The organism is Deltaproteobacteria bacterium, assembly GCA_016183175.1.
In the GTDB taxonomy this organism is placed as follows: domain Bacteria; phylum UBA10199; class UBA10199; order UBA10199; family SBBF01; genus JACPFC01.
On sequence record JACPFC010000040.1, the window covers coordinates 1 to 57,671 of the forward strand.

At 54.0% G+C, this 57,671-nt stretch carries 50 protein-coding genes and 4 tRNA genes (1 of these 54 running past the window's edge); 33 read left to right on the forward strand and 21 right to left on the reverse strand.

Annotation, left to right across the window (positions count from 1 at the left end; all coding sequences use genetic code 11):
* Positions 1 to 497 precede the first annotated feature (497 nt).
* The 12 genes from HYU99_04835 (at position 498) to HYU99_04890 (ending at position 11,498) form a co-directional block, all read left to right on the forward strand.
* A complete protein-coding gene (locus tag HYU99_04835) occupies positions 498 to 956 on the forward strand; it encodes a hypothetical protein (protein ID MBI2339677.1) in 459 nt (152 codons plus the stop codon).
* Between the two features lie 121 nt (positions 957 to 1,077).
* Positions 1,078 to 1,302, forward strand: coding sequence for a hypothetical protein (locus HYU99_04840; protein ID MBI2339678.1), 225 nt, complete (start codon positions 1,078 to 1,080; stop codon positions 1,300 to 1,302).
* Complete coding sequence (locus HYU99_04845) at positions 1,280 to 1,687, forward strand: retropepsin-like domain-containing protein (protein ID MBI2339679.1); 408 nt, start codon at positions 1,280 to 1,282, stop codon at positions 1,685 to 1,687. The genes HYU99_04840 and HYU99_04845 overlap by 23 nt, the downstream gene beginning before the upstream one ends.
* Before the next feature lie 17 nt (positions 1,688 to 1,704).
* Positions 1,705 to 3,246 (forward strand): 2,3-bisphosphoglycerate-independent phosphoglycerate mutase, encoded by a 1,542-nt coding sequence (locus tag HYU99_04850; protein MBI2339680.1) that lies wholly within the window; start codon positions 1,705 to 1,707, stop codon positions 3,244 to 3,246.
* Positions 3,247 to 3,356: 110 nt separating this feature from the next.
* On the forward strand, positions 3,357 to 4,073 hold the full coding sequence (locus HYU99_04855; GenBank protein MBI2339681.1) for a ComF family protein: 717 nt from the start codon (positions 3,357 to 3,359) through the stop codon (positions 4,071 to 4,073).
* Positions 4,074 to 4,353: 280 nt separating this feature from the next.
* Positions 4,354 to 5,529 (forward strand): hypothetical protein, encoded by a 1,176-nt coding sequence (locus tag HYU99_04860; protein ID MBI2339682.1) that lies wholly within the window; start codon positions 4,354 to 4,356, stop codon positions 5,527 to 5,529.
* 10 nt (positions 5,530 to 5,539) lie between these two features.
* The gene (locus tag HYU99_04865) at positions 5,540 to 7,054 is read left to right on the forward strand and encodes a hypothetical protein (protein MBI2339683.1); all 1,515 of its coding nucleotides are present in this window, start codon (positions 5,540 to 5,542) and stop codon (positions 7,052 to 7,054) included.
* A 32-nt stretch (positions 7,055 to 7,086) separates the two neighbouring features.
* The gene (locus HYU99_04870) at positions 7,087 to 7,866 is read left to right on the forward strand and encodes an inositol monophosphatase (protein ID MBI2339684.1); all 780 of its coding nucleotides are present in this window, start codon (positions 7,087 to 7,089) and stop codon (positions 7,864 to 7,866) included.
* Between the two features lie 56 nt (positions 7,867 to 7,922).
* Complete coding sequence (locus tag HYU99_04875; GenBank protein ID MBI2339685.1) at positions 7,923 to 8,564, forward strand: hypothetical protein; 642 nt, start codon at positions 7,923 to 7,925, stop codon at positions 8,562 to 8,564.
* 130 nt (positions 8,565 to 8,694) lie between these two features.
* Complete coding sequence (locus HYU99_04880) at positions 8,695 to 9,066, forward strand: ORF6N domain-containing protein (protein MBI2339686.1); 372 nt, start codon at positions 8,695 to 8,697, stop codon at positions 9,064 to 9,066.
* A gap of 216 nt (positions 9,067 to 9,282) precedes the next feature.
* A complete protein-coding gene (gene queA, locus HYU99_04885; protein ID MBI2339687.1) occupies positions 9,283 to 10,302 on the forward strand; it encodes a tRNA preQ1(34) S-adenosylmethionine ribosyltransferase-isomerase QueA in 1,020 nt (339 codons plus the stop codon).
* A 248-nt stretch (positions 10,303 to 10,550) separates the two neighbouring features.
* Positions 10,551 to 11,498, forward strand: a complete 948-nt coding sequence (locus tag HYU99_04890) for a SpoIID/LytB domain-containing protein (GenBank protein ID MBI2339688.1) — start codon at positions 10,551 to 10,553, stop codon at positions 11,496 to 11,498.
* A 59-nt stretch (positions 11,499 to 11,557) separates the two neighbouring features.
* On the opposite strand, the gene HYU99_04895 is transcribed toward HYU99_04890, so the two are convergent.
* Positions 11,558 to 12,304: a hypothetical protein gene (locus HYU99_04895; GenBank protein MBI2339689.1), complete on the reverse strand. Its 747-nt coding sequence runs from the start codon at positions 12,302 to 12,304 to the stop codon at positions 11,558 to 11,560.
* A gap of 194 nt (positions 12,305 to 12,498) precedes the next feature.
* On the opposite strand from HYU99_04895, the gene HYU99_04900 reads away from it, so the two are divergent.
* The 4 genes from HYU99_04900 (at position 12,499) to HYU99_04915 (ending at position 15,055) form a co-directional block, all read left to right on the forward strand.
* A complete protein-coding gene (locus HYU99_04900) occupies positions 12,499 to 12,819 on the forward strand; it encodes a ferredoxin family protein (GenBank protein MBI2339690.1) in 321 nt (106 codons plus the stop codon).
* Positions 12,820 to 12,954: 135 nt separating this feature from the next.
* A complete protein-coding gene (locus tag HYU99_04905; GenBank protein MBI2339691.1) occupies positions 12,955 to 13,533 on the forward strand; it encodes a peroxiredoxin in 579 nt (192 codons plus the stop codon).
* 63 nt (positions 13,534 to 13,596) lie between these two features.
* The gene (locus tag HYU99_04910) at positions 13,597 to 14,241 is read left to right on the forward strand and encodes a hypothetical protein (protein ID MBI2339692.1); all 645 of its coding nucleotides are present in this window, start codon (positions 13,597 to 13,599) and stop codon (positions 14,239 to 14,241) included.
* Between the two features lie 94 nt (positions 14,242 to 14,335).
* Complete coding sequence (locus HYU99_04915; protein ID MBI2339693.1) at positions 14,336 to 15,055, forward strand: nucleotidyl transferase AbiEii/AbiGii toxin family protein; 720 nt, start codon at positions 14,336 to 14,338, stop codon at positions 15,053 to 15,055.
* 52 nt (positions 15,056 to 15,107) lie between these two features.
* On the opposite strand, the gene HYU99_04920 is transcribed toward HYU99_04915, so the two are convergent.
* The 10 genes from HYU99_04920 to HYU99_04965 all read right to left on the reverse strand — a co-directional run bounded on the left by HYU99_04920 (position 15,108) and on the right by HYU99_04965 (position 24,225).
* The gene (locus HYU99_04920; GenBank protein ID MBI2339694.1) at positions 15,108 to 15,764 is read right to left on the reverse strand and encodes a DUF4340 domain-containing protein; all 657 of its coding nucleotides are present in this window, start codon (positions 15,762 to 15,764) and stop codon (positions 15,108 to 15,110) included.
* Positions 15,765 to 15,768: 4 nt separating this feature from the next.
* Positions 15,769 to 17,316, reverse strand: coding sequence for a GldG family protein (locus HYU99_04925; GenBank protein MBI2339695.1), 1,548 nt, complete (start codon positions 17,314 to 17,316; stop codon positions 15,769 to 15,771).
* Complete coding sequence (locus HYU99_04930; GenBank protein ID MBI2339696.1) at positions 17,313 to 18,032, reverse strand: ABC transporter permease subunit; 720 nt, start codon at positions 18,030 to 18,032, stop codon at positions 17,313 to 17,315. The genes HYU99_04925 and HYU99_04930 overlap by 4 nt, the downstream gene beginning before the upstream one ends.
* Before the next feature lie 117 nt (positions 18,033 to 18,149).
* Positions 18,150 to 19,076: an ATP-binding cassette domain-containing protein gene (locus tag HYU99_04935; GenBank protein ID MBI2339697.1), complete on the reverse strand. Its 927-nt coding sequence runs from the start codon at positions 19,074 to 19,076 to the stop codon at positions 18,150 to 18,152.
* A 91-nt stretch (positions 19,077 to 19,167) separates the two neighbouring features.
* On the reverse strand, positions 19,168 to 19,881 hold the full coding sequence (locus tag HYU99_04940; GenBank protein MBI2339698.1) for a tetratricopeptide repeat protein: 714 nt from the start codon (positions 19,879 to 19,881) through the stop codon (positions 19,168 to 19,170).
* Complete coding sequence (bamD, locus tag HYU99_04945; protein ID MBI2339699.1) at positions 19,871 to 20,608, reverse strand: outer membrane protein assembly factor BamD; 738 nt, start codon at positions 20,606 to 20,608, stop codon at positions 19,871 to 19,873. Before bamD ends, HYU99_04940 begins: the two co-directional genes overlap by 11 nt.
* A gap of 7 nt (positions 20,609 to 20,615) precedes the next feature.
* Positions 20,616 to 20,693 (reverse strand) — tRNA-Pro (locus tag HYU99_04950).
* Positions 20,694 to 21,761: 1,068 nt separating this feature from the next.
* On the reverse strand, positions 21,762 to 22,865 hold the full coding sequence (locus HYU99_04955) for a hypothetical protein (protein MBI2339700.1): 1,104 nt from the start codon (positions 22,863 to 22,865) through the stop codon (positions 21,762 to 21,764).
* 19 nt (positions 22,866 to 22,884) lie between these two features.
* Positions 22,885 to 24,021 carry an A/G-specific adenine glycosylase gene (mutY, locus tag HYU99_04960; GenBank protein ID MBI2339701.1) on the reverse strand — a complete coding sequence of 379 codons (1,137 nt, stop codon included), beginning with the start codon at positions 24,019 to 24,021 and terminating at the stop codon, positions 22,885 to 22,887.
* A 12-nt stretch (positions 24,022 to 24,033) separates the two neighbouring features.
* A complete protein-coding gene (locus HYU99_04965; protein ID MBI2339702.1) occupies positions 24,034 to 24,225 on the reverse strand; it encodes a hypothetical protein in 192 nt (63 codons plus the stop codon).
* Between the two features lie 124 nt (positions 24,226 to 24,349).
* Here HYU99_04965 and HYU99_04970 point away from each other — a divergent pair, with 124 nt between their 5' ends.
* The 11 genes from HYU99_04970 to HYU99_05020 all read left to right on the forward strand — a co-directional run bounded on the left by HYU99_04970 (position 24,350) and on the right by HYU99_05020 (position 38,938).
* Positions 24,350 to 24,562 (forward strand): hypothetical protein, encoded by a 213-nt coding sequence (locus tag HYU99_04970; protein MBI2339703.1) that lies wholly within the window; start codon positions 24,350 to 24,352, stop codon positions 24,560 to 24,562.
* A gap of 167 nt (positions 24,563 to 24,729) precedes the next feature.
* A complete protein-coding gene (locus tag HYU99_04975; GenBank protein ID MBI2339704.1) occupies positions 24,730 to 25,416 on the forward strand; it encodes an HAD family hydrolase in 687 nt (228 codons plus the stop codon).
* Between the two features lie 211 nt (positions 25,417 to 25,627).
* Positions 25,628 to 25,700: transfer RNA gene (locus tag HYU99_04980), tRNA-Lys, on the forward strand.
* Positions 25,701 to 25,782: 82 nt separating this feature from the next.
* Positions 25,783 to 25,863: transfer RNA gene (locus HYU99_04985), tRNA-Lys, on the forward strand.
* 121 nt (positions 25,864 to 25,984) lie between these two features.
* Positions 25,985 to 26,066, forward strand: a tRNA-Leu gene (locus HYU99_04990).
* An 8-nt stretch (positions 26,067 to 26,074) separates the two neighbouring features.
* Positions 26,075 to 27,271: a trigger factor gene (tig, locus tag HYU99_04995; protein ID MBI2339705.1), complete on the forward strand. Its 1,197-nt coding sequence runs from the start codon at positions 26,075 to 26,077 to the stop codon at positions 27,269 to 27,271.
* A 174-nt stretch (positions 27,272 to 27,445) separates the two neighbouring features.
* Entirely contained in the window at positions 27,446 to 28,078 is a 633-nt protein-coding gene (clpP, locus tag HYU99_05000; GenBank protein MBI2339706.1) for an ATP-dependent Clp endopeptidase proteolytic subunit ClpP, read from the forward strand.
* Positions 28,078 to 29,328, forward strand: a complete 1,251-nt coding sequence (gene clpX, locus HYU99_05005; GenBank protein MBI2339707.1) for an ATP-dependent Clp protease ATP-binding subunit ClpX — start codon at positions 28,078 to 28,080, stop codon at positions 29,326 to 29,328. Before clpP ends, clpX begins: the two co-directional genes overlap by 1 nt.
* A 22-nt stretch (positions 29,329 to 29,350) precedes the next feature.
* Positions 29,351 to 31,795 carry an endopeptidase La gene (gene lon / locus HYU99_05010; GenBank protein MBI2339708.1) on the forward strand — a complete coding sequence of 815 codons (2,445 nt, stop codon included), beginning with the start codon at positions 29,351 to 29,353 and terminating at the stop codon, positions 31,793 to 31,795.
* Between the two features lie 174 nt (positions 31,796 to 31,969).
* On the forward strand, positions 31,970 to 37,012 hold the full coding sequence (locus tag HYU99_05015; GenBank protein ID MBI2339709.1) for a sigma 54-interacting transcriptional regulator: 5,043 nt from the start codon (positions 31,970 to 31,972) through the stop codon (positions 37,010 to 37,012).
* 153 nt (positions 37,013 to 37,165) lie between these two features.
* On the forward strand, positions 37,166 to 38,938 hold the full coding sequence (locus tag HYU99_05020) for a hypothetical protein (GenBank protein ID MBI2339710.1): 1,773 nt from the start codon (positions 37,166 to 37,168) through the stop codon (positions 38,936 to 38,938).
* On the opposite strand, the gene HYU99_05025 is transcribed toward HYU99_05020, so the two are convergent.
* Positions 38,933 to 41,176, reverse strand: a complete 2,244-nt coding sequence (locus HYU99_05025; protein ID MBI2339711.1) for a LysM peptidoglycan-binding domain-containing protein — start codon at positions 41,174 to 41,176, stop codon at positions 38,933 to 38,935. The two genes, HYU99_05020 and HYU99_05025, sit on opposite strands and share 6 nt — an antisense overlap.
* A 166-nt stretch (positions 41,177 to 41,342) precedes the next feature.
* On the reverse strand, positions 41,343 to 42,722 hold the full coding sequence (locus HYU99_05030) for a hypothetical protein (protein ID MBI2339712.1): 1,380 nt from the start codon (positions 42,720 to 42,722) through the stop codon (positions 41,343 to 41,345).
* Positions 42,723 to 42,767: 45 nt separating this feature from the next.
* Between HYU99_05030 and mfd the strand changes: the two genes are divergently transcribed.
* A complete protein-coding gene (gene mfd, locus HYU99_05035; GenBank protein ID MBI2339713.1) occupies positions 42,768 to 46,412 on the forward strand; it encodes a transcription-repair coupling factor in 3,645 nt (1,214 codons plus the stop codon).
* Here the strand turns inward: mfd and HYU99_05040 are convergent.
* The 6 genes from HYU99_05040 to HYU99_05065 all read right to left on the reverse strand — a co-directional run bounded on the left by HYU99_05040 (position 46,397) and on the right by HYU99_05065 (position 52,591).
* Positions 46,397 to 46,819, reverse strand: coding sequence for a DUF2283 domain-containing protein (locus HYU99_05040; protein MBI2339714.1), 423 nt, complete (start codon positions 46,817 to 46,819; stop codon positions 46,397 to 46,399). The genes mfd and HYU99_05040 overlap by 16 nt on opposite strands.
* Complete coding sequence (gene metG, locus HYU99_05045; protein ID MBI2339715.1) at positions 46,816 to 48,384, reverse strand: methionine--tRNA ligase; 1,569 nt, start codon at positions 48,382 to 48,384, stop codon at positions 46,816 to 46,818. Before metG ends, HYU99_05040 begins: the two co-directional genes overlap by 4 nt.
* Positions 48,381 to 49,235 carry a DNA polymerase III subunit delta' gene (locus HYU99_05050; GenBank protein MBI2339716.1) on the reverse strand — a complete coding sequence of 285 codons (855 nt, stop codon included), beginning with the start codon at positions 49,233 to 49,235 and terminating at the stop codon, positions 48,381 to 48,383. Before HYU99_05050 ends, metG begins: the two co-directional genes overlap by 4 nt.
* A complete protein-coding gene (locus HYU99_05055) occupies positions 49,183 to 49,851 on the reverse strand; it encodes a dTMP kinase (protein ID MBI2339717.1) in 669 nt (222 codons plus the stop codon). Before HYU99_05055 ends, HYU99_05050 begins: the two co-directional genes overlap by 53 nt.
* A gap of 105 nt (positions 49,852 to 49,956) precedes the next feature.
* Positions 49,957 to 51,135, reverse strand: coding sequence for an outer membrane beta-barrel protein (locus HYU99_05060; GenBank protein MBI2339718.1), 1,179 nt, complete (start codon positions 51,133 to 51,135; stop codon positions 49,957 to 49,959).
* Positions 51,136 to 51,418: 283 nt separating this feature from the next.
* Entirely contained in the window at positions 51,419 to 52,591 is a 1,173-nt protein-coding gene (locus HYU99_05065) for an outer membrane beta-barrel protein (GenBank protein ID MBI2339719.1), read from the reverse strand.
* A gap of 309 nt (positions 52,592 to 52,900) precedes the next feature.
* On the opposite strand from HYU99_05065, the gene HYU99_05070 reads away from it, so the two are divergent.
* Positions 52,901 to 54,001: a Fic family protein gene (locus HYU99_05070; protein MBI2339720.1), complete on the forward strand. Its 1,101-nt coding sequence runs from the start codon at positions 52,901 to 52,903 to the stop codon at positions 53,999 to 54,001.
* A 31-nt stretch (positions 54,002 to 54,032) separates the two neighbouring features.
* Here HYU99_05070 and HYU99_05075 read toward each other — a convergent pair whose 3' ends face one another.
* Complete coding sequence (locus HYU99_05075; GenBank protein ID MBI2339721.1) at positions 54,033 to 56,099, reverse strand: transglycosylase SLT domain-containing protein; 2,067 nt, start codon at positions 56,097 to 56,099, stop codon at positions 54,033 to 54,035.
* A 218-nt stretch (positions 56,100 to 56,317) separates the two neighbouring features.
* Between HYU99_05075 and HYU99_05080 the strand changes: the two genes are divergently transcribed.
* The 4 genes from HYU99_05080 (at position 56,318) to HYU99_05095 (ending at position 57,487) form a co-directional block, all read left to right on the forward strand.
* Positions 56,318 to 56,605, forward strand: coding sequence for a cytotoxic translational repressor of toxin-antitoxin stability system (locus HYU99_05080; protein MBI2339722.1), 288 nt, complete (start codon positions 56,318 to 56,320; stop codon positions 56,603 to 56,605).
* Positions 56,592 to 56,942 carry a helix-turn-helix transcriptional regulator gene (locus HYU99_05085; GenBank protein MBI2339723.1) on the forward strand — a complete coding sequence of 117 codons (351 nt, stop codon included), beginning with the start codon at positions 56,592 to 56,594 and terminating at the stop codon, positions 56,940 to 56,942. Before HYU99_05080 ends, HYU99_05085 begins: the two co-directional genes overlap by 14 nt.
* A 108-nt stretch (positions 56,943 to 57,050) precedes the next feature.
* The gene (locus HYU99_05090; protein MBI2339724.1) at positions 57,051 to 57,293 is read left to right on the forward strand and encodes a hypothetical protein; all 243 of its coding nucleotides are present in this window, start codon (positions 57,051 to 57,053) and stop codon (positions 57,291 to 57,293) included.
* A complete protein-coding gene (locus HYU99_05095; protein ID MBI2339725.1) occupies positions 57,290 to 57,487 on the forward strand; it encodes a hypothetical protein in 198 nt (65 codons plus the stop codon). Before HYU99_05090 ends, HYU99_05095 begins: the two co-directional genes overlap by 4 nt.
* A gap of 12 nt (positions 57,488 to 57,499) precedes the next feature.
* On the opposite strand, the gene HYU99_05100 is transcribed toward HYU99_05095, so the two are convergent.
* Positions 57,500 to 57,671, reverse strand: partial view of a hypothetical protein gene (locus tag HYU99_05100; protein ID MBI2339726.1) — the 3' portion only. It continues 107 nt past the right edge of the window; the window shows 172 of its 279 coding nt (coding positions 108-279); the start codon falls outside the window, past its right edge; it ends in the stop codon at positions 57,500 to 57,502.

Below are 57,671 nucleotides of genomic sequence, written 5' to 3' on the forward strand. Positions count from 1 at the left end.
TAGATGTAGAGATTTACCATACGCCAGCGTTGCTGAAGTACGGAACATGGAGTCATTATTCACCCCTTGGGGAAGTTGAGCCATTTCTTGTGCTTCCTGGGTATGGCAAGGCGTTTGACGTTCGCTCTAATGCTGTTCTCTGGTACAAGCCAGAATTCGCATTTGCGACAACCCATGACGTCTACATAGTCGGACTAAGTCTCGCACCTGATGATTTCTTCATTCGAAGTTTGTTCCTGTCGAACCTGTCTTTCATAGATTCTTACTCCGACGTCAAAGGTCGGAAAGTGTTTATCATTAATTCCGATCCAAGCTGCGAGAAAAACTACCAGTTTGTTTTATCGAACAAACATGCCAAGCTCCTAAATGAACAGTTCTCAATGAGGCACGTGCACTTCATGAAGGAGAGGGTCGGGAATGTCTAACAACCACTTCGAGTCCAACGTCTTATCCTTTCGCTACGCTCCAGGGCAAGCCACGGCTCGAGCAGAAGCATTATGAATGTAGATGAGATAGCTTGGTGGTCGGTAATAATAACGGCAGGCGCTGGTTTTCTTGGTGCTACTATGGGTGCTATCGTACACCCGCTTATCAATCATCAAACTCAAAAGTGGCAGCGTAAAACAGCATGGAAAAGAGAAGCCCTTCTGGAGCGACTGAATGAACTGTATCAACCACTGTATGTGGATTTTGTTGTCATGCCAGATAAAGATCCCGAACATTATTTTGTCGATTGGACCGCTGATGATTTCAATGAATGGCTAAACAATGTCTTAAAGATCATCATCCCAAAAATTCATTTAGTACCGGACGAAGTACGAGATAAGGTAAATTATTGTATAGAAATTGCATCAAGAAAAGATTATGACGCTGAATCTGAAGTAAGGCAATTATATGATCATATCAAAAAATATTTTATCATTCTGCGTAAAAAATTGGGTTTACATCATCAATAATCATGCCCAACATGCGCTACACCCGACCACTTACGGGGGAGAAGGGAATGAATCGAACGGGCGTTATGCGGGATTTTGAACGTTGACCCGAGCGGGTATAGTTGGTAGGATTATTTTTACGATGGAACAGGTGCCGACAAAAGAATATACGTGGCTGACTCAACACCCCGAAGTGGAAGAAAAGTATCTGGGTGAGTGGATTGCAATCCATGAGAGCCGGGTTATAGCCCACGGAAGAGATTTGCAGACAGTCCTCCAGCAAACGGCGCATCTAGACCCGCCGCCTCATGTAACTTATGTAGAGGAAGCTGGCCTTGCGGCTTATGCGCTATACCTTTTCTTATAAGTCAAAAAAATTAGGTCCTGAAAAAAGTACTCTTCGTCCCTATGCCGAAGTTCAGCTGAAAATTCAGGGGCGCCGGATCCCCTTTGATTTTTTGGTTGATTCAGGGGCTGATCGTACAGTGATTAATCGCCCTTTGGGGTGTGTTTTGGGCTATGAAGTGAAACCGGGAGAAAAACCGATTAAGCTGGGTGGCATCGGTGGCACAACAAATGGTTACTTGCGCGGTTTGAGGCTTTGGATCGGAGATACCGAGATAGAAACGGAAGTCATCTGGGTACAGTCCGACACGGTCCCCCTTCTTTTGGGCCAAATGGACATCTTTGACCATTTTGATATTACCTTTTCGAAAGTGAATCAAAAAGTGTTTTTTGACTTGCTGAAATAGACATTACCTTCTCATTCATGAAACCTCTCCTTCTCATCATCCTCGACGGCTGGGGGCATCGCGCGGAAAAAAAGGACAACGGCATCGCCCTGGCCAAAACGCCCCACTTCGATCATCTGTGGAAATCATATCCGCATACTCTCATCGACGGTTCGGGGAAGGCGGTGGGTCTGCCCGCCGGCATCATGGGAAATTCGGAGGTGGGGCACATGAATCTGGGCGCGGGGCGGATTGTCTACTCCGGCCTCTCGCAAATCTATCACGCCATCGAAGACGGCAGTTTTTTTGACAATCCCGCGCTGTTGGGGGCAACCCAGTCAGCCAAACTCAACCGGTCCGCTCTTCATCTGATGGGGCTTGTCTCCGACGGCGCGGTACACAGCCATCAGGACCACCTGTACGCCCTTTTGGATCTCGCCAAACGACAGAGGATCGAAAAGGTTTTTGTCCACTGTTTTCTGGATGGGCGCGATACGGCGCCGCGTGACGGAATAAAATTCATCCGCCGACTGGAAGAACAAATCGGCAAAATTGGGGTTGGACGGATCGCCGGCATCCACGGCCGATACTACGCCATGGACCGCGACAAACGGTGGGAGCGGATCGAAAGGGCCTATGACGTTCTCACCGGCTGGAATCCCGGCGGCGTCCATTTGGCCGAGGAATATCTGGCCCGTGAATATCAACAGGGCAATGGCGACGAATTTATTCCTCCGGAGTCGGTGCTTGACGAGAAAGGGAGGCCGATTGGCCCCATCAGGGACGGCGATGCCGTGATCTTTTTTAATTTCCGGGCCGATCGCGCCCGCCAGATCACGCAGGCGCTCACCGGTCCGTTTTTTATGGAATTCAACCGAAAGATCATTCCCAAAATATCCGCTTTTGTCTGCATGGCCCCCTACGACAATTTTTCCCTTCCTGTGGCCTTTTGGCCTTCTTATCCGCAACGGATTTTTGGCGAAATTGTCAGCGAAAACGGTTTGGCCCAACTGCGGATCGCCGAGACCGAAAAATACGCCCATGTCACCTATTTTTTCAACGGCGGCCGGGATGTCGCGTTTCCCGGCGAGGAGAGGATTCTCATTCCCAGCCCCCGCGAGGTCCCCACCTACGACCAAAAGCCGGAGATGAGTGCTCTTCTTGTTGCCGACGAGTTGATTAATCGAATCAACGAAGACAAATATGATGTCATCATTCTCAATTTTGCGAATGCCGACATGGTGGGGCATACCGCCAAGCCGGAGGCGATTGTCCGTGCGGTGGAGACGGTGGATGAGTGCGTCGGCCGGATTGTCGATCTGGTTTTGAAAATGAAGGGGATGGCGATTATTACCGCCGACCACGGCAACGCCGAACAGATGAAAGATGATGCGGGAGGGCCCCACACCGCCCACACGACGAATTTGGTTCCGTTCATGCTTGTCTCGGATGCCCACCGAAAAAATCATCTCAAAAAATCAGGGGGCCACCTGTGCGACGTGGCGCCGACGCTTTTGGAGCTTCTTCATATCCCGAAGCCAAGGGAGATGACGGGGGAGAATTTGATCGTCGCTGAGTAATGGCAACTGCGAGAAAGCAGAAATCAGAGAGCCGATAGCGGAGAGCAGATGATAATCTGATCTCGGCTTTCCGCTTTCTGCTATCTGATTTCTCACTTTTGCAAAATTGCATGTTTCTTGGAAAACGCATTTTGTCTCTTCTCCTCCCCCAAACCTGCCGCGTCTGCGGTTGTCTTCTCAAAGATTCCGCTAAACTCTGTTCCGATTGTTTTTCTAAAATCCGGTGGATTCGGGAACCCCTTTGCACCGTTTGCGGTCGGCCGTTCGAATCATCTGTTGCCGTCTCGCATCCCTGCCCCGATTGCCTCGAAAAAAAACCGGCGTTTGACCGGCACCGGTCGTGCGTTTTGTATGAAGAGCCGGTGAACCGACTTCTCCATCGCCTTAAATATTCAGCCGGCCTGGACGTTACGGGGGTGTTTGCCGGATGGTTTCAAAAAATCATCGCGGAGCAGGAGACGATACCCGACTATCTGATTCCCGTTCCCCTCTCGACCGGCCGTCTCCGGAGACGAAGCTACAATCAGAGCGTGGAGCTGGCCAGGCACATTTCCCGTCAGACCGGCATTCCTGTCTTGATCCATTCGCTCCAAAAAATCCGCGACACGGTGCCACAAACGGAACTCCCGCGCGAAGAGCGGATCAAAAACCTGAAGGGAGCGTTTGCGTGGAAAGACAAAAAAACTCTTCTTAAAGGCAAAAATGTTTTGCTCGTTGACGACGTGTTTACCACCGGAAGCACGTTAATGGCCTGTGCGTCAGTTCTCAAATCCCAAAAACCGGCCGACATTGGGGCGATGACGATCGCCTTTAATCTGCCCAAATAATCGGCAGTTGACTCAAGTCGGGGCAGTCCCAAGGCCGTTTCCTGGGGATAAGTCAAATAACTATTTGTAATCATTAATTTTTAATCATTTTGTAGGTGGCATTTCTTTTGCTGGGACCAAGAGATCTTGGAGATTTCATTTTTCAGAGGGAGGTAGGCCCATGTTTTTTCGCATCAACAAGAAAAGGGTTGCGGAGGCCCTTGAAATTCTGCTAGCCATCCTCGGCCAGCGCTGATCTTAAGGGGGTCGGCAGTTCCACTAAGAGTCTTCTTATTCAATCATGGGTGATTCGGTTTCCGCTTCTGCAGGGGCCGATGTCAGCGGCTCGGTGCATCTTCAAACCGAAGAAGATGCGCTACAGTTTCCGGTTTCCGGCATGGGATATGCGCACGTTGTTCTCCGCACCCCTCCGGACGATAATCGGGAGTTCGATCTTTCGGCCAACGCCAAAGTCATGGTGTGGGGGGGAACCGCGGATGATCCGTCGACCATTCTTGCCCTGGATGCCGAACGGTGGTACGTCTATGCGCTTCGTCTGAATGTTGTCCCCAATCATTTCGGCATCACCCACCTCAATGTGGCGGCCCGGTCAAAGACCCTTGACCTCGCGGTCTTGGCGGGAGTCAAGCCGCAGGAAGACGGCAGTCTTGGTGCTGTCGACGAGGACGGTTCCATTCCTTTTTTCCATGCCCCGCTTCCCTACAATTTCAATGGGACGACATTGACGCTGGGAGACTACACATGGGCGGCTCCGACGCTCCGTTACAGCGGCTTCGATAATTCCAGCTGGGCCAACATTTATACCGGGAAAATCGGTCCGATGGTTGGAGCCGAATGGGCCCCAAATTTTGGGCTGGTTATTTTGTTTCAGGCGGGTCCCGACGGAGGATTCCAGCCGTCCGGTTCGTGGGTTAAAACAGGTCATATCAGCTACTCCCACGAATGGTCGGATGGTGTTGCCACTTCGGCCGCCGTCCATGCCAGTAGCCTGAATCCCGCAGAGGCAACCAATCAATTTGACGACACAGTAAGCCCCACCAATGGTGCCGGCGTGTTTATCGGACAAACGGCCGGCCCTTTAACTCTTGGGGGCGGATACTCCTTGAAAAAGCAGAGCCTTGAAGGGGAAGGGATTTCGAGTCTTTCCCGGTACGACAGCGCCAATTTTGGCGCCAGCTATCAATTTGAAGGCCCCATCCCGGTTGTTTGGACCGGTGCGGTCATGCTTCTTTATTTTAAAGAAGAGACCGATGCCTTTGTCGATACCCTGGAAAAGACGCACGAGGTTGCGGTGGAACCCGCCAATTTTACCATCGGATTCGCCCCGGGCTGGGCCCTCACCTTGGGCGGCGCCTTTGTCCGGACCGACCCCGACAGTCAGACAAGCACCGAGGTCTTCGGACCGGAAATGATTGTCTATGGGGTTTTAACCTTCAACGTTCCAACGAGAAATTAAGGCAGACAAAATGGCCAATTTCCTTATGAGAAAAGTCGTGATTTTTTTTCTGGTTATCTCCCCTCTGGCCGGCTTTGTCTCCTGCGGCAACGATGCTACGGCCGAATCGGACCAGCAGGATCCGGACGAAGGAGAGGGGGATGGCGGAGGGGGAGGCTCCGATGAAGACCCGTCGATCGACGAAGAGGAGCCATCCGGTTCCGACACCGATGATGGAATCACCGGTGACGATGAAGATGTCGATATTGAAACGCCGGATATTGATGAAGGGGATGATGAGGGGGGGGAAGAAGAAGTGGTGACAGTCTCCCCTGAAATTGTCTCCTTTGAGGCCGGCGAAGAGTGCGTTAAGCCGAACACGCGGGTGACTTTAAGCTGGGAAACCGAGAATGCCGCGGAGGTCTATCTGGGGAATGAGGCCGTCGAGACGTCGGGGAGGAAGAAGGTCCGCCCCTTTTTTGAGACCACCTACACCTTGACCGCCTTAAATGGCGACGAGACGGACAGTGCCACCGTCTCCATCTATTTTAAAGAGGCAAGCGTTGCCTATGAAACAGACGAGGAGTCATTTGGCGGCGGAGAAATCGATGCGGTCTCTTCGTCCGATGACGGCACTCTCCTTGTTCTTGCGGAGGGGAAGGTTTACAAGGGCAAATTCGGCGATGATTTTTCAAAATTGACTCCCAATTCGTCCGTCTCCAAATGGAGCGCCGTCAACATCGATCCGACCGACTCCGATATTCTCTATGCGGGCACCACCGGACGGATCTACCGTTCGTCCAACGGCGGATCGAGCTGGCCGGATGTCGTCCCCGTTCGCCGCAACAATGTCGATCTTGACCTGAATGTAATTTACACATCGCCCGCAAATCCCGATCTGGTCTATATCGGCTTTGAAGGGGGCGTCTTTGTTCTCGATACCGACCGCCAGACTCTCGAACTTGCATCGGATTTGAACACCGAAAGCATCCGTCACTTTGCGGCTGACCAGGACTGTGTCGTTGCGGCGACGAAATCCGGAATCTTCATGTCGTTTAACGAGGGGGACAGTTGGCGCGAAAAAGATGCGGCCGGCTGGGGCGAAATTCATTCACTCGATATTTTTAACGGTGTCCTCTACGTAAGCGCCGAAAAGGGGCTTTATTATGCCGAAACAGACACCCTCTCGAATCCCTCATGGGAAAAAGAAGAGGGGCTTGATGGCCCTGTCTATCAGGCGCTTGCCCGTCAAGAGCCGATTTTTATGGGAGGAGTCGGGGGGCTGGTGCGATTTGCGGCCTCGTCTTTTTTTGAACCGTGGGTGATTTATGCGGCGACCGAGGATGGCGTCTATCGCGGTTCGAACGGCGAATGGGAAGAGGTGAGCGCCGATCCAGCCTATTGGATTATCGAGGACGAAGACCCCGTGTCCGTTTCTGATTCAGCCTTGACAAGTGTCGAACAGACGATTGTCTATTCGGACGAATGTCCCAATCAACCTTCCATCCATACAATTTCCGCTGATCCCGTAAAATTCCCGCTTTGACAGCCGATTTTCTTTCTGTAATTCTTGTTTTTATGCCCGACTTCCTCACACTGGCCTGCGAGGTTGCCAAAGAATCCGGGCGGATTCAGCGTTCAAACCTCGGCAAGGTCCGGCACATCGAGTATAAGGGTGAAATAAATCTCTTAACCGAGGTGGACAAGGCCTGCGAAAAGATGGTCATCGAGCGTCTGCAGGGGGCCTTTCCCGACCATGATATCATGGCGGAAGAGGGGGGCGGCAAGCGGAAGGACTCCGATTACAAATGGATCATCGATCCGCTGGATGGCACCACCAATTTTGCCCACGGGTATCCCCTTTTTTGCACCTCCATCGCCCTCGAACACAAAGGAGAGATTGTCCTGGGGGTGGTCTACGAGCCGAATCACGACGAGCTGTTTTGCGCCGAAAAGGGAGGGGGGAGTTTTTTAAATGAAAAAAGAATCCATGTCTCGCGCGAAAAGGAGATCGGCAAGAGCCTTCTTGCCACCGGCTTTGCCTACGACATCAAAAAAACAAGCAAAAACAATCTCGACCATTTCAAAAACATGCTGATGGCCTCGCAGGCGGTGCGCCGCGACGGCGTGGCGGCAATCGATTTGTGTTATACCGCCTGCGGCCGGTATGACGGCTTCTGGGAGCTCAATCTCTTCCCCTGGGACGTGGCGGCAGGGATACTGGTGATCACCGAGGCGGGAGGGAAAGTGACCGATTTTTCGGGAAAGCCCTTCTCGGTCTATCTGAAGGAAATTTTGGCGAGTAACGGACTGATTCATGAGCAGATGGCGAGTGTACTCAGAAAAAGCGATCGATGAAATCCCCCCTTCCCCCCCTTTGGCAAAGGGGGGCTGGGGGGATTTAAAATACCGACATGCAAAAAATGAATGAACGCATCCAGTCGAAGGCAATTTATAAGGCCTTCGAGTTGATGCGGCAAAAAAAATTCGACGAGTCCGAGGCGGTTCTGACGGAGGGGCTTAAAGAGGCCCAAACGGCGCGCGATCTGGTTTTAACCGCCCTGTTCTATTCCGCCTACGGGGTGCTTTTTAAGCTGAAAAAAGAATACCGCAAGGCCTGGAAGTACTACGAGCAGGCGGAGAAGCTTATTCCCGACGATCCCGCATTAAAGATCATCTCCTCACGTCTTTTGGTTGATTATTTTGGTCAACACGACACAGTCATCCGGAAAATGGAGAAAATTCTCCCCAAATTGGGCAATGACATGACCTTTCTCCATCAGGCCTATACGGTGCTGGGGCTGGCGTACCTCAAAAAAGGGAATAAAAAGAAGGCAGGCGAATGTCTGACAAAATCTGCGGGGAACGATTTTAAGGGATTGCAGTCGGGGGCCAATTTTGATTTTCGGCTGGTGGAGGAGATGATGAAAAAGAAAAACAATCCCGCCGCCTGCCGCGGTTTTTTGGAGAAGGCCCTTGCGTTTGTCAAAGAGACCAAGGAAATCCAGCATGAGAGGATATTGAAACGCCTGCTTGATCTGTTTCCTGCCGGGTAGATTAATCCACGAGACGAAGCTATTTTTAGCGCGTCCGCGATTTTTTCAAAAATAAAGCAACTTTGGGGGTTGCCCAGCCGAAAACCATTCCAGTTGGTTTTTAGGGGAAAATTTATCAGGAGGGGGGGGTATGTCAGCTCAGGTTGCTCTTGTTGCAGAAGGTCAAATTGAACAAATAATTATTTTAATCCGAGGCCAAAAGGTCATGCTCGATGCCGATCTCGCCCGTGTTTACGGTGTTGAGGCCAGACGGGTCAGGGAGCAGTTAAAGCGCAATTTGGCCAAATTTCCCAATGATTTCATGTTCCGGTTGACCAAAGAAGAGCTAATCGAGGTCTCCGCAAATTGCGGACACCTCTCTTACCTGAAATTTTCACCCACGCTACCCTATGCCTTTACGGAGTACGGCGCCATCATGATGGCCAGTGTTCTCAATAGTCCGGTAAAAATCATATCAGGTCTTGACATTGGATCAGATGAAAACAATGGGGTTGGGTCATAACCCTCCTTCGCCCCTCGACAGGCTCGGGACTACGGCCCCAACCCCAACGGGGCCTCTTCGAGGAGGGGCTCCTTTGGGGCAGTGGACAAAACGGATGTCTTGGAGAAAACTAGGGAAAAACTAGGGGACGTTGACTTAACGGAATAACTTTTGAACAAGGCTTTTCGCCTGTGGAGATTGGGCCGGGTTATGGGGTTGTATGAAAAATCACTTCGTATGAAACTCTCCGACTTCGATTATTCCTTTCCCCCCGAACTGGTCGCCCAGCATCCCCTTGAAGAACGGGACGCCTCACGCATGATGGTGCTCAATCGCGCAAGCGGTCTGACCGATCATCATGTCTTCAAAAATTTTCCCGATTATTTCGAAGAAGGGGATGTCCTGGTTTTGAACAATTCAAAGGTCTTTCCGTGCCGTCTGGTCACCGAACGAAAAACGGGGGGACGAGTCGAGGTTTTTCTGCTCCGCGAGGTGAAGCCGAAAGTCTGGTCGTGTCTTGTCTCACCCAACAGGCGGATTAGCGCGGGAAGCCTCTTTCAGTTCTCAGACGATCTGGGAGGGAAGATCCTCGATGAATCCGACGACGTGCGCACAATTCGGTTGTCCTTCGAAAAACCGCTTTTCACCATTCTGGAAAAAATCGGGCATGTGCCGCTCCCCCCTTATATCGGGCGTCCCGATGATGGGAGCGATTTGACCCGATATCAAACCGTTTACGCCGGACCGACCGGATCGGTTGCCGCTCCGACAGCCGGGTTTCACTTCACCCCCCCGATCCTCGAGGCGTTAAAGGGGAGGGGGGTTCAAGTGGTCTCGGTCACGCTTCATGTGGGGATCGGTACCTTCCTTCCGATCCGGACCGAAACGGTAGAAGAACATCGAATGCATGGTGAATTTTATGGAATATCTGAAGAAGTAACTGATATTATTAATGAAAATAAGTCACATGGGGGCCGGATATCGGTGGCTGGAACGACAGTTGTTCGGGCCTTGGAGTCAGCTTGGAGTGAGGGGGGAGTTCGACCGGAAGCCGGTTATACCGAAAAATTCATCCATTCTCCCTATCCTTTCAAAGTGGTTGACCGGCTGTTGACCAATTTTCACCAGCCGAGGTCAACCCTTTTGGTCCTGGTGTCGGCCTTTGCCGGGAGGGAGGCTGTTTTAAAGGCTTACGAGGAGGCGATCTTGGCGAAGTATCGTCTTTTCAGCTACGGCGATTGCATGTGGATCATTTAAATTTGGGGCCCTTTCGGCCCGGTTGTTGCTACTCGCGTCATGGATTTCGCCCGCCAATACTTTGTGGCGGGCCAAACCCCGCGCAAATCACCGGCAAAGCCGGATGATTTGCTTCATTCGCCAAAACTTTGGCGCCCCGGCGGGGGGTTCGCCCCAAAGTTTTTTACTGTTTTTGCCGAATCCTTTTGCCTCCCCCCCTCCCGACAGGCTATAATTTTAGTTGTTGAGAGAACCGACAAATTGTCTGTATGAAGCAACATCTGTTTCGCTTTCCTGTCTTTCTTTTTCTGATTATTGCCTCCGCATGCGCCACAACATCTAAAGAAGTAACGCTTCAATCGGGCGTAGAGGGTCCCGTCCTTCAGACGGAGCCGGTTGTGAAGGTTCTTGTCTCGCGCCGCAGGCGCCACGGGGTTTTGAAAATTCCGATGGAGGATTATCTGGCCGGCGTGATCGGGAGCGAGATGAGTTCGCGCTGGCCGAAAGAGGCGCTGAAGGCGCAGGCGGTGGCGGCCCGTTCCTATGCCCTCTACCGGATGCAGGAGAACCGGCGGGAAGGGAAAAAGTTCGATGTTGTTGCTACCCAGGCGGATCAGGTGTTTCGGCACGGCACGTCAAAGAATCCTTATCTTCAGGAAATTGTCGAATCCACCCGGGGGCAGGTTCTGATGAAAGACGGAAAGGTGGTGGAGGCCTTTTACAGCTCCACCTGCGGGGGACAGCTCCGCTCCGCCCTGATGGCGGGGCTTTCGGCCAGTTCCCCGCTTACCCGTTGTTTAACCGACAATTATTGCAAGGTCTCCCCCTTTAGGAACTGGATGGTCCGGACGCATGTTGCCGAGATTCAAAAGCGGCTGGGGCGAAAGGGAATTCGCGTGAAAAATCTTACCGAGGTGGAGGTCGTGGACCGCGACCCCGCCGGCTATGTGACGAAGGTTGCATTAATCGACGACCGCGGCAAACGGGTGGTTATTTCGGGCGAGCGGTTCCGCTACGCCTTCGGTTCGATGCAGGTCAAGAGCACCCTTTTTGCCTTCACCCATCACAGCCCCACGGTGGACATCACCGGGCACGGCTTTGGCCACGGGGTGGGGATGTGCCAGTACGGGGCCAAGACAATGGCGGAGCGCCACCGGGGCTACAAAGGGATCCTCTCCAAGTATTATCCGGGAATTTCGGTGGTGAAAATATACTAAAAAAAGGCCCGCCATACTTTGTGGCGGGCCTTTGTCATTCCATCGCATGCATTCCTGCTTTATTCTTCCGAGCAGATCGCATCAGCCGAGGAGACCTCCGTATCTTCCAGCTCATCAAAGCTGAAAGAGGTTCCATCCACGCAAACCGTGTCGTCATCGCCAAAATCGGGTTCCGAGGCGTCGCTGGACATGGTGCCCGACATGCTGAAGCCGAGGGTGTGTTCTTCGCCGTTGACGGTGAGGGTGATTCCCGAGCAATCCTCGTCGGTGGAGCAGTCAATGGTCATCTCCAGCGATGACTCGGTTCCCGAGCCTGAAATATCGCAGGTGGCCGTGCCGTCCATCACGACATCGAAGTCGCAAGTGGAACCATCATCCAGTGTCACGCTGGCCGATTCGGTGCATTCTTCAAAGGTAGCCGTTCCAGTCAGGTCGATCTCGAATGTGGTGTCGTTAACGGTAACCGTTCCGGTTGCGGCATTGGTGATGGTGCCGTCAACGGTGCAGGCGATTTCAAATTCTTCATCGATCTCGATCGTCTGTTGCTTGATTCTCCCCCGAATGACCGCTTTTACCGCCTCGGCAACGTTTTCGGAGCCGACCGCCGAATCGCCGGTTCCACCGGCCAAGGTTCCAAGACCCGCCGAGGCCCCCGTTGCCGCCTCCGAATCACCCGCTTCCGGTGTGGCGCCACTGCCGCCAGTGCCGCTATCATCACCGCTGTCACTGCCTCCGCACTGAACGAAAGCAACCAGCGGCAGGATCACGAAAACTGCCAATCCCAAGTTTTTCAGAAAATCCTTCATATTTGTTTCTCCTTAATTTTAGTTTGACGTTTAATCAAATCACTACTTGCCTCTGCAAACTCCGCTCCCAAGCCGCTTCATCCGCCACTGGCGGCGCGGCTTGGGAACCCTCCTTAATTTTGTTAATTTCCTCCTTGACCCAAGGAGGAGGAAGCTTGCATATCATGAAACAGCATGGTAATCCATTGTAAAAAATGACGTACGTTGTCACCGAACATTGTACCAAGTGCAAATATACCGACTGCGTGGAGGTCTGCCCTGTGGAGGCCTTTCACGAAGGGCCGGAGATGCTCTATATCAACCCCGACACCTGCATCGACTGCAACGCCTGTGTGCCGGTCTGTCCTGTGGAGGCCATCTATGCGGATGTTCAGGTGCCGGAACGGTACAAATCGTGGACGCAAATCAACGCCGATGAGTCTAAAATCCGCCCCATCATCGCGCAAAAAAAGGATTCGCTCCCCGGCGCCCTCACGCTGGAGCAATGGAAGGCGAAAGATGCAAGTGGAGGGTAAAAGTTAACCATAAAATCCAAGGAGGAGGGTTCCCGCCGAGCGCCGACCGAATAGGGAGGATAAAGCGAGACGGGAGCGGAGGTTGCAAACACAATTGAAGGTTCTAATCAACTCTTAATTAAGGAGGATCGCCATATGAGCCTGGTTCAAAAAAAGGCCCCCGAGTTCGCGGCCGATGCCGTGGTGGGGGGCGATTTTAAATCAATCAAACTGTCCGACTATAAGGGGAAGTGGGTGGTGCTTTATTTTTACCCGCTCGATTTCACCTTTGTCTGCCCGACGGAAATCACCGCTTTTTCGGATCGCATTCAGGATTTCAGGAAATTAAACGCCGAGGTCATCGGCTGTTCGGTCGACTCCAAATTCACCCATCTGGCCTGGGTCAACACCCCGCGCAAGGAGGGGGGGCTGGGAAAGATTGAATATCCGCTGTTGGCCGATCTCTCCAAAAAAATCGCCGCCGATTACGGGGTGCTTCTGGATGCCGGCATTGCGCTTCGCGGCCTGTTTATTGTCGACCCCGACGGAAACATCGCCTATGAGGTGGTCCACGATCTGGGCATCGGGCGGAATGTGGATGAGGTGCTTCGCGTGCTGGAGGCCATTCAGACGACAAAAAAGACCGGCGAGGTCTGCCCCGCCAACTGGCAGAAGGGCTCCAAAACCATGAAGCCCGATCCGCAGAAGTCCAAGGAGTATTTCAAATCGGTTTAAATTGACAATTCCGGTATTTTTAATATATTCTGATTTTACTATTTATTTAATAGTAAAATCAGAATGAAAGAAAAAATACTTAAGGATTTAGAATCATTACCCTATTTTACAAAAAGAGCTTTGATGGTCATAGAAAACATCAAGGAAAGGGCTCTTTCTGAAAATATTCAGCGTTGGATTCATCACGGATTTCTCATCCGTTTGAAAAATGGTCTTTATGTTACGAAAACCTACGTCGATCGTTCTCTTCATGACACGGGCTATCTGGAATTAATCGCCAATAAGCTTGTCATGCCTTCCTATTTAAGCCTCGATTATATTTTGCAAAAGAATGGTTTATTAACCGAGGCGACCTATTCCATCACTTCGGTGACAAGCAAATCAACAAGACAATATACCAATAAGCTGGGGACTTTTACTTATTCCACCCTTCATTCCAAACTGTATTTTGGTTTCAAGAAGGTCAGTTACGGCAAAAATGCAGTTTATGAAGCTGAAATTTTCAAAGCCCTTTTTGATTATTTTTATTTGCGCCTGGCCGGTACCAATTTGGAAAGTAAAGAGGCGATCGAAGAGCTTCGAATTAATTGGGGGAATCTAAATTCGGGGGAGTTTGACAATTTTTGTAAAACAATTGAAAAAAATGGAACAAAAAAAATGGCGAGGATAATTCCTTTTTTAAAGGAGGCCTATGAGCACCCTCATTGATGATTTGAAAAGTACATGTCAGGAGGGGAAGATTCTCGGCTTAAGGCCCGATGTTTTACGAATCAAGCTCAAGGAAAAGTTGCAGTATTATGTTTTGGACTATATCTACAACAGCCAAGCTTACAGTCATCTGACAATGTACGGAGGAACATCCTTGAGGGTTTGTTTTAATTTGAACAGAATGTCGGAGGATATCGACTTTGAAACGACAAAACCGTTTGACAAAATGAAATTCGCCCAGGACATCAAACAATACTTTTCAAAAAAAATCCAATATCGCTCTTTGACAACCCATGTTCCAGGAAAAGGGGTGAGCCGTGTTGAATTAAGGTTTCCGCTTCTTCATGAACTTGGTTTATCGGCCCACGATGGTGAGAATTTGATTGTCAAAGTCGAGGCGAATACGATCGACAAAAACTACCCCAGCGATTTCAAAACAATTACGGAAGGGCGATTTGGTTTTGTGGTGAGGCATTACATCCTCCCGGTCCTTATGGCGGGTAAAATACTGGCTTGTCTGGACCGAATTTGGGAAAAAAGCGGGGTAAAAATCAAAGGACGGGATTATTACGATTTGATTTGGTACATGCAAAAGGGGGTGATCCCCGACCGGGATTATCTTGCCGATAAAGGGTACACCCGGGAGGAAGCTTTCAAGAAACTGGGGAAGAAAATAGAGTTAATAAAACCTGGGGATCTTTTGGCGGATTTGATTCCCTTATTTGAAAATCCCGATTTTCCAAAAAATTGGAGTGAGGTTTTCAAAAGACAATTTGTATCATTGCATGCGCAATATCATTGGTCACGTGATTAAATCCCCCCAACCCCCCTTTGACAAAGGGGGGCGAGGGGGGATTTTTTATTGATCAATTTTTTTCTTTCTCTTCTTCCTTTTTCGCCCACTCCTCGATCGGGCGGTTGAAGATTCCCGACAATTGTTCGTCCACCAGATAGATGTGGCCGTCCGTCTCGTCGCGGACAAAGGTTGAAAAGATATCAGGCCCCTGTTTTCCCACAAACAGACGGGCCAGTTTTTTCCCTTTCGCGTCGAAGAGGGCCACATTCAGCGCCGCATTGGTCAGCTCCAGCGGCCCCTGTTTTTCCGGGTCGTCGGTGACCGGCGTCCCTTTTTTCAACTCCACCAGCGTCGTGATCAGCTCCTCCACTTTCGATGGCTCGGCCGGAAGTTTCTTCTGCGCTGTCTTTTCGGCTGTTGATTTTTCCTGCTTCCCTTTTTCAGCCGATTTGTTCTTTGCCTCTTTTTTGTCTGCCTCCTCAATTTTCTTTTGAATTGCGGTTTCCTTGAGCGACACCACCCATTTTCCATCCAGATCCTTTTCAAACCGGGTGCCGTTGACGAGATATTCAATTTCGATGGCCGCAATGTCCGCTTCTTTCAAATCGGGATAGAAAAGAGATCCCTCTCCCGTGTCAAACCGTTCGTGAAACGGTTTTTCCACGATGACGACAACCGTTCCCAAAATAAACACCGCCGCCAGAAGGATGAGAATTTTTTTGGACATGTTCTTATATATAAATAATCGCCGCTTTCTCCCGTCTTTTTTTCCTGAGAAAAGCAAGGAGAATGCCGAAGCCGATGACCGCCAGCGGGATTCCCACCATATGCCCGAATTTGATCGCCGATGTCGCAGTGGGGGAGGGGAGGGCAATCGGCCGCGTTGTCTTGCCTCGCGAGCGGATGCCGATCAACTGATCCCCCAGCGTCAGTCCGTCGAGCAGATTCTGGACAAAGACAAGATTCCCCGGATAGTCGGCCACAACGTGATCTTTGATAAACTGCGTATTTGCCGCCGCCACCAACAGCCGTTTTTTATCTTCCTGATTCGGTAGCGGAGCCTCCACCAGCACTGCGATGGTCTTTTTTCCCGCCTCCCCCTCCTGAAAATTCTCCAGCGCGCCCGGAACCACAATCGGTTCCCCCGCCTGCGTGAGCGCCGCCTCCGAACTTTGCGCCAGCGGCGTATATTTCCAGCCGGCATGGTCGTCGGGGAACATTTTGAGCGTGTTGGTCCATGGAAAGAGGATGTTTTCCAGCTTGGCGGTGGCCATGTTCTCGCTGTTTAGCCCCTCGCGCGTCACCTGGACAAAGAAAGGGTACGGGATGGAATATTGCATGATCCCAGAGGTGAAGGTGGCATTGGTGTGATTGCGCGGATCGATGATGAGTTGGGCATCGATTTCGATCCCCCTCGTTTTAAGCCACTCCTCCAGCCCCGTCTTGACCCTTGAGGTCTGCAAATCGTCTCCCACATTCACCGTTCCCGCCAGGACAACGATGGGAATTCCCTTCTCAAAAAGGTCGTCGAGATTTTTCTTTGCCTTGTCCGGAAAATCACGGGGATCGACAATAAGCAGGGCGCTGATTTCCGATCGGGCGAGATCGTCGGAGGCCGGATCGAGGCGATCGACGGCAAACCGCCCCTTTAACGCCTCCTCGAGGCGGGAATAGGGCCCCCGCCCCGGAAGGCCCAGCTGATCGTTTTCGGGGGGAGGAACCACAAGGCCGAGTTTGGGCTCTGCAGAACTGGTCAATTTCAAAACAGCCGAGGTGAGGTCATACTCCAGATTTTCAACCTTTACGGCCAGCGGGATGACCTCTTTTTTGTCGAGATAAAAAAGGGCCATGCCCATATAGACCTTCATCACCTCCTGCTTGTCGCGCCGGATGACGTTCAACTGAAGGGGGGGAATGCCGAGCATTTGCGCCTCCATTTCCCTTTCCTGCGATTCCTCCGGCGTCACCTGAACAATATTGATCTTTCGCCGGGAATAGACCCGGTATTCGTCCAGAAGATCGAAGATCCTCTGCTTTAACGGAGAGAGGCTCGGCGGGATCTCTTTGCTGAAATAAACCTTGAGTGTCACCGGGTCTTTTAAGTCTTTGAGGACGTTTCGGGTCGATTCGGAGAGGGTGTATTCCTTTTCCTCCGTGAGATCGGCGCGCAAAAAAAGGCGCGAGAAGAGCACGTTCGCCAGAAAAAGGGCGAGCGCGACAAGACCCACTGTCGCCAATGCCTGAACGCGGTTTCTTTTTTTATTTTTTTGATCCATCATGCCTCCCATTTTCGGCTCTCCAGGCTCATGGTGTTAAGAAGAATAAAAAACCCAGCCACGCTCAAGTAATAGAGGATGTCGCGCAGGTCGATGACGCCGCGCGAAAGGCTTTCAAAATGGGCATAGATGCTGGCCATCGCGAAAAGGGGGCTTAAAAATTCCGGTACGTACATCAGGACGATTTCGGCCCCCAGAAAATAGAGGATGAAAAGGGCGATGACCGTCAGGATAAACGCCACGATCTGGTTTTCGGTGAGCGACGAAATAAAAAGCCCGATGGCCAGATAGGCCCCCGCCGCCAGAAAGAGGCCGGCGTAGCTCCCGATCACCGGGCCCCAGTCGAGGTTTCCCAGAATGCCGACCGTGACGGCCAGCGGCAAGGTCAAAAGAATCGCCGTCGCCGAAAAGAAAAAAACAGCCAGGAATTTTCCCAGAACGACCTGCGGTTCGGTGATCGGCTGGGTCAAAAGGATTTCAATCGTTCCCGATTTTTTCTCCTCCGCCCACCTCCCCATGGTCACCGACGGCAGAAAGACGATAAAAAGCACCGGCACCCACGAAAAGAAGGACCGCAGACTCGCCTCCCCCTGGACAAAAAAGTTAGCGAAAAAGAGCCAGAAGCCCAGGAAAAGAAAAACGGAGATAAAGACATAGGCAATGGGAGAGTGGAAGGTGTCCCGGTATTCTTTTTTGGCGATGGTGAGAATGGGGTTCATTTGGGAAATGTCAAATGACAAAGTTCAAATGTCAAAGGAATGACAAAGTCCAAATGCAAAAAACAAATTTGGCATTTGGCATTTGACATTGTTTTTTCCTTTGAAATTTGAAATTTGTCATTGCGTTAATTTTTGAAACACGTCCTCCAGCGTGACCTTTTCGCGCCTTAATTCCGTGAGGCTCCATTTTTTGGCCACGGCCAGCTTGAAAATTTCCTCGCTTAAATTTTCCTTCGAATCGATGGCGATCCTTACATGGCTGATTCCGTCCTGGGCGGCGGTGAACTCCACCGACTGAAAATCGGGAAGCGTTCTCAACCCCTGTTCAATCTCCGCCCGGGCCCCCCGGATTCCGGCATGGTAGATGGAGGCCCCGCGCGTCTGATGAACCAGCTCATGCGGGCTCCCCTGTCCCACGATTTTCCCCTCGGAGATAATGATCACCCGTTTACAGGTCTGATCCACCTCCGGCAGAATGTGCGTGGAGAGCAGAATGGTTTTTTGTTTTCCGATTTCCTGGATCAACTGCCGGATTTCCACAATCTGGTTGGGGTCGAGGCCGACAGTCGGCTCGTCCAGAATCAGAATATCGGGATTATGCAGAAGGGCCTGCGCCAATCCCGCCCTCTGCCGGTACCCCTTGGAGAGGACCCCCATTTTTCGTCCCAGCGCCTTTTCCAGACCGCAGGTCTTGACCACCTCCTTGATCCGCCGGTGGATGGAGATTTTATCGAGACGGCGAAGGGTGCCAAGGTAAGCGAGATATTCCGTGACCTCCATGTCGCCGTAGAGGGCGGCCGATTCGGGGAGGTAGCCGATCTTCCGGCGGGCCTCAAGGCTCTGCGTGGCCACGTCAAGCCCCGCGATCCGGCAGGATCCCGACGTCGCCGACAAAAAGCCGGTCAGGATGCGCATGGCGGTTGTTTTTCCGGCGCCGTTGGGGCCCAAAAAGCCCACCACCTCCCCCTTTTGCATTTCAAAGGAGATGCCGTCCAGCGCCCTGACCGGGCCGAAGGTTTTGATGACGTTTTCGATGGAAATCATTAGACTTGGGGCCCCGAAGGCCCCTTGTAGATTTTATTTTCGCATCAAAAAATGTCAAGTCGTGCACATTTTGCGTTCGTGCAACCGGTTTTTATTTTTTTCCCTTATGATCTTCGGAGAGCTTCAGATAGATTTTGACCAGCTGATGGCCCGGCTGTTTTTTGGTCAGTTTTTCCCACGTCTGCCGCGCCTCTTTTTTCCGGCCCATGCCGTAAAGGGTGATTCCCATCTGGATATGCGCCTCGGTGTAGTCCGGTTTTTCCCTGACGATCCGCTGGAATTCCTTGAGCGCCTGTTCTTTTTTCCCTTCCTCGCGGAGCGAGACCGCCAACTTGGCCCGGATGTCGTGAAAATTGGGGCAGAGATCGAGGGCCCTGGTGAACTCATCCGCGGCGCGGGCGGGGAGTCCGAGGCCCCGGTAGAGCTCCCCCGTTTCGGCGTGTCGGTTGGCCAGCTTTCCCTTGATAAACGGATCGATCCGACTTTCCGACTTGCGGGCCTCTTTTTTGGAGCGGTCGAGGAGTTTTTTGGAAAGCTTGTACTCCCCCATGTCGTTGTACAGGACGCTTAAATTGAGCAGGGCCTCGGTGTAACGGGAGTTGATTTTCAGCGCTTTTTCAAACGAGGAAATGGCGTCCTCATACCTTCCGGTCTGGTGGTAGATGACCCCCAGCATGTTGTAGACATCGGCGAATTCGTGCTTGGAGCCGACAATCCGCAAAAGAAACCCCTCGGCGCGCCGGTAGGCCTGGTTTTTGAAGAATTCCTTGCCTTGTTCGAGCCAATATCGGAGATCAGGTTCCACTAATCCTCCCCTTCGCCTTTTTCAGCCACGGGCTCTGCGGAAATCTCTGCTCAAACGCCTGCACCACCTGCCGGGCCTTGTCCATCTCGCTGGTTTTCACGCAGGCCACCGTGAGGTAGTAAAAACTTTTTTCGTCCAGTTCTCCTCCCGGATATTCGTCGATGATGGTGACAAACCGCGGGATCGAGGCCTTGTACTCACCGTATTTGTAATAAAAGCGGGCCACGTAAAAATGCCGCCGGGCTTGCTTTGTTCGCGCCTCGGCGTATTTTTGTTCGGCCAGCCGGGCGTAGGGGGAGCCGGGAAAGTATTTTGGCACGATGGCGAAATTCTGCACCGCCGGATCGAGGTACTGCTGGTCGCGGTCGATGGCTTTGGGGGTGTCTTCCAGATAGGCCAGCCCCGCCTTGTAATAGGCGTAGTCGGCCTTGGGGTGCGACGGATACTTTTCGAGAAACTCCCGGTATGTTTCGGCCGCCAAGAGGTATTCTTTCTGGCGGAAGTAGCTGTCGGCGATCAGCAGATCGGCATCCGAGGCCCGGTTGTCCGCCCGGTGCCGGCTTTTGTAGATTTCCAGGCATTCCACCGCCTCCTCGTATTTTTTCTTCGCGGACAACTGCACGCAGTAGTTGAGCTCGGCGTCGGCGCCGGACGCAGGGGGGCGGAGCGCGCCGCCGCAGGAGGACAAGATCAAAAGGCAAAGAGTGAGAATTGATACGGATCTCATTGATGAATGGTCGGGATGACTGGATTTGAACCAGCGACCTTTCGGTCCCGAACCGAACGCTCTAGCCGGGCTGAGCTACATCCCGAATTTATTGTCCCCCATTCTTTACCCATCCGGGAAATTTAACTCAAGGTGAAACTTTATGCCCCCCTCTCAAACCTTGCCTCTTCAATCATCCTCTCTCTCCCCGCCAAGAGATAGCACCTGATCCGCGCGCGAGAGGTTGCGGTAGACCGTAAGCCCCTTGCAACCGAGCTGATGGGCCAGCCAAAAGACCTTGGCCACATCCTCCTCGGTGGCGCTTTCTGGCAGATTCACCGTTTTTGAAACGCCGTTTTCAGTGTGCTTTTGAAACGCAGACTGCATCCGGACATGCCGGTCGGGGGGGATGTCGTAGGTGGTCGCATAGAGGCGCCGGATTTCCGGGGGGATCTCCTCGATGTCCGCGATCGATCCGCTCTCGGAAGCCTGCTGGAAAATATTTTCCGGAAAAGTGCCGTAGGCGCGCCGGGCCCACCCTTCAAAATCGGGGTTGGTGAAAAGGAGTTCTTTTCCGCCAAGGACCTTTTTCACAAAGACAACGCCGTAGAGCGGTTCGATGCCGCTTGAACAGTCGGCGATCATGCTGATGGTGCCGGTGGGGGCGATGGTCGTGACGGTGGCGTTCCGGCGCTTGATTCCCCGTTCCGCATAGACGCTTTCGTGATAATTCGGAAAAACCCCGCGCTTTTTGGCCAGAACAATCGAGGACTGCTCCGCCTCTTTTTGGACAAACCCCATCACCCGCTCGGCCATGTCGAGCGCCTCGAAGGAATCGTACGGGATTCCCAGGCGGATCAGCATGTCGGCCCAACCCATCACCCCGAGGCCGATCTTCCGGTTTTTTTTGGCCGTCTCTTCAATCTGCGGAAGGGGGTAGCCGTTGATCTCGATGACATTGTCCAAAAAATGGACCGCCCGGTGGATGACGCCACGGAGCCTTTCCCAGTTGATCTTTTCGTTTTCCACTATCACTCCCAGGTTGATCGACCCGAGGTTGCACGCCTCATAGGGCAAAAGCGGCTGTTCCCCGCACGGGTTGGTCGCCTCCAGAGGCCCACAGGCGGGGGTGGGATTGGCTGAATCGATGCGGTCGAGGAACAAAACCCCCGGCTCACCGTTTTTCCAGGCCTGATGGACGATCTTCCAGAAAAGCTCGCGGGCGGAAACCGTCCGCACCGGTTCGTCGGTGCGGGGATTGACAAGCGGCCAGGGCTGGTCCTCTTCCACCGCCTTCATGAACGAATCGGAAACTCCCACCGAGATGTTGAAATTGGAAAGCTCGCCGGGGGTGTCTTTGGCCTCGACAAAATCGGGGATGTCGGGGTGGTTCACATTTAGAATGCCCATGTTGGCCCCTCGACGGGTTCCCCCCTGTTTGATCGCCCGCGTGGCGGCGTCGTAAACGCGCATGAACGTCGTTTTTGGGGCGGAGGTAGTTGAAGGTGAAGCCGGTGCCGCCGCCGGTTTTGTGGATGATGGCCGACTGCTTCATCGTATCGAAAATCGACTCCATGCTGTCGCGCACCGGCAGGACAAAACAGGCGGAGAGCTGGCCGTTCGGCCGGCCCGCGTTCATGAGGGTCGGCGAGTTGGGCAAAAAGGCCTTGAAGGCCATCAGATTATAAAAATCAGCTTCAACGAGCGCAAGGTCGGCCTGCGGATCGTAACGGAGATCGGCCTCCGCTATGGCCCGGGCCACGCGGGTAAAGAGCTCCTCGGGCGTTTCGACGGCCTCCCCCCGTTCGTTTTTGGCGAGATAGCGTGTTTTTAAAACTTCCAAGGCGTTGGGGGAAAAAGCGAGCGCCGTTTTTTGGGCCTGTTTTCGTTTTATCTCTTCTTCCGATTCGCGGGGGGCGGGGGCCATGATGTCGAGAATTTCGGGGGGGAGATAATCGTCCGCCCCAGGCGGCCGATCCGCTTCATTTTCCGCGAAATCGGCCGAATCGGGTTGCGCCAACCCCCCAGGGGCCAGCCCCCTGGGGGCGAGCCCCAGATCGACAAGCCTGTCGCGGATCATTTCATCCAAAACTTCGGAAGAGATATTCCGGATCTTGCGGCGCAGAAGGTCTTTTTCAATCTCGTTGCCGATGAGGGTTGCCATCTGCGGCGTGATCTTCGGGTTGTTGAGAATTTTAAGCCGTTCGAGGAGCTGGTCCCGCCTGAAGGGCCTCCCCCGCAGGCTTTTTGCCGCTTCCGAAAGGATCGGTGTGACCATATCCGACATCTCCCCGAATCTAGATCATTCGGACAGGGTTTGTAAACAGCTTAGAGGCTAAGCTGTGTTTTAGTATTTTGCGCGTGATGGTGGTGAGGGGGAGCGCGCCCATGTCGGAAGGGGCGATCCATTTGCCCTTAAGTCCCCTTCCGGCAGGCGCCACAAAAGGGTGGATGGTCATCCGGCGGTTCATGATGGTGTGAGTCACCGGAAGCAAAGGAAGTCCCTTTGTCTTCGCAATTTTCGTAAGCCGCTCGGAGTTGGATTGTTGCGTCTGCAGATGTGACCGGCGGGAACGAAAATTGCTTCGCCAAAAGGACTCCCTTTGCTTTCTCCACGAAGACCGCGAATTTCTTAAGGGGTTGGCGGGAATTAAGGGAAATTCCCAGAGGCCGGCCATGATTTCATTTTTTTGCCTCTGCCGGAGGAATAATTTTCCCCGTTTGTGGTAAAGAAGACAGACCAGCTTTTCCTTCCGATAAAGCGTTTTCCTTCTTTTTTTGGGGAACAATTCCGGTTTCCCCTCCCGATATGCCTGACAATCGGCATTCAAGGGGCAGAGGGTGCAGGCCGGTTGGGTGGGCAGACAAAGGGTCGCCCCCAGATCCATGAGGGCCTGATTAAAGTCGCCCGGGCGGTCCGGATCGATGAGACGTTCGACCGCCTCATGGAAGAATTTTTTCCCTTCTGTTTTTAAGGGATCGGCTTTTGAGGCAAAAAGGCGTGACAGAACACGAATGACATTCCCGTCAACGGCTGGCGTCGGCTCTCCAAAGGCGATGCTCGCGATCGCCCCCGCCGTGTAGTCGCCCAAGCCGGGGAGTTTTATCAATTCTTCTTTTGTTGAAGGAACGACGCCGCCATAATTTTCAAAAACCGTTTGCGCCGCCCGATGGAACTGCCGGATCCGGTTGTAGTAGCCGAGCCCCTGCCAGAGGAGAAGAAGGTCATCAAGGGGGGCCTCGGCCACGCTTTTCAGCGTCGGAAAATGGGAGAGGAATTTTCGATAATAGGGGATCACCGTCGGAACCAGAGTCTGCTGGAGCATGATTTCGGAGAGCCAGACGGCGTAGGGGTCTTTTGTTTCGCGCCAGGGGAGGGGGCGTTTGTTGCGGTCGTACCACCGAAGGAGTTTCTTGCGGACGGAGGCGGACATCCCGCTACCCGATTACAGATCCTGCGGTTTTACCGTGGAACGGCGGTTGGCCCTGGTCCGTGCAATCGCGGTGTCGAGCATGCAACAGACCTTGTCGCTGATCGCCGCGATGGCATCGGACGAGGTCATGCACTTTTTCGACTTGATGTAGGCGCGCACCTTGCTGGCCACCACGAGGGCCTCTTTTTTGCTTCCTTTTGCCATGATATTGTCCTCCTGTGTAGAGGGTTGCCCTAGCATTTTTGCGGGAAAGAGCAAATATAAAATGAATTTATTGTGGCTTTTTTCTTTCGAGAGTCATATAATCGCATTCAACAAGAGAGGGGTCATGGAAAGAGGTTTGCGGGAAGAAATCATCGATTTTTTTCGGATTCGCGGCGAGCGGTGTTTGAGAATCAGCGAACTGCCGACGCATCAAAAAGGAATGACCGACTTCAATTGCCTCATCGTCACTCCCGCCGGCAGGAAAGAGAGTACCTTCATCCGTCTTCAGACCACGGATTACCCCCAAAAAACAGCCCATCCCGGTTGCGTGCTTTGACAGGCTGTTGATAAAGTCCCATCTGCTTCGTTGCCCGCGGCGGCCGCAATCCTCACGTACTGGCGTGTACGCTCCGGTTGCGGCCTTGCGGGCGCCTTGCATCTGGAACTTTCTCAACAGCCTGGATAAAACCGAGCCGGTTATGTTATCCGTCAGCCAAACACGAGATGCACATTTTTCTCTTCGATATTGATGGGACCCTTTTGCTCACCGGCGGCGCCGGCCTCAACGCCGTCAACCGCACCTTTGCAAAGGTGTGTGGACCAAACGCCTCCGTTAAAATAATCAAGGCCGACGGCAAAACCGATCCGGTCATTTTGGAGGAACTTTTTGTGCAGGTATTAAATCGCCCTCCTTCCGACTCTGAACGGGCAACATTAGGCGCCGTTTACGAGGAGATGATGGCGGAGGAGCTCCCCCTTGCCCCCCATTTTCGGCTAATGCCGGGGGCCTTTGAGTTTGTGGCGGGGCTTTCGATCCGCCCCGATGTGGTTTTGGGGCTGGCCACCGGCAATTACGAGAAGACGGCGTGGCAGAAGCTGAAACGGGCGGGGCTGGACGGTTATTTCAAATTCGGGGGGTTCGGCTCGGACTCAAAAATCCGCCGCGAATTGACGGAAATGGCGCTGAAACGGGCCCTGGCTTACATCCGTCCCCGAAGCGCCGCGCAGATATATGTGGTGGGGGACACGGTGCACGACATCGACTGCGGAAAATTCATCGGCGCCAAAACCATCGCGGTGGCGACGGGGAATACGTCCGAGGCGGAACTTCTGGCCCACCGCCCCGATTTCTTTTTTCCCAGCCTTCTGGAGGCCCAAGGGGCGTTGGCAAGGCTTTTGTCTTTACCTTGACAATACGGGGGTGATTTGTGAATTAACAGCCGCTCCCCTCATCCGTCCGCCACGACTGCTGGCGGACACCTTCTCCCTCAAGGGGAGAAGGGATAGGGAAATAAAGAGGTCTATTATAGGGGTGATTAGCTCAGTTGGGGGGACCCGCCGAGCGCCATTGGTCCGAGCGAGGCGGGGGCGGAGATTGACGAAGTCTCGGATTATCTTAAGCGGGTGATTAGCTCAGTTGGTAGAGCAGCTGACTCTTAATCAGCGGGCCACAGGTTCGAATCCTGTATCACCCACACCGAAAGAGTCAGCTACTCTACGCGAGCGGAGCGAGCCTTTAGTGAAAGGGGTGAGGAGCGTCTGGCTTTGCCAGCGCGACGAGGGGGAAAGCCTTCCCCCTTGTGGTAACCCAGCTGACTCTTAATCAGCGGGCCACAGGTTCGAATCCTGTATCACCCACATTAAAGGCAGGGATCAGGGCATAGGGCTTAGGTTTTTAAAACCCCTAAACCCTACGCCCTAGGCCCTACACCCTGCAGTCGATGGCGGCGGCCCTAGGCCCTACACCCTGCAGTCGATGGCGGCGATGGCGGAACTGGCAGACGCGCCAGGCTTAGAACCTGGTGGGTAACACCGTGGGGGTTCGACTCCCTCTCGCCGCACATAATTTATGAAAACACACCTCAAAAACACCACCTCCACCAAGAAGAAAATCAGGCTCGAGGTGCCGGTCTCGATGGTCAACGACGCGTTCGATGCGGCGTACAAGAAAATAAGGGCCAAGGCGGTCGTGAAGGGCTTTCGGCAGGGGAAAGTCCCCGACGCCATGCTCGACAAACACTACCTCTCCGATGTCGCCATGGAGAGCGTCAACGCCCTGGTCAACCGCACCTGGCCCGAGGCGCTCAAAGAGCATGGACTGGCGCCGGTTCTTCAGCCCCGTTTTGAAATCGGCGTTCCGCAAAAGGGAAAGGACTTCGTCTACGAGGTGGAGGTGGAGGTCAAACCGAAATTCGAGGTGAAGGACTACCGCGGCATCCCCATCGCAAAAAGAAACGCCGTTATCGAACCAAAGGAAATCGACGTGGAACTCAAGCGCCTGCAGGAATCGCGCGCCCAGCTGAAGCCGATTGAGATGGATGTCGCCCTTAAAAAAGGGCTGGTTGCCACCCTCGATTTTACGGGGACCGTTGACGGCAAACCCTTCGAGGGGGGGAGCGCCAAGGGGCATATTCTGGAATACGGCCAGGGGCGCTTTTTAAAATCATTCGAGGATCGGATTGAAGGGATGAAAAAAGGGGAGACGCGCGCGATCGATGTCAAATTTCCCGACGATTACCCGGAAGCAACCCTTAAGGGCAAAGAGGCAAAGTTCACTGTCACGCTCCACAACCTGATGGAAAAACATCTTCCCCCCATCGATGACGAGCTGGCCAAAGACATCGGCAAAGAAAATCTCGAAACGGTCAAAAAGGAGATCGAACAGTTTCTCCTCAAAAAAAAGGAGCGGGAGTTCCGGAAATATTATGCGGAGGAGGCGATTGAATATCTGCTGAAGAAAAATTCCTTCGATCTTCCGGAAGGGCTTGTTACCCACGGGGTGGAGCAGGGCAAAAGGAAAAAAGAAGAGGTGGAACGCCAGCTTCGCATCGACTTTATCCTCGACGCCATCGCCAAAAAAGAATCGATCGCCGTCCAAAACGCCGACATCGAAAACCGCTTCAAACAGCTCTCCGCCGTTTACCGGCAACCGGCAGAGGCGGTCAAAAAGCATTATCTCGAAAACCGCCTCATCCCGCAGTTGGTTTCCCAGCTGGCGCTGGAGAAAACCCTTGATTTTGTGATCGACAACGCTACATTGAAATAAATTTCAAAGTTCAAAGTTCAAAGTTCAAAAAAAGTTCAAAAATTCAATGAACAGGGATTGGACCTTTGGATTTGTCTTTTGGAGTTTGATTTGACATTTGACATTTGGAATTTGAAATTTGGAATTTTTTAGTCCTGTTTATTGGTTTAAACCTGCTATAATCGGAGGTCGTTTATGAAAGAACCAATCGTTAATCAGCTGATCCCCATGGTCATCGAAAGCACCCACCGGGGCGAGCGGGCCTACGACATCTACTCGCGGCTTTTAAAGGACCGGATCATCTTTATCGGCACGACGGTGGACGACACGATGGCCAATCTTCTGATCGCCCAGCTTTTGTTTCTCGAATCGGACGACCCGGAAAAGGACATCTACATGTACATCAACTCCCCCGGCGGCTCGGTGACGGCCGGTTTGGCGATTTATGACACAATGCAGTATGTCCGCCCCGATGTCTCGACCTTTTGCATGGGGCAGGCCTCCAGCATGGGGGCGGTGCTGTTGGCCGCGGGGGCGCCGGGCAAGCGCTATTGCCTGCCGCACGGGCGAATCCTCATCCACCAGCCCCTGGGGGGGGTCCAGGGGCAGGCGACCGATATCGACATCCAGGCGCGGGAAATTCTGCGCCTGCGGGAGGAGGTCAACCAGATTCTGGCCCGCCATACCAAACAAAGCCTCAAGAAAATCCAGACGGATACCGAGCGCGATTATTTTATGTCTGGACTGGAAGCGAAGCAGTATGGAATAATAGACGAGGTGGTTGAATTTCGCGCGAAGGAAAGAGATTTGAAAAAGGCGGCAAAGTAATGTCCAAAACCTTCACCGATCCGATGAACCTTTCCTGCTCCTTCTGCGGCAAGTCCCAGCGCGAGGTCAAAAAGCTGATTGCCGGGCCGACGGTCTACATCTGCGACGAGTGCATCGACCTCTGCAACGACATCATCGCCGAGGAGACGATCAAGCAGGAGCAGTTGCGGGTTCGCGCCACCATCCCCAAGCCCAAGGAGATAAAAACCATCCTCGACGAATATGTCATCGGCCAGGAGCACGCCAAAAAAATCCTCTCGGTGGCCGTGCACAACCACTACAAGAGGATCGACTCGCGCATCATCGCGCGCGACGTGGAGCTTCAAAAATCCAACATCCTTTTGATCGGCCCCACCGGTTCGGGAAAAACGCTTCTGGCCCAGACGCTGGCCAAAATTTTGAGCGTTCCCTTCACCATTGTGGATGCCACAACGTTGACCGAGGCCGGTTACGTGGGGGAGGATGTCGAAAACATCATTCTGAACCTTCTGCAGGCGGCCGATTTCGACAAGGCCAAGGCGGAGCGGGGGATTGTCTATATCGATGAAATCGACAAGATCTCGCGGAAATCCGAAAACCCCTCCATCACCCGCGATGTCTCCGGCGAGGGGGTTCAGCAGGCGCTTTTAAAAATCATCGAGGGGACGATGGCGAATGTCCCTCCCAAGGGGGGGAGGAAGCATCCCCAGCAGGATTTCATTCAGGTGGATACCACCAACATTCTTTTCATCTGCGGCGGGGCTTTCGTCGACCTGGAAAACATCATTGAAAAACGGATGAACCAGAAGAGCATGGGGTTCGGGGCCAACATCAAAAAGGCCAGTGAAAAGAAGATCGGCGAGATATTGAAAGAGGTCCAGACGGAGGACCTCCTCAAATTCGGGCTCATTCCCGAATTTATCGGCCGGCTTCCCGTGATTGCCACGCTGGAGGAACTGGACAAGTCGGCGCTCATCGACATCCTTGTCAAACCGCGCAATGCCCTGGTGAAACAGTATCAGCGGCTCTTCGAGTTCGAGAGGGTGAAGCTTAAATTCACCCAGCCGGCGCTCGAGGCGGTGGCGGAGCTGGCCATCAAAAAGAAATCGGGGGCGCGGGGATTGCGGGCCATTCTCGAAAGCATCATGCTGGATATCATGTACGAAATGCCCTCACAGGAGGGGATTGAAGACGTTGTCATCAGCGACGACACGGTGCTAAGAAAGGCCCAGCCGATCATCGCCTACCAGAAAAAGGCCCAGTCGGCCTGAACATGGAATAGAGGTAAATCCGATGGATGAAAAAAAGAAACAGGTTCCCCTTCTCCCATTGCGCGACATCATCATCTTTCCGCACATGGTGGTTCCCCTGTTTGTGGGCCGTGAAAAATCGATCAACGCCCTCGAAGAGGCGATGAACAGCGAAAAGGACATCCTTCTCGTCGCGCAGGTCAACGCCAAGACCAACGATCCCCGGCCCGACGACATTTTCAAGGTGGGGACGCTGGGGACGATCATCCAGCTCCTTCGCCTGCCGGACGGGACGGTCAAGGTGCTGGTGGAAGGAAAGAGGCGGGCGCGGATTGTTCAATATCTTTCATTTGAGCGGACATTTTCCGTCGAGGTCGAGGAGATGGTCGAAGACCGGGGGTTGAATCTGGAGATCGAGGCGCTGATGCGGTCGCTCAAGGCCACCTTCGAAACTTATGTGAAGCTCAACAAAAGAATCCCGCCGGAGATGCTTGCCTCCATCGCCGTCATCGACGACCCCGCGCGGCTGGCCGACACCATCGTGGCCCATTTGAACCTCAAACTCCCCGACAAGCAGAGGATTCTCGAAATCGACTCCCCCAAAGAGCGGCTGGAAAAACTCTACGAGCACATGGAGGCGGAAATCGAAATCCTTCAGGTGGAAAAACGGATCCGCACACGGGTGAAAAAGCAGATGGAGAAGACGCAGAAGGAATATTATTTGAACGAACAAATGCAGGCGATCCAGAAGGAGCTGGGGGAGCGCGACGAGTTCAAGACCGAAGTCCAGGAGCTGGAGGAAAAGCTCAAAAAGAAAAAGTTGAGCGAGGAGGCGACGCAAAAGGTCAAAAAAGAGATCAAAAAGTTGAAGATGATGTCCCCCATGTCGGCCGAGGCCACGGTGGTGCGCAACTACATCGACTGGGTCCTGTCGCTCCCGTGGGCCGAGGTGACCCAGGACAAGAACGACATCATTGAGGCCGAAAAAATCCTCGAGGAGGACCACTACGGGCTGGAAAAAGCCAAGGAGCGCATTGTGGAGTACCTCTCCGTGCAAAAGCTGGTGGGGAAGATGAAGGGGCCGATTCTCTGTTTTGTGGGGCCTCCGGGGGTGGGGAAGACCTCGCTCGCCAAATCGATTGCCCGCTCGACCAGCCGGAAGTTTGTTCGCCTCTCGCTGGGAGGGGTGCGCGACGAGGCGGAAATCCGCGGCCACCGGCGCACCTACATCGGCGCCCTTCCCGGAAAGGTCATCCAGTCTCTTAAAAAAGCGACCACCAACAATCCCGTTTTTCTCCTGGATGAAGTGGACAAGATGAGCATGGATTTTCGGGGCGATCCGTCGGCGGCCCTTCTGGAGGTTCTCGATCCGGAGCAGAACAACACCTTTAACGACCATTACCTCGACATGGACTACGACCTTTCCAATGTCATGTTCATCACGACGGCCAACACCCTGCAGGCCATTCCGCTCCCGCTTCAGGACCGGATGGAGATCATCCGCCTGCCGGGCTACACCGAATACGAAAAGCTGGCCATCGCCAAAAAATATCTGATCAAAAAGCAGATGGAGGCCAACGGCCTTAAATCCGAAAACATCGAATTCAAGGATGCCGCCCTCCGGCTGATCATCCGCCGGTACACCAGGGAGGCGGGGGTGAGGAACATGGAGCGCGAGATTGCCGCCATCTGCCGGAAGGTGGCCCGAAAAATCGCCGAGAATCCCAATCCCGAAAGTGCAAAAAAAATAACGGTGACGGCCCAGTCAATTGCCAAATATCTGGGGGTCCCCAAGTTCCGGTTCGGGCTTATGGAGGAAACCGACGAGGTGGGGATTGCCACCGGGCTGGCATGGACGGAGTTCGGCGGGGAGCTTCTTTCAACCGAGGTGAGTGTCATGCCGGGGAAGGGGAAGCTCATCATCACCGGAAAGCTGGGGGATGTCATGCAGGAATCGGCGCAGGCGGCGATGAGTTATGTCCGCTCGCGCGCCATTCAGTTCGGCCTCGACCGCGAATTCTACCAGAAGGTGGACATCCACATCCATGTCCCCGAAGGGGCCATCCCCAAGGATGGGCCGTCGGCGGGGATCACCATGGCCACCTCGATCGCCTCAGCCCTTCTGCGCGTGCCGGTCAAAAGGGACATCGCCATGACCGGCGAAATCACCCTTCGCGGCAAGGTCCTGCCGATCGGCGGGTTGAAGGAAAAACTCCTGGCGGCCCACCGGGGGCAGATTCGGAACGTGATTATTCCCAAAGAGAACGAAAAGGATTTGAAAGAGGTGCCGAAAAATATTCTCGACGATCTTCACATCTGGTGCGTCGAGCACATGGACGAGGTGCTCACCCATGCCTTGAACGCAAAGGACCCTTCCGACATCTTCAAGAACAAGGACTTCAACCTGGTGATGGAGGAGATTTATCCCAAAAAAGTCCTTCCGCCGGTGCCCGAGGTAAAAGAGGGGCCAGGGGTGATGGCGCACTGACAATCTTGCTCTGATCAGCATCGCCGTCGCCCGTCGCCGTTGCCTACGCCATCGGCATCCTCGCCAACCGATTTTTCGGCATTTCATAATCCCCCCGACCTCTCCGAGGCAGTTTTTATTTATATACATATTTATTCTGTACGATTTTGTTTAAATTGTATACACTATCATTTTATGAACAAACCCCGGCTGGTGGACAACCGGTACAAAATTATCAGGGAGCTTGGAAGCGGGCTCTCTGGCGAGGTTCTGCTGGTGGAGGATGCCGGTGGGCAAAAGGCGCTCAAGTTTCTCAAGCGGATTCAGATGGGGGTTTCGCGCGAGGAGGCGCTGGCGAATTTTAAAAACGAGTTCTCCATTTTATCGGAGCTGAACCACCCCGGCATCGCCCGCATCCTCGACTTCGGTTTCGACCCCCTTTTGATGAAATACTATTTCACCTCCGAGCTGGTGGAGGGGGCCGATTTTCTCAAGGCCACCGAGGGGAAATCGATCGATGAAATCGAACTGCTTGCCGTGCAGGTATTCAGGGCGCTTAATTATCTGCACAGTCGCGGCATCTACCATCTGGATATCAAACCGCAGAATATTCTCGTGCAAAATCCCCCCCAACCCCCCTTTGACAAAGGGGGGGGAGGGGGGATTTCAAAACTCATCGACTTCGGCCTTTCGGCCCTGTCCAGACGGGAAAAGGTTGGCGGGACCCCCGCCTATATGGCCCCCGAGGTTCCCGCCGGCGGCAACCTCGACGGGCGAACCGACCTTTATTCCTTCGGCGTCGTTCTCTACAAGGTCCTCACGCGAAACAACCCGTTTGCCGCCTCAAAACCACAGGACACAATCAAGAACCATCAGACACTCACACCCCCGCCCCCCTCCGAGGTGAATCCACAGGTTCCCAAATACTGGGACCTGATTCTCATGCGCCTTTTGGAAAAAAACCCGTCCGACCGGTATCCGGAGGCCTCGGTGGTCATCCGCGACCTGAATTTTCTCGCGGGGAAAAAATACGAGTTCGAAACCGCCGAGACCCGCCTCTCCTATGTGCCGGAGAAGGGGGCGCTGGTGGGAAGGCGCCCGGAAATGCTGAAATTCCGCGCCCTGTTCGAGACCGTTTTTTCGCCTTCGAGTCCCACCCTTCCCCGCCTTTTGATTGTCGAGGGGGAAGTTGGGAGCGGCAAGTCGCGGCTTTTGACCGAATTCAAATATTACTCCCAGCTTCACAATGTGCCGACTCTTTCTTTGAAGGAAGAAGAGGAGGGGAGCCATCCGCCCCCCTATATGGTTCTGATCGACGAACCGGAAAATATCCCGGCCGAACGGGTCGGGGCGCTTCTCGCGCATTCGGTCAACAAGAAAGTTCTCATCGTGTGGGCGGCGCCGACGGCCCCTTCCGCCTTAAGCCATTGCGAAAAAATACGGCTGAACCCCTTCGATGCCGTCGAACTGGCCGCCTATCTGACCGCCGTCACGGGGCTTGCCGACCCGCCACCCGGGCTGGTGGACGAAATTTTCCGGCGCACCGGCGGAAATCCGCTGTTTGTCACCGAGCTTCTCAAAACGCTTCTGCGCCATGATCTTCTCCTCGACGCCTCGGGCCGATGGGCCGGTCCCACACTCGAGGACATGAAAATCGACTTTGAAAAAATAAAGGCCCCAAAGACCGTCTCCGAGCTTCTTCTCCGGCGCCTGGAAAAACTTGACGCCGAGGAAAGAAAAATCGTCGAATGGATGGCCGTCTTCCGTGAGGCCTTAAGCCCTTCCACCCTCGAACTTCTTGCCGAAATCAGGCGCCCCCAAACACATCTTTTAAATCTGGCCCGCGAAGACATCCTTTCGCGCCAGGTCGTCGAGGGAGGCTATTTTTTCAAGAATATCCTGATGGGTGACGTGATCTACGAAGGGCTCCCCCTCGAGGCGCGGCGCAAAATGCACGACGCGGCGGCCCGGTACCTCGAAAAAACAAAGGGGTCCGAAGAGAAAATTCTCCTTCATCGCGGCAAGGGGACAGGCGACAAAGAGGCGGTTTCGGCACTCTGCGAGCTGGCCGGTCTGCAGACCAAAAAGGGGGGGTTTGGCGAGGCAGAAAAAATTCTGGAAACCGCATGGGGCCGCGCGCAGAAAATGGACCCAAAGACCCAGATTGCCGTGGAGATTCAGCTGGCCGAAAGCCAGGTTAAGGTACGCAGGTACACCGAGGCGATCAACCACTATCTTCATCTGAAAGGGCTTTTGGACCGTAGCCTCCCCGCCGGGGGCGCCGGGAAGGAAAGAATTGCCGTCTACGAAAAACTGGGGGACCTCTACGCCCGGCTCGACCAGTATCCAAAGGCCCTCGAACTCTTTGACGCCGCCATCGGGTGGCTTGATCCCGTCGGGGTCGGCCCCCCCGGGGCTGGCCCCCCCGGGGCTGGCCCCCCCGGGCTCAAACCGGGCGACCGGACGGCCCGGATGATCCTGGAAAACCACCGGGCCAACATTTTCATGAAATCGGGAAAACTGGATGAGGCGGAGGCCCTTTTCCGGAAAAATCAGCTCCTCTGGGAAAAGGGGTTCACGGCGGAAGAAAAAACCGGGGTGGCCAACAACCACCTTGCCTATGTTTTGATTCTGCAAAAAAAATACGGCGAGGCGAAGGTCGAAATCGACAAACAGATCGCCTTTTTCCGGAAAAACGAAAACCCCTACTGGCTGGCCCGCGCCCATTACCTGTACGGCGATCTCTACTACCAGCAGATGATCATGGTTCACACGGGGAAAGAGCGCGAGAGGGACAAGGCCGAATCGATTTCGGCCTTCGAGGAGTGCCACCGGATCGCCAAAGGCATCGACAGCTTCGACACGATGCTCCGTGCCTACAACGGAATCGCCAATCTTTATTTTCACGAAAAGGAGTACGTCCAATCGCGCGAATACTACGAGCGCGCCCTGGCGTTGGCCCGCAGGCAGGAGGATTACGAGGCGGCGGCGGCCATTTCGCTCAACCTGGGCAACATCTTCCGCCTCCAAAAGCAGTACGCCGACGCCTATTCCTACCTTGTCTACACCGTCAACACGCTGGAGGGGGCCGACCCCAAAAATTACCAGATCTGGTTTTTTCTGCTGAATGCCTGCGATTTTCTGGCCGAGGTCCACCGCGAAACCGGCGAGTTCGAGAAGGCGCTCGCTTTGCTTTCCAGGGCGGAAAAAATTTTGGGCGAACAACCGCCGCTGGCCCCCTACCGCTTTTACATCCACCTCGATTTTTCCAAGACGTACGCCCAGCAGGGGAAAAGAGAGGAGGCCGTCAGGCACTACGAAAAGGCGGTACAAATGGCCAAAACCGACACCGAAAAAGAGGAATTGAAGGAATTTCGAAAAACCTATTTACACCAGGAGGCAACCATGAACACCGACGCCGGGAGCACCGAGGCCAAAAAAGAAACATCGGAGTTTGAAACCATCCTGCACATCAATCAGATGATCAACGCCGAACACAACCTTGAGGCGCTGATGAAGATAGTCCTTCGCTACGCCCTGGAACTCTCGAAGGCGGAGGCCGGGCTGATTCTTTTGTTGACGAGCGAGGGGGAACTTTCGGTTGCGGCCTCGCTGAACACCACGATGAGCGAGGAGCTGTCGCGCTTTTCCACAAGCGTCGCCCGCAGAGTGGTGGAAACGGGCGAGGAGGTGGTTTTGGCCGACGCCATCGTGGACGAACAGTTCAAGTCGTCCGACTCGATCATTTTAAACGAGATGAAATCGATTCTCTGCCTCCCCATCCGCTCGCGCAACCGGATTGTCGGCGTCTTCTATCTGGACAACCGCTATCAGGCCGGCGCCTTCGCCGGCGTCAACCGGAAGGTCCTGTCGGCCTTTTGCGACCAGGTGGGGATTTCCATCGAGAACGCGCGGCTGATTGAGGGCTACCGCGAGGCCAACGAGGGGCTGGAAAAACAGCTGGAGCAGACAAACGTCGAGCTTTCGGAGGTCAAAGAGCGGCTCAAAAAAGAGACCTCCCTCTATCTGACCCGATATTCCTACAGCCAGATCATCTCCAAGAGCAAGGCGATGCAGGAGACTTTCAAGATTCTGGACAAGATCACCGAGACGAACCTCTCGGTCTATCTCTTTGGCGCCTCGGGCACGGGGAAGGAGCTCATCGCCCGGGCCCTGCATTACAACAATCCGCAGAGGGCCGCGCGGCCCTTCGTGGCCATCAACTGCGGCGCCATTCCGCAAAACCTGATCGAGAGCGAACTCTTCGGCTACAAGGCGGGGAGCTTTACCGGCGCAACGCGGGACAAAAAGGGGCTCATTGCCGAGGCCGACGGCGGGACCCTCTTTTTGGACGAGATCGGCGAGCTGGAGACGTCTTTGCAGGTGAAACTTCTCCGCGTTTTGCAGGAGAGCGAGGTGCGGCCGATCGGCGACACCGCCTCTTTCAAGGTGGATGTGCGGGTCGTTTCGGCCTCCCACCGCGATATTCAGGCCGCCATCGGCGAGGGAAAATTCCGCGAGGATCTTTTTTACCGCCTCTGCCAGATCACCCTTTCGATCCCTCCGCTTTCAGAGCGGAAGGAGGACATCCCCGTTTTGGCCGAGCATTTCGTGGAAAAATTCCGGAAGGAGAACAAAATCAAAAAACCGGTCCGCATCGCCCCTCCGTTCCTGAAAATCCTTTTGAACTACGACTGGCCGGGTAACGTCAGGGAGCTGGAAAATCTGATCTCGGTCGCCTGCGCCCTCCGTGAGGGGGACAGTCTGGCCGCCTCCTCCATCCCCCCCAACCATCCCGCGGTTCGGGCCGGCGGGCCGACAACCGGCGTCTCTTCATCGTCTCTGCAGTCGTCGAAGATGACAGCTGTTGAAGGGGTCGCGATTGATCCCCACAACACATTCGACCCGCAGAAGACATGGGCCGATTATGAAAAGGTGATTCTGGCCAAATGCTACCAGACCAATGAATTTAAAAAAACGGCCTCTGCCGAGATGATCGGGATTTCACCTTCAACTCTGTACAAGAAAATCGACGAATCCGGTCTGGACGACCGGAACAACCCGGTCTACCAGGATCCCTTCGTCTACGAAAAGGGAAAGTCTCTGAAGGATTACATCCCGCTTGTCTTTCAGGCGGCGCTCAAGGCGGCGGGCGACAAACCCTACACCGCGATCCGACAGTTGGGGGTTTCGCAGGGATATTTTTATAAAATCATCAAGACCGCAAAGGCGGCGTAACAAGGGAGAGTTATTCTTTCCATTTTATAGACATATGCTGATTGAAGGGGCTCACGGCCTCTTCTGAATCGGTTAATTTTTCAAGTAATTTCAAGGTGTTAAATGGATACCAAAAAGGCTTTTAGCTGGCATTTTTCTTGCAACACTTATTTTATGATGGGATCAAGGCGAAAATTTCTGTCTTGCCTGTTGGCGGCCTATGGCCTAACAGCCCTTTGTTTTGGTTTCACCGCCGGGTGCGGGAGCGCTCTGCCGCAGGTCTCGATCCCTCCGCCGTCGGAGGGTTGCGACGAGGGGGACGGTTGTGTTGTCGGTTCTTCCCCCGACGCCGGCGGTTTTGTGGTGGTTGAAGGAGATGCGGGAGCGGTCCCAGGGGGAGCCCTGGTTCAGGCGGAGGTGGGAGAGTCGTCCGCTTTCTTCAATCCGCTCGATCTCCTTTGCTCCAAGGCCTATGCCGCCGTCGGGAGGGACTTGCTCCCCGCCGGGGGCGCCGAATGCAGTTCTGATCTGCCGCTTTGTGAGGAGGGCGGTTCGACCGAGGATTGTTATGTCGTTGCCGATGACGACGGATCGTTTGTCCTCCGCATCGCGGCGGAGATCGGCGATACCATTCAAATCACCTATCTCGATCCCGACACCTGCGAGGAATCGCCTGCCTTTGATATTACCGTTACGGGCGATCTCAACCCCCTCGATATCGAGGGGGTTGCCCTGACTTCGGATAATAGAGCCACCGCCTACGTTTTCGGCGAAGACAGCGACGGTATGATCGGGATCATTGCCTTTAACGTGGACGACGCCTCAACGGGAACCTATTCGACAGCATTGATCGGAACCCCTCTTTCAATCGGCGCAATCCCCAACAACGACAAAAGGGTGGCGGCCGTCACGGATGAGCAGACGGCGATACTGGATCTTTCCCCCGATGCGCCGACGGTAACCATCCTGACCGACAGCGCCGGCGCTTCGCTTACTGCCGGACAGGTGGTGGTTCAGAGAAGTTTTGACTATCCGGCGAGTTTTTCGCCCTCAAGCGGTGAAGATTTCACCTGTGTCGATTCCATCCTGGAGGGCCGGTCGGATATCGACCGCATCTTTTTTGTTCTCGATGACGAAAAATTGGCCTCCGATCCGGACACTCCCCTCGCGCTGATCGACAACGGAAACGAGGCAATGAGCGGCACAACAATGGCGGTGGAAAAAACCATCGGGTATGATTTTGGAACGCTCGATTCGGACCTGATCGGCGCCCGGCTGACAAACGTCAAGGATTTCTTTATCTCGCAAAAGGGGGATGAGGGATTTTTTCTGGGAAGATTCCTTCTTGGCTCGGGGGAGGAGCGCTTTTATCTGGTTGAGGTGCCGGTGAAAGACGGCCTCTGCAACCGCATTGATTCCTCGAATTATCCCAACCTGCGTGCAATCGAGATGCACTCTTCCATGACCGATCCGGGGAAAAGTTTCTGGTTCGGCACATTCGGTTTCGAAGCCGGCGCGCAAACGGAGGGGATGATTGTCATACCGGACACGGCGGCGGAAACGGGGGGCTTCGCGGTTGACGTGATTGAGGGAATAACCGGCGGCTTTGGCGAACTCGAAGCCCTCGATCCCACGCGCGTCTCGGGGGTAACCCGAATCATGCCGGTTGCCTTTCCTTCGTCCCGCATAAAACTGGGAGGTATCGGCGATTCCATCCATCTGGTCCGGGTGGACATGGAGGGGGACGGAGAATCTTTCGTGAACACTGAAATTGAAAGCGATATAATCGTGGGGGTTCGTCCGGTGGACATGGCAATGCTTTTGACCACCGATTTATCGTCCGTCACCGAGGCCCCGACCCTCTCCGGAAAACTTCTCATCTTAAGCCGGGGGCTCGAAGGGGACGGCGCCGGTTTCTTAAGGACGATCGATCTGGAAGATTTATAGCCCGGCCACTTTTTTGCCCGATGCGGACGGGGCGGTGGCGTGGATTTTGATCTTCTGGTTTAAAAACAGCGTATCGCGCGTGAGGCCGTTCCACTTCTTGATTTGGGAGACGCTGACGCGGTATTTTCTGGCGAGGCCGGAAAGCGTCTCCCCCCGGCGCACCCGGTGGATGATGACCCCTGCCTTTTCCACAGCCGGTACCGCGGACGTGACGGCGACCTTTGACCCTTTCTTTGCCGCGGTTTTCACCGCGACCTTTTCCGGTTCCATCTCTTCCGTCAGGCGGAGTTTCTGATGCGGCTTGATGGTCTCGCCGTCGGCCAATGCCGGGTTAAAGCGGACCAGATCGGAGACCGTGACTCCCGAGGCCTGCGCGATGCTCCAGAGCGAATCCCCCTCTTGGACGACATAGCGGCTTGGGATATCGCTTTTCTCCTGTTTTATCCCGTAAGCCTCCTGTTCGGCCACCAGGGACGTGGCCACCAGTGGCCTAGCCAACAGCTCCGTAGCGCTCGGCAGTTCTTTCTCCAGGACAGGCCCTTCGTCCGTGGCCAGTGAAGCAACCGTTGTATCTTTATCCGGCTCCCATATCTTTAAGGTCTGCCCATACTTGATGATCCCTTTTTTCCCCAGACCGTTTAAGGCCCTAAGCTGGAAAACAGTGACGCCGTATTTTCGCGCAATCGCCCCGAGCGTTTCCCCTTTTTTTACGCGGTGGGTTTTGGCCACGCCACTGGTGGCTATGTCCCCGGTGGCCACGCCACTGGTGGTCGTTTCAACAGCCGGTTTTTCCTCCGCCTCGGGCGAGAGGGTTGCAATCACCGACTCAACACTATCAGTCGGCACCGATGCCACCAGTGGCGTGGCCACCAGTGGCGTGGCAGTGAGTACCGGCTCTTCCTGCGGCGCCGGCTTCAGTTTGAAGGCCGCCCCCTTCTTGGGAATCATCAGGGTGGCGCCGCTCCGAAGAGTGCCGGCCCGCGCCGAAAGGCCGTTCCACTGGGCCAGTTGCGTCTTCGAAACACCGTAGCGCCGCGCAATGCCCGCCAGCGTCTCCCTCTTTTTCACCCGGTGATAGACAAAACGGACGCGCTGATCCTTGGGAACCTGTGCGTAATTCTTCCGGAAGGCATCGGCGGCGCCACGGGGGACATTAACGGTGAACTTCTGCCCCGGCGGGGTGATCCCCATGACCAGAGAGGGGTTCAGCTCCTTGATTTCTTCATGCGAAACCTCGGCGCATTCGGCGATCACCGTGAGGTCGGTGGCATCGGGAACGGTGACTGTTTCCGATTCGAGACCCGGCTCGAACAGGGAGCTGGAAAAACCGAATTTTTTGTAATTTTTGGAAATATAGGCGGCGGCCAGAATCCGGGGGACGTAATCTTTTGTCTCCTGGCGGAAGATGCGTTTTTTCCCTTTGGTGTTTGCGAGTTTCCAGAAATCGTTCGTTCCGGCGTTGCGAATGGCGCGGTTGACCGCCCCGGCGCCGGCGTTGTAGGCGGCAAAGGCAAGGTACCAGTCGTCGTACATCTTGTACAAATCCTTGAGATGCTCCGCCGCCGCGCGCGTGGCCTTTTCCAAGTCGCGGCGTTCATCGACATAAGCGCCTGCATCCAGCCCGTAGAGCTTCCCTGTGGAACGGATAAACTGCCACGGCCCGGCCGCATGGGCCCGCGAATAGGCATTGAGGTTGAATCCGGATTCGATCATGGCGAGATAGATAAGATCGCGGGGAAGACGATACTCGCGCAAAATATCCTCGATCATCGGGCCATACCGGCTGGCGCGCTTGAGCCAGCGGGAAAAATTTTTGCGCAACGGACCGGTAAAGGCCTTCACCCAGCGGTCGACCTGCGCGTTGTGGACCATCGGGATGTCGTTTGACTTCCGCGGCCGCCAGACGCCGGAAGATCCGGCAGAGGAGGATGATTCAAGAATCGACCGGATTTTGGGGATTTCCCGATCTTCCCGCTCGATTCCATGAAGGGCAAGATCCTGGCCGATCAGATATTCAACGCCGTCCATCCGCCCCGTTGATTTTGCCCCCTTCGAGCGGCCGCCAAAGACCTCGCCCAAGGTTCCGGCATCGGACTCGTCGGACCGGTCCGACTCGTCAGAGGCGCCTTCATAGTTACGCGAGGTGGAAGTCGAGACTTGGCCGGCCGAACAGGCAAAAAAGAGGAAGGAGAAAAAAAAGAAAATCCCCCCGGTTTTCAAGAATGCCGCGAATTTCAAGTTCAACCTCCGCCCGGACAACAGGTTTAAGGGTCTAAGACTTCTTGAAAACCTTCTTACCGAAACAGTAATATGGATGATCCAATTTTCTTTATTAATTGAGAGTATAGCCTAAAGGGCTTTAACGATTCAACGTTTTTTATTGGGGGATGGTTTATGGAGGGGGTTAAAAAATGGCCCGAAAAACAACATACCCGGCAATGATTGCCAGGATTGTCCCGATGGAATAGACAAAAAAAGTCCAAAAACGGGGGCGCCCGGGGCGTTTTTCCCTCTCCTGACGGGGATCGTAACCGGGCCATCCGCCCAAGGCGGACCAGCCTCCAGTCCACGGGGTTCCTTCTGTTAAGCGTTTCCGCTGGCGTTCTTCCTCGGCGCTTCGTCCTTTTAAGAGCATCTGCTCAAACCTCCCCAAAGTCTGCGGGTTGGAGGGGCTTCGCAGTTGTTGCAGGGCCGCCTCGCGAGCGGCGGCCCGCGCCTCGGTGGACATCCCTTCGGCCAGATGGGTGAGCTGGAGGTAGTTGATATCGGCGCCAAGCAACGCCAAAAGTTCCGCGGGAATCGGGTCGCCGGGGGACATTTGTGCAAGCCTTGCAAGAAGATCCGGATGATCAACCATCAGTCGCGCAAATTTGTCCGAAACCACCTTGTCTCCCAAAAGAAAGCGAAGATCCGAAACGAGGATCAATCCCTTCTGCCCGCTTGCTGACTGATAGGTCCCGCGAAACATCGCCTCCGCCAGTTCGCTTAAGTTTTTGGTAATGGAGGTTTCTTTGCTCCCCAGTTTGAGGGCATTGGCAAAAAAGGTTTTCCATCCCGCCTGATTTTTTGCCGAGACGACCGATTTGCCCGCAGACTGCTCGGGGACCACCCTGCCCCCTTGCAGGATTTTTTGAAGGATCTTTTCAAACGGGGTTTCGGCCGGTCCCCTGGAGAGACGATTCAGAAATTGGCCGGCCCTCTGAAGAAGAGGGGCCGTCGCTTCCCCGGCGCCCCGCGGCATGTCGGCCCGCAATCCTTTGCGGGAAGAGGATTCATGGCGGCGGTGCAGATCGATTTCGTGGCGAATCACCCGCCGCATATTGGCCCGGTCGGCGGTCTGTTGGCGCAGTTGGATCAACCGGGACAACTCCTGCCGGTTGAGCGGGTCCCCCTGCCGTGGCGACAAAGACCTCTGCTCCATCCTCTGATGGAGGGGGGATTGGCGCAGAGGCCGGAAGACCGCCTCCTGAAGGAGGCGCCGGTAGTTTTGCGGTTCGGGGGGGGGCTTATGCCTTGGCGCCTGCCTCGTCGCATCCGGCCTGGGGCCTTCTCTCACCGGCGGCCGGAAGCTCCGGTCGTATTTTTTCCCCAACTCGGGAGGGGTTTGAACCATTCGATGCGCACGCAGAATCTCGTCTTTAAGCGCATCCTTGAATTGATCGGGGCGAAGGGGCTCCTGTCTTGCCGCCTCTTCTTTTTTTCTTTCCTCAACCTTCGACTCGGCGGGGGCCGCTGTTTCGGGGGGAACGCCCGGTTTTGCAATCGGCAGATCTCCATTCGACATACCTGATCATGATACCATCGATAAGGCCCGGAGAGATAGACAAAATTGGGAAAGTGCCTTAAGCTGTCGCGGTTTATCGTGCAGAATTTGTTTGATGCACTTGTTGACCGTCTGAAAATTGCGGGGCAAAAAACGGGTCTGGCCGGCGCCGTCGGCGCCTCAAAGGCGCTGATTCTGAAACGCCTGATCGACCGCATTCAGCGGCCGATCGTCGCGGTCACCCGCGACGCAAAAGAGGCCGCCCGGCTGGTACAGAACCTCCGGTTTTTCGCCTCCGCCGATGTACAGGTGCGCCTTTTTCCACCGCTGGACATCCTCCCTTACTACAATCTTTCCCCCCAACCCGATGTCATCATGGAGCGGCTGAATCTTCTTTGGGAACTCACGCGCCGAAGAGATCCCTTTTTCACCGTTGTTCCCCTGCATGCCCTCACGCGACGAACAATCCCCCGCAAGATCCTTCTGGAGCGCACAAAAACGCTGGCGGCTGGTGAAGAAATTTCCCGCGACTCCCTGATTGAAACCCTGGCAGGCCTTGCCTATCAGCGCGTCCCGCTGGTTGAAGACCGGGGAACCTTTGCCGTCCGCGGGGGCATTGTTGATATTTTTTCTCCGGCGCACCCTCTCCCCTTAAGGCTCGAGTTTTTTGGCGACACGATCGAGTCGATCAGGTTTTTTGATCCGGTCAGCCAGAAATCACAAGACAAAACGGAAGCCATGGCGCTCCTCCCCGCCCGTGAAATTCTTTTGAGCGAACTGGGGGAGAACTGGAAGAGCGGCTTAAAGAAACTCGCCGATGACCATGATATTCCCAAGCCGGAACGCGACTGGGTCGCGGAAAAAATGGCCCACCGGCTCTCGTTTAACGGCATCGAAACATTTCTCCCCTTCTTTTATCCCGGGGGAGCCAGTGGCCCGGGCGGGACCCTCTTCGACTATCTCCCCTCGGAAGCCATTGTCTGTCTTGTGGGTGGGGAGGAATTGGTGAGCCGGTGGGAAAAGGAGCTTGAAGAACATCGCGAACACCAAGAAAAATCGACGAGTATCGAGAGAATGTTCGCGCCGGAGGAAATTTTTTTGACGACGGGGGAGATCGACGAAGGTCTTGGCTATTTTTCGAGGATGGATTTTGCGGAAACAGGAAAAGAGGTTCTTCAGTTGACGATGGAATCAAACGCCCTCCTCAAGACAAAACTCGCCCTTGGTCATGTCAGCGAACAGGGGTTAAAGCCCCTTGCGGATATTTTGAATCAGCGCCGGATCGAGGGATGCCGTCTCTTTCTCGTCTCCGGTTCGCCTGCCCAACAGGAACGGTTGAGCGATCTTCTGGCCCGCTACGAAATCCCCCTTTTAAAATTGACCGACGGGCATGAAAGCAGACGGGCCGTTCAGAGCGCCCTCGAAGGGAATGATCCATCCCCCTTTATCCAGATCGTTCCCGGCCCGATCTCGGAGGGTTTTTACTGGGCTATTTCAGGGGCTCGCGTCGCCCCCTCCGCCGGCAAAGCCGGCGGAGCCTCCCCCTCACCGCCGCTGTGCGGCTGGTTAGGTGATCAGTGGTGGATCACCGACGAGGAGATTTTCGGGCAAAAGGGGAGAACGCTTTCAAAAAAACCGACCGGTGAGCCGATCTTTTCCTTTTCTGAACTTGCACCGGGCGATTTTATCGTCCATCGCGACCACGGCATCGCCGTTTACAAAGAACTGGTCTCGCTGAAGCTCGACTCCGTGCAGAACGATTTTCTTCTGCTGGAATATCTTGGCGGAGACAGACTTTATGTTCCGGTCGACAAACTGAACCTCATCACCCGATATGCCGCAAAAGAAGGGCATCCCCCAATGCTCGACAAGATGGGGGGAACGTCGTGGAAGCGGGCCAGGGAAAAGGTCAAACGGGCGACAAGAAGGCTGGCCCGGGAACTTTTGGAACTGCAGGCGGTCCGTCAGGCCCAGAAAGGGTATGCCTTCTCTCCGCGCGATGAACTCTTCGAGGAATTTGAGGCGACCTTTTCGTTTGAAGAAACGTCCGATCAGCTTCAGGCCATCGACGATGTCATTTCCGACATGACGGAAACAAGGCCGATGGACCGGCTTGTCTGCGGCGACGTGGGATACGGCAAAACCGAAATCGCCATCCGGGCCGCCTTCAAGGCGGTGGAAGACAAAAAACAGGCGGCGGTTCTGGTTCCCACCACCATATTGGCCTTTCAGCATTTTGAGACCTTCAAAAAACGGCTCGAAAATTTTCCGGTGACCGTGGAACTTCTCTCCCGCTTTCAGACCGCCGCCGAACAGAAAAAAATCGTCCAAAAACTGGCAAAGGGAGAAACCGACATCGTCATCGCCACCCACCGGCTTCTTTCGACGGACGTGCGGTTTGGCGATCTGGGGCTTTTGGTGATCGACGAGGAGCACCGCTTTGGCGTGGCGCAAAAGGAAAAGATCAAAAAACTCAAAAAATTGGTGGATGTGCTCACCCTTTCGGCAACCCCCATTCCCCGAACGCTCAACTTCGCGCTCGTCGGCATCCGCGACCTCTCGGTGATCAACACCCCGCCGGCCGACCGGCTTTCCATCCGCACCTATGTGACGCGGTGGGATTCGGGGGCCGTTCGCGAGGCGATTTTGCACGAAATGGGGCGCGGGGGGCAGGTCTTTTTTGTCCACAACCGGATCCAGACGATCGAAAAGATGCGGGACCAGCTCCGAAAAACGGTCCCCGAGATCCGAATAGAAATCGCCCATGGCCGGATGAACGAGGACGATCTGGAAGAGGTGATGATCGGATTCATGGAAAAAAAATTCGAGGTCCTCCTTTGTACCGCCATCATCGAATCGGGGCTGGACATCCCTTCCGCCAACACCATCATCATCAACCGCGCCGATCACTTCGGCCTCGCCCAGCTCTACCAGTTGCGGGGGCGGGTCGGCCGGTCGTCGCACCGGGCCTACGCCTATCTTCTGGTGCCGGACGACGAGCTGATCACGGAGGATGCCAAAAAGAGATTGAGCGTGATTCAGCGTTTTACGGAACTGGGGTCGGGATTTAAAATCGCGGAGTACGATCTGGAAATCCGCGGCGCCGGCAATATCCTCGGCCCCGAACAATCGGGGATGATCCATGCTGTGGGGTACGATCTTTATGTTTCGCTCTTGAAACAGGCGGTGGCGGAGTTGAAGGGGGAAGAGACGGAGGAGGAAATCGATCCGGAGTTGAAGCTCAACATCTCGGCCTACCTGCCGGAGGATTATATCGCCGACACCTCGCTCCGTCTTCAGCTCTACAAACAGTTGGCGATGGTGGAGGACGAACTTCTCTGCCTGAACTTGGCGGAAGAATGGGCCGACCGTTTTGGCCCCCTCCCCGAACCCTCAAAAAATCTCATTGCCCTGATGCGGATCAAGATTTTGGCCAAAAAACTCCGGCTCAACTCGGTTGCCTTCAAGGACCAACTCCTGACCGTGCAGGTGGACCCCTCCAGCCGGATCCCGACCGAATACTTTTTGGAAAAGGTCAAAAAGGAACCGAAGAAATACCGGGTTCAGCCGAATGGGAAGTTTGTGATTGATACGGGGAAAAAATTGGAGGGGGAGGTTTTTGAGGCGGTGAGGGAAAACCTTTCGGAGATGCTCATCCACATCCCCCCCTTTGAAAAAGGGGGGCCAGGAGGGATTCAGGGCGCCGCATGACGGGCTTCGTACTGAACTGGAAAAAGCTTGTCGAGACTTACGCGCCGGGAGGCATTGACAATTTCAATGCCGACGATTCTGTCCTTTTCGCCCATATCGAGAACAACATCATCTGAAACACGGCGATTGATCACGGCCTGCTTCTTGTCGTCGAGACGAATGTAGAGGAGATCGTTCTTATCGTTGTAGGAAATATTCATTTTTATGACGTAGTATACCTCAATTTTCTTTTGTTCGTAATATTTATTTTGACGTTTTTTCCGGTACGGAAAAATTTTTGCTTTTCCCTGCCTGTCATATTTGGCGGCAATAGGCAATCCCGTTTGAATCACATCAATGATTTCATCCTCAGTTGTGCCACGTTCCTCGGCCCTTTCCAGTGTATGTGGATCGATGATCACTTTCATATGACCTGAATCCTGGGAAAAAGATTGAGTTTCAGTTCCGTCAATTTATGAGGCATCTTGCTCAGGGGAGAATCAAACTGATCGGGAGCCCGAATGTCGGAAAAATTTTTCCATTTGTCAAATCCATAAGCTCTCCAGATTTTTTTTGAGGCGTCGGGAACAAAAATACCGCAAAAAATGGAAAGCCGCCGGACGCATTCAACTAAAAGAGTCAGTATTTGTGACAAATCGTCCACTTTCTTATCCTTGGCCAACTGCCAGGGAGCCCGCCTGTCTATGTATTGATCAATAGCGCTAATAAATCTCCAGATCGCCTCCAAGGCACGATGAGGCCGAATATCTGTGGGGTCCTTCTCGTCGATTGATAAATCAATCTTGAGATATTCCCAAACCTCATTGGCTTTAAAAATTAAATCTTCCTGGCTTTCCTCAAATGGGCGGGGAGAAACACTCCCCCCCTGATACCTCCACACCATCCCCAAAATCCGCGAAGCAAGATTTCCGATTCCATTCGCCAAATCCGCATTGTACCGTTCAATGAAACCATCCCAGGTGAAATCGCCGTCGTCGCCAAAGCTGGAGCCGCGCATGAGATAATAGCGAAGCGCATCGGCCCCGAAGTCGGGGTATTTTTCCAGAATATCGAGCGGTGTCACGACGTTTCCCAAAGACTTGGACATCTTTTCACCGCGCAGATAGACAAAGCCATGACCGAACACTGTTTTTGGAAGGGGAAGACCGGCCGACATCAGCATCGCCGGCCAGATGATGCAGTGAAAGCGGGTGATATCTTTTCCCACGATGTGCATGACATTTTTCCAGTACTCGTTGTCTTTCAGGTCATCCAGCGATTTAAGTCCCAGCCACGAAAGATAATTGATGAGGGCGTCAAACCAGACATAGAAAACGTGCGTCTTGTCGAGCGGCACCGGGATGCCCCATGTAAAAGTACTGCGGGAGATGCTGAAATCCTCCAATCCCTGTTTGATGAAACTCGCCACCTCATTTTTTCGCTTGGCCGGGAGGATAAAGCCAGGATTGGCCTCGATGTGATTTAAAAGGGCCTTTTCATATTTTTTCAATTTGAAGAAATAATTCTTCTCCTTGATCCACGCCGGTTTTTTTTGGTGATTTTTGCAGAGGCCGTTCTCCAGATCTTTTTCGGTGTAAAAAGCCTCGCATGATTCGCAATACCACCCTTCGTAATCCTTCTGATAGATATCGCCCGCCTTGTTGACCCGATCAAAAAACTCATAGACGGTCGGATAATGTTTATTTTGATCGCTTGTCTGAATAAACCGGTCATACGAGATATGGAGCTTTTTCCAGATCGCCTCGAACTTTGGCCGCATCTCGTCGCAGTATTTTTTTGGGGGGAGCCCGGCCGCTTCAGCCGCTTTTTGAACATTGGCGCTGTGTTCGTCGTTTCCCATCTGGAAGAGGACCTCATCGCCGCAAAGCCGGCGAAAGCGGGCGATGACATCGGCGCCGATTTTTTCGTACGCGGTGCCGATGTGGGGGAGGCTGTTGACGTAGTCGATGGCGGTGGTGAGAAAGATTTTCATAACTCCATCATCAAATTTTCCAAAACAAGCGCCTTGTTTACATTTCCGTCCAAATCCCGCTGGGCCTGGGAAATCCGGTCGATCTTGGCGAGGTCGGATAATTTATTTTCCACAGCCATTTCACGAAAGAGGCGTTTCTTCAACACCTCCAGAAGGAGGTTCATATTTATCTCCCTGTTTTTTGCCAGTTCGTCTCCCCATTGGACAATGTCGGTAAATGAACGGGACGCATTCGTCAACAGGCGCCCGGAGTTTTCAATCGCCCCGGCCATCTCGCTTCCAGCCAATTCGCACATAAGACCGGCCGAGCCATCGACATACTGGAGCATTTCACGGATCTTTTCCCTGGGCCAATTCAGCGAGACAGCCAGTGTTTCGGCCATTTCTTCCACCGGCGGCGTCGAAAAGAAAAGGCGCCGGCAACGCGAACGGATCGTCGGCAAAATCCGGAAGAGGGAGGAGGTGATCAGGATAAAAAGGGTGCTATGGGGGGGCTCTTCCAGGATTTTTAACAGGCTGTTGGCGGCTTGGCGGGTGAGAGAGTCGGCTTCGTCGATGAGAACAACCTTGAGCGGGGCCTCCAGAGGGGCAAGCTTAAGCCTTTCCTGACAGGCCCGGATCGCCTCGATTTTGATAGTGTTCCCGTCCGGCTGGATGAATTGCAGATCGGGGTGGGTATTTTCCCCCGCCTCCCGGCCAAAGAGCCGACAAACAAGAGCCAGAGCCGCCTTTTTTTTGCCGATGCCTGGCGCCCCATAGAACAGATAAGCCGGTGGGAGGCGGTTTTGGGCGGCGTCCTTAAGGAGCAGTTCCCAGTTTTTTTGGTGGCCAATGAAGGGCATTTGAAACATTTTTTACAATCTCCTGATGCACCGCCTCCACATCGGGGTTGGCGTTGACGATAATCACCCGTTCCGGCTCGGCACGGGCGATGGCCAAATAGCCCTCCCGCACCCTTTCGTGAAAAGGGAACGCCTCATTTTCGAAACGGTCTTCGCTTGATTTTTGCACCTGCGTGGCGATCCGCTCACGGGCCCGCCTCAATCCGATTTCGGGATCGCAATCCATCAGGAAGGTGAGCCCGGGTTTCAGCTTTCCCACCGCCAGATGGTTGATGGCGGAAATCATCTCCAGCGAAAAATCCCTTCCATAGCCCTGATAGGCTAAAGTCGCGTCGGTAAAGCGGTCACAAAGGACAATCTTTTTGGCGGCCAACGCCGGTTCGATGACCTGCTGGACATGCTGGGCCCTTGCGGAGGCATACAAAAACAGCTCGCAGAGCGGCAGAATCCCGGTGTTTTCGGAGTCGAGGAGGATTGTTCGGATCTGGTCGCCGATGGCGGTTCCCCCCGGCTCGCGCGTCAACACCGTCTCATAGCCGCGGAGCTTGAGGATATCATCAAGGATCTTGATTTGGGTTGTTTTGCCCGAACCCTCGATGCCTTCGAATGTGATGAAGAGAGACATTGCCCCTACATAACATTAACAAGGGGCGTGACAAACAAAAAAACCCCGATCCGCCACAGGCGGACCGGGGTTCTTTTGCAAATCTTCTTTACCCTTGGAGCCGAATTAGAAGCTGTAATCAAACTCGGCCAATAACGAATGATAGTCCGAGTTGGCCGCAGGGCCCGCAACCGCCGCAAAGTCGAAGCGGTATTCCAGCTTCATCTTCGCGCCGTCGGCAATCTGATAACCCGCGCCCAGCGTGCCGCTGTAGGTGTTGCCTTCGTGACCCGTCGCCGCGGTCCCGTTCCAGAAACCGCCCGTGGTGGAGGCGCCCGAGCCGGTGATAGGGTTGATTTCCCACATCCACCCGCCGCGGAAGCTCACATCCCACACGTCGCTGGCCTCATAATTCAGGCCGATCCAGCCGGCAATCGCCTTCTGGTTTTTGCTGGCGGCAACGATATTGTCGCTCTGACGATAGACCCCTTCCATCGCAACCGTCACGGTGTCGGAGGCGGCGATCATCAGGTCGAGGTCGCCGAAGAAATCCCAGTGGGCGTTCTGCGAAGCGCCGCCGGCAACCCCGGCATCGCTTTCAGGGCTGAAACCGCCCGAAATGCCGATGGTCGATTCGTTCCCTTCGTCGCCCCAGTTGAAGCCCAACCGGAACAAGCTGGCGGGAATGGCCGAATCGCCAAAGCCATTGGCGTTCAAGTCATTGACCACGCCGAAATGGAAATCGACCAGGTCGCTGAAGGCATAGTACAGCTTTGCGCCGATCACCTGACGCGGGATGAGATGCCGGTACGGAAACATGTATGAAATGAGCCAGTTGTCCGCCCGATCAACCGATTCCACCCCCACCGGGGCATTAAACTTGCCGATCAGGAATTCGATGCCGTTGCCGGCCGCCAGGTTGGCGGTGACATAGCCCTGTTCCAGATCGTACGCGTCGGCTACCCGGGTGTTGGTGTTGGCAAAGTCGACAAAGTCCACATCAGCGCGCAGGCGGATATTCTCCCCAAAGCTCTTTTGGAGATCCAACTCCACCTGATCGACGATGAAGCGAAAATGGTCGGCATTGGCCGCGGTGGCGAAGGTGACATCACCCATGCCTCCCAAGGCGCCGCCGGTGGCATCTTGGTCGTCATGCTGATAGCCGGTGACAACCGTCACATTGCCGGACAGCTCCAACCCCCCCGCCGCCGCCTCCGGCGCCGGAGTTCCATTGGCCCATGCGCTTATACTGACCGCAAACAGGAAGGTACCTGTTAGCGCGCCTGCCATTATCCTTTTTATCATATAGGTCTCTCCTTTATTGATGGTTTTAAAACCAACTCACTCCTTCTCTACCAAATATAAATATAATGTAATAATATTGGTCGATTAGGAACTGTTACAAAATTAAGTGGAATTAAGTTTAATTATATTAAATTATATGTCAAGGAAATAAATCCCCCCTTGCCCCCCTTTGACAAAGGGGGGGGTTGGGGGGATTTTAACAAAAAAAACCCCGATTCCGCCTAAAGCGGGTCGGGGTTTTTTGTTAAATCTAATAATATCGAGTAGTTAGCCTAACTTCCGGTTAGAAGCTATAATCAAACTCGGCCATCAAAGAATGATAGTCCGAATTAGCCGCTGGGCCAGCCACCGCCGCAAAGTCGAAGCGATATTCCAGCTTCATCTTTGCTCCATCGGTGATCATATATCCGGTACCCAACTGACCGCTGTAGGTATTCCCTTCGTGGCCCGTCGCCGCGGTCCCGTTCCAGAACCCGCCTGTGGTGGAGGCGCCACTGCCGGTAATGGGGTTGATTTCCCACATCCAGCCGCCGCGCATGCTGAAATCCCAGGCATCGTTGATCTGCCAGTTCGTTCCGATCCAGCCGGCAATCGCCTTCTGGTTCTTGGAGGCGGCGACAATGTTGTCGCTCTGGCGGTAAACGCCTTCGAAGGCCACGGTCCAGGTATCGCTCACGGCGATCAAGGCATCGAGGTCGCCGAAGAAATCCCAGTGGGCGTTCTGCGAGGCGCCGCCGGCAATCGCCGCATCGCTTTCAGGGCTGAAACCGCCCGAAATGCCGACGGTCGATTCATGCCCTTCTTCGCCCCAGTTGAAGCCCAACCGGAACAAGCTGGCGGGAATGGCGGAATCGCCGAAGCCGTTGGCGTTGAGATCGTTGGTCACCGCGTAGTGCAGATCGATCAGGTCGCTAAACGCATAATAGAGTTTGGCACCGATCAACGCAGTGGGGGTGAGGAAACGATACGGAAACTGGTACGAAATGAACCAGTTGTCCGCCCGGTCGGCCGATTCCACCCCGACAGGGGCGTTGAACTTGCCGATCAGGAATTCGATGCCGTTGCCGGCCGCCAGGTTGGCGGTGACATAGGCCTGTTCCAGATCGTAGGCATCCGCGACCCGTGTGTTGGTATTGGCAAAATCGACGAAATCGATATCAGCGCGCAGGCGGATATTCTCTCCAAAACTTTTTTGGAGATCGATTTCCACCTGATCGACGATGAAACGAAAATGGTCAGCATTGGCCGCGGTGGCGAAGGTGACATCACCCATCCCGCCCAAGGCGCCGCCCGTGGCGTCCTGATCGTCATGCTGATAGCCGCTGACAATCGTCACATTGCCGCTGATTTCAAGACCGCCGGCAACCGGCTCGGGAGCCGGAGTACCGTTGGCCCATACGGTGCCCGACGCAACCAGCGAGGCCGCGAAAAGGGCACGATAAAGATGTTTCTTCATTTGGTTCTCTCCTTGATTGATGGTTTGACTGCTTTAAATCAACAATCTGAATGGATACGAAAGGTTGACTACGGGTACTGCCTATTGTTGCCCGCCTTTTTATGGGAAGTTGACCGGTTCGTCAAGAAGAAAATAACGCGACGCGCAAAGGGTGGCTTTCGCGGTTTGACGAGGTGTTCCGCCAGCTCGTCGGCGCCGATGAACCCTGAAAACCGGCGGGGTTTCCCTCTTCTCCGCACATTATGCGGAGAATAATCTTGCCCATGCGGTGAATAGGGTTTATAATCTCCGCGTAATATGCGGAGATTAATTCGTTGCATCCATCAGCGCCCCGGCTGGCCCAATTTTACCTGGGATCAGGAAAAATTATCCGGCCTTTTGGCCTCCGTCCGCCATCGTCAGGGCAAATTGTTGGGGCGCATGGAGGCGCTCGGTTTCAACCTGCAAACCGAGGCCTCGTTAAACATTCTCACGCTGGATGTCTTGAAGTCGAGTGAAATCGAGGGGGAAATTTTAAATCCGGATCAGATTCGTTCTTCCATCGCGCGCCGTCTGGGGTTGGATATCGCCGGTTTGGTCCCTGCCGATCGTCACGTCGACGGCGTTGTCGAAATGATGCTGAACGCGACGCAAAATTTCAGCGAGGCGCTTGCCAAAAAACGCCTGTGGGGGTGGCATGCCGCCCTGTTTCCCACGGGCTTTAGCGGTATGCACAAAATAACCGTGGGCGCCTGGCGCGGGGACGAGAGGGGGCCGATGCAGGTTGTTTCGGGGCCGATGGGCCGTGAGCGCGTTCATTTTGAGGCGCCGGAGGCATCGCGGCTTGATGCCGAAATGGCCCGCTTCCTTGCCTGGTTTAACCGCAAGATTCCCATTGACGATGTCGTCAAGGCCGCGGTGGCCCATTTGTGGTTTGTGACCATCCATCCGTTCGATGACGGCAACGGCCGCATCGCGCGGGCCATAGCCGACATGCAGTTGGCGCGGTCCGAGGGGAGCCGGCGCCGTTTTTACAGCTTGTCGGCGCAAATCAGGCAGGAGCGCAGGGCCTATTACGACATGCTGGAGAAAACGCAGAAAGGGGGGCTGGATATTACAATGTGGCTTGCCTGGTTTTTGAACTGTCTGGATCATGCCTTGGCTGAAACGGAAAACACGCTCAAATCCACGCTCAACAAGGCGCAGTTTTGGGAATCTCACCGCGCAACGCCGTTAAATGCGCGCCAGCAGATCATGCTTAACAGGCTTCTGGACGGGTTTGTCGGCAGACTCACCTCATCCAAGTGGGCCAAAATCACGAAGTGTTCGCAGGACACCGCACTGCGCGACATCCAGGATTTGCTCGATCGGAAAATTCTGGTCAAAGACTTGGGCGGAGGCCGAAGCACGGGTTATTTGCTCAAGCAATGAGACGACCTCAACCGCGGTGAGATTGAATTTTTTACAAATTCATCGAAAAAAAGGGTTTCTTGAATGTCGGCTCGTCAAACAGAAGTCCGTAGATCTGCATCGAGCGCAGAACCCGCTTGACATACCCCCGTGTTTCCGAAAAAGGAATTTCTTCCACAAACTCATCCAGCGGAAGGTTTCCCATCCGGGCGCGCCACTTGTTCACATTCCCCGGTCCGGCATTGTAGGCCATCACCGCCAGCGGCACATGGCCCTCGTAACGGTCCACCAGTTTGGCAAAAAAGGAGGAGCCAAGGAGAATATTGGTCCGCGGATCGGTCAAACTGTCCATGGAAAAATTTTCAACGACGGTCGATCGGGCCTGAATGGAGGCGGTGCCGGGCATCAACTGCATCACCCCCACGGCGCCGGCCGACGAGCGGACCTCCGGCAGAAAAAGCGATTCCTCGCGCATGATCCCCTCAATCATCCCGCGCGGCAGTTGTAACCGGCGATTGGCCGCTTCCACCTCTTTGGCGTAGGCCTCGGGATAGAAGGCAAAAAGCATCGGATCATTTTTGCGCTTGACCCCCTCGGTGACACCGTGACCGAAATGCTCTGAGGCCATCGCCAGCGCCTTATTGTAATCGCCCGATTCGATCCATTTTACCGCCATGAGCGGCTTCATCTGCCCCGCCAGATCGGCCTCCTGCTGGGAAAAATAGTCGAGAAGGTCCAAGGCCTCCCTGTGTAAACCCAGCTCGTTCAGCAGATTGACGGTTACGATCGTCTCTTGCGCCTTGGCCTCCACCGGAACCTCGGTATGCGGGCGCGGGATCTGCGGAATGTTGGGCGTCGTGCCAAAACGGTTGGCCGCGATAACGGCGTAGTAGGAAAAGGGGAAATCATCGATGAGGCGCTGATAATAAGAAGAGGACGCCTCCCCCATCTTTTCCAGCGTCCGTCCTTTCCAGTAGAGGGCGCGCGGATAGGACTCATCGTCCCGTGGCGGCGATGCGAGTATCCGGTCGAAAAGTTCGAGCGCCTCCCTGTATTTCTTTTTTTTGTACGCCGGCCAGGCGGTCTCCCAGAGCGCCTCAAGCCGCATATCCCCTTCGGGGAGGGCGATCAACTGACGGATGGCCTTTTTGGCCCGTCCTTCCTGCTTTTGTTCCTCGTAAATTTTCCAAAGGCCGTACCAGGCATCGTCGGTGTAGCGCCCCGACGGAAATTTTTCGATCAAATATTCATAAGTCTCGATCGCCCGATCGGGTTTTTTAAAGGCAAGCTCCAGCTTGCCCTTCCAGTAGAGGGAGCGGACGAGGTATTCGCCGTCGCATTTTTGCGAAACCGCCCCGGAAAATCCATCCAGCGCCTCGGCCGGTTTTTTCAGATTGCGAAGGGAGTTGCCCCATTCGAAAAGGGCGCGGCATTTTTCGGCCAGCGGGAGATGACTGACGGCAATTTCGTCCGGGCGAACGATCACCGGTATGGTATCGTACAACTTTTTGGTGTGCAGGACATGGAGGCGGGTTATCTTGTCGCTTGTTGTTGCGGCCGGATGAATGTCGGGGGAGATCCGCGGGGTTTCCCTCACGTTTGCAGAGTTGCCGTCGATATCCGGAAACAGCGCCCAGATACGGGCGGAAACGGCATCGGCATTTTTTCCCATTTGTCTTAAGGCCTGCTCTTTGGTCCAAAGGGCGTCGCGGTAGATCTGCCGATAAAAAATCTGCGTCGGGTTGATCTGCACATCGGGTTCGGGGGGGAGGGCCTCGAGTTCCTGAAGGACCTGGCGCGGTTGATTCATGCCGAGCCAGGCCTTGGCAAGCGCTGTTTTTTTCCAGAAATCCCAGATGCCTCCGACAGGAATTTTTTCCAGAAGGTTCAGCGCCTCGGGATATTTTTCACTTCTAAGGTAAAGCTCGCTCAACCGAAGCGAAAGCCAGGGGGAGAGGGGGCCCTCTTTTTTGATCGCCTCATTTAACGACGCCTCGGAGGCGGAATCGATGGCGCCATAGCGCTGGGCCCAATCGACCGGCGGTGATGGGGGATTTTCGGCGCCGAAGGCGGTGATTGAAAAAGCGAGAATAGAAAGGAGAGCGGCATACTTCATCACGCGTTATTTTTGCCTGAATCGGGCGTCAAATTCAATTGGTTAGATTTGAAGTAAGGTTTTTTCACCACCACCCAAAAAAATTTAACCTTTTACGCAACTTTGCCCCCTGCACCTGCCGATAATGTTTTCGATCCTTGGGGGGGAGTGTCTATCAATTGTTTGACACAGATTGTCCCCCCGCCGAATTATTTTTGACATATATCAAAATTTGATATATTATGTGGCATGTAACGGTAACATCGAAAGCGGCACGGCAAGCGGAACGCTTGCCGCGGCATATTCAACAGCGCTTCGACCTTTTGACCAAAGAACTTGAGGTGGCTGGGCCGATTCGAGCCGACTGGAAGAACTTTGGCCGGCTTAAGACGCCAAAAAATATTATCCGGTATCACTGTCATATCAAGTTAGGCCGTCCGACTTACGTGGCTTGTTGGGATGTGTTGGATGAAGAAATAAGGCTTTTGGAGATCAACTATGTCGGCACTCACGAAAATGCCCCTTACTGAGGTTCAGGTTTGGCTGGGCAAAAACACTCGGCGCTATACCCGGGTCCCCGCCGGCCGGATAAAGCCCATCCTTATCTGGCTCAAGCATTATGAAGAAAAGCCTGTCTCTTGGCGCGAACTTGCCGGACCACGTATCAAAGCGGCCGGAGGGGAGGCGGCGTATATGTTGAAGGCCGCTCGAAAAAGGGCCGGGATGACGCAGATGCAACTGGCCAAATCATTGGAAATGCCGCAGGGAAATATTTCACAGATCGAATCGGGAAAGCGGCCCATCGGCAAGGCATTGGCAAAGCGGTTGGCCAAAATTTTCAACTTGGATTACCGGGTCTTTTTATAAAATTCAGCCAAGTAGCCGCCCTTGGTCGCTTGAAATCGAAGTTTCCGTAAACGCCCGCTCAAAATGAGAAAAACGTCAAAAGATTGGCATCATTTTTTGGGTTGATTTATGACTGAATTATATCATAATTCAGTCATTAAAGGCATGGCCCGTTATACCGTCCATTTGAAGCCGCATGCAGTAGCCGATCTGGACGGCATGCGAAGGTACGATGCCACCAAGGTGCTCGACGGCATTGAAAAATATTTGAGTTTTGAACCGGCAAAAGAAAGCCGCTCGCGTATCAAGCGACTTAAGGGAAAAGTACCCGCGGATTACCGGTTAAGAATCGACGAGTGGCTCAATTTATGAAGATGGCGAAAAAAGAGCCGGTTTTTATCACCAAAAACGGCAAGATCGAGGCTGTTATGGAAGCCATCAGCGACGATGATATCGAAGACTATCTTTTAGAGCGGAGTCCCCGCTTTCGTTTACTGCTGAAGCATTCGGCCGCCAAAGAAGGGGGAATGTCGCTTTCGGCTTATCGCCGGTCTCGAAAAATGTGACCTCAAAATAAATTACCACTCCTGCTGTTCCTGGCGCGCCTTGTATTTTTCTTCCTTGATCAACAGCTTTCCCCCTTCCGAATCGGCGGAGGTTGACTGAATCTTGTTTAATGTCCGGTCGATGTCGTTCATTTGTTTGATCAGTGCCGGGCTTGGGTTGGACTGGTAGGCGTCTTGAAGGATT

What these genes read in the sequence shown, in the direction of transcription:
- HYU99_04835 (MBI2339677.1), top strand. Translation starts at nt 498, where the DNA reads ATGAATGTAGATGAGATAGCTTGGTGGTCGGTAATAATAACGGCAGGC.
- HYU99_04840 (MBI2339678.1), top strand. Translation starts at nt 1,078, where the DNA reads ATGGAACAGGTGCCGACAAAAGAATATACGTGGCTGACTCAACACCCC.
- HYU99_04845 (MBI2339679.1), top strand. Translation starts at nt 1,280, where the DNA reads ATGCGCTATACCTTTTCTTATAAGTCAAAAAAATTAGGTCCTGAAAAA.
- HYU99_04850 (MBI2339680.1), top strand. Translation starts at nt 1,705, where the DNA reads ATGAAACCTCTCCTTCTCATCATCCTCGACGGCTGGGGGCATCGCGCG.
- HYU99_04855 (MBI2339681.1), top strand. Translation starts at nt 3,357, where the DNA reads ATGTTTCTTGGAAAACGCATTTTGTCTCTTCTCCTCCCCCAAACCTGC.
- HYU99_04860 (MBI2339682.1), top strand. Translation starts at nt 4,354, where the DNA reads ATGGGTGATTCGGTTTCCGCTTCTGCAGGGGCCGATGTCAGCGGCTCG.
- HYU99_04865 (MBI2339683.1), top strand. Translation starts at nt 5,540, where the DNA reads ATGGCCAATTTCCTTATGAGAAAAGTCGTGATTTTTTTTCTGGTTATC.
- HYU99_04870 (MBI2339684.1), top strand. Translation starts at nt 7,087, where the DNA reads ATGCCCGACTTCCTCACACTGGCCTGCGAGGTTGCCAAAGAATCCGGG.
- HYU99_04875 (MBI2339685.1), top strand. Translation starts at nt 7,923, where the DNA reads ATGCAAAAAATGAATGAACGCATCCAGTCGAAGGCAATTTATAAGGCC.
- HYU99_04880 (MBI2339686.1), top strand. Translation starts at nt 8,695, where the DNA reads ATGTCAGCTCAGGTTGCTCTTGTTGCAGAAGGTCAAATTGAACAAATA.
- queA (MBI2339687.1), top strand. Translation starts at nt 9,283, where the DNA reads ATGAAACTCTCCGACTTCGATTATTCCTTTCCCCCCGAACTGGTCGCC.
- HYU99_04890 (MBI2339688.1), top strand. Translation starts at nt 10,551, where the DNA reads ATGAAGCAACATCTGTTTCGCTTTCCTGTCTTTCTTTTTCTGATTATT.
- HYU99_04895 (MBI2339689.1), bottom strand. Translation starts at nt 12,304, where the DNA reads ATGAAGGATTTTCTGAAAAACTTGGGATTGGCAGTTTTCGTGATCCTG.
- HYU99_04900 (MBI2339690.1), top strand. Translation starts at nt 12,499, where the DNA reads ATGACGTACGTTGTCACCGAACATTGTACCAAGTGCAAATATACCGAC.
- HYU99_04905 (MBI2339691.1), top strand. Translation starts at nt 12,955, where the DNA reads ATGAGCCTGGTTCAAAAAAAGGCCCCCGAGTTCGCGGCCGATGCCGTG.
- HYU99_04910 (MBI2339692.1), top strand. Translation starts at nt 13,597, where the DNA reads ATGAAAGAAAAAATACTTAAGGATTTAGAATCATTACCCTATTTTACA.
- HYU99_04920 (MBI2339694.1), bottom strand. Translation starts at nt 15,764, where the DNA reads ATGTCCAAAAAAATTCTCATCCTTCTGGCGGCGGTGTTTATTTTGGGA.
- HYU99_04925 (MBI2339695.1), bottom strand. Translation starts at nt 17,316, where the DNA reads ATGATGGATCAAAAAAATAAAAAAAGAAACCGCGTTCAGGCATTGGCG.
- HYU99_04930 (MBI2339696.1), bottom strand. Translation starts at nt 18,032, where the DNA reads ATGAACCCCATTCTCACCATCGCCAAAAAAGAATACCGGGACACCTTC.
- HYU99_04935 (MBI2339697.1), bottom strand. Translation starts at nt 19,076, where the DNA reads ATGATTTCCATCGAAAACGTCATCAAAACCTTCGGCCCGGTCAGGGCG.
- bamD (MBI2339699.1), bottom strand. Translation starts at nt 20,608, where the DNA reads ATGAGATCCGTATCAATTCTCACTCTTTGCCTTTTGATCTTGTCCTCC.
- HYU99_04955 (MBI2339700.1), bottom strand. Translation starts at nt 22,865, where the DNA reads ATGGTCACACCGATCCTTTCGGAAGCGGCAAAAAGCCTGCGGGGGAGG.
- mutY (MBI2339701.1), bottom strand. Translation starts at nt 24,021, where the DNA reads ATGTCCGCCTCCGTCCGCAAGAAACTCCTTCGGTGGTACGACCGCAAC.
- HYU99_04965 (MBI2339702.1), bottom strand. Translation starts at nt 24,225, where the DNA reads ATGGCAAAAGGAAGCAAAAAAGAGGCCCTCGTGGTGGCCAGCAAGGTG.
- HYU99_04970 (MBI2339703.1), top strand. Translation starts at nt 24,350, where the DNA reads ATGGAAAGAGGTTTGCGGGAAGAAATCATCGATTTTTTTCGGATTCGC.
- HYU99_04975 (MBI2339704.1), top strand. Translation starts at nt 24,730, where the DNA reads ATGCACATTTTTCTCTTCGATATTGATGGGACCCTTTTGCTCACCGGC.
- tig (MBI2339705.1), top strand. Translation starts at nt 26,075, where the DNA reads ATGAAAACACACCTCAAAAACACCACCTCCACCAAGAAGAAAATCAGG.
- clpP (MBI2339706.1), top strand. Translation starts at nt 27,446, where the DNA reads ATGAAAGAACCAATCGTTAATCAGCTGATCCCCATGGTCATCGAAAGC.
- clpX (MBI2339707.1), top strand. Translation starts at nt 28,078, where the DNA reads ATGTCCAAAACCTTCACCGATCCGATGAACCTTTCCTGCTCCTTCTGC.
- lon (MBI2339708.1), top strand. Translation starts at nt 29,351, where the DNA reads ATGGATGAAAAAAAGAAACAGGTTCCCCTTCTCCCATTGCGCGACATC.
- HYU99_05015 (MBI2339709.1), top strand. Translation starts at nt 31,970, where the DNA reads ATGAACAAACCCCGGCTGGTGGACAACCGGTACAAAATTATCAGGGAG.
- HYU99_05020 (MBI2339710.1), top strand. Translation starts at nt 37,166, where the DNA reads ATGATGGGATCAAGGCGAAAATTTCTGTCTTGCCTGTTGGCGGCCTAT.
- HYU99_05030 (MBI2339712.1), bottom strand. Translation starts at nt 42,722, where the DNA reads ATGTCGAATGGAGATCTGCCGATTGCAAAACCGGGCGTTCCCCCCGAA.
- HYU99_05040 (MBI2339714.1), bottom strand. Translation starts at nt 46,819, where the DNA reads ATGAAAGTGATCATCGATCCACATACACTGGAAAGGGCCGAGGAACGT.
- metG (MBI2339715.1), bottom strand. Translation starts at nt 48,384, where the DNA reads ATGAAAATCTTTCTCACCACCGCCATCGACTACGTCAACAGCCTCCCC.
- HYU99_05050 (MBI2339716.1), bottom strand. Translation starts at nt 49,235, where the DNA reads ATGTTTCAAATGCCCTTCATTGGCCACCAAAAAAACTGGGAACTGCTC.
- HYU99_05055 (MBI2339717.1), bottom strand. Translation starts at nt 49,851, where the DNA reads ATGTCTCTCTTCATCACATTCGAAGGCATCGAGGGTTCGGGCAAAACA.
- HYU99_05060 (MBI2339718.1), bottom strand. Translation starts at nt 51,135, where the DNA reads ATGATAAAAAGGATAATGGCAGGCGCGCTAACAGGTACCTTCCTGTTT.
- HYU99_05065 (MBI2339719.1), bottom strand. Translation starts at nt 52,591, where the DNA reads ATGAAGAAACATCTTTATCGTGCCCTTTTCGCGGCCTCGCTGGTTGCG.
- HYU99_05080 (MBI2339722.1), top strand. Translation starts at nt 56,318, where the DNA reads ATGTGGCATGTAACGGTAACATCGAAAGCGGCACGGCAAGCGGAACGC.
- HYU99_05085 (MBI2339723.1), top strand. Translation starts at nt 56,592, where the DNA reads ATGCCCCTTACTGAGGTTCAGGTTTGGCTGGGCAAAAACACTCGGCGC.
- HYU99_05090 (MBI2339724.1), top strand. Translation starts at nt 57,051, where the DNA reads ATGACTGAATTATATCATAATTCAGTCATTAAAGGCATGGCCCGTTAT.
- HYU99_05095 (MBI2339725.1), top strand. Translation starts at nt 57,290, where the DNA reads ATGAAGATGGCGAAAAAAGAGCCGGTTTTTATCACCAAAAACGGCAAG.